Source organism: Paenibacillus sp. J2R1T-4, assembly GCF_059692235.1.
Genome location: NZ_JCAUBA010000001.1, coordinates 402,307 through 459,977 on the forward strand (window position 1 = coordinate 402,307; position 57,671 = coordinate 459,977).

The window sequence follows — 57,671 nt, forward strand, 5'->3', positions numbered from 1 at the left end:
GCTTGATTAAGTATTCCATAATCTCCGATGCTGGAGTAATTGGATAAGCAGGCATGAATCGGCAACCGGCTGCAAGTGCACCAAGTCCAATTGCATCATTACCTATCATAAATAGCTTTTGCTCTCCGTCTGCAGCCGCTAATTCCAGTTCTTTGATAGGACCGCCAGCAAGATCAAGCACGAAGCTTGAGCCCTTGGAAACTGCTTCGATATTTTTCTCTACAACAGCAGGACCCTTGCGGCCGAACTCTTCTTCTACTGCTTTATTGAAAACTTCCAGAGGCAATCCGAGCAATGCCCAGGATGCACCAGAAGCAACCATGTTCTTCATTAGGGAAGTACCCAATTCTTCAGCAATTGCTGTAATCGGAACCGGGAACAATCGTGCATTCGTACCTTCAGGTATTGTTGGGTTAAACTTCGCGTCAGCAACAACTACACCGCCTGGACGAAGCTCGTGTACGTTCAAATCAATGCTCTCTTGGTCAAACGCAACCAGAATATCCAAATCGTCTGAGATGGCTCGCATTGGTGTAGTGCTGATGCGGATCTTATTGTTCGTATGACCGCCCTTGATTCTTGATGAGAAATGACGGTATCCGTACAAATAATACCCCAAACGGTTAAGTGCGGTCGAAAAAATCCGGTCCGTACTCTCGACACCCTCACCTTGTTGTCCGCCGATCTTCCATGACAATTGACTAATCACAACTTCCACTCCTTTAAACTGAATGCTCAACGACTGATAGATAGTGTCACAATTTCTTAACATTGTCTCATTCAAACAAATTCTATGACTAACCCCGACAAAAAGCAAGAATAATCGTCACAAATGAAACATAGTTATTTTCGATCAAACCCATATCAAAAACAGAACGATTATATTTATAGTATTCTAATTTTGCGACATAATAAAGACGCTCACTCTTTCGGCAACTCTCGCTCCAAATATCCCAGCCAATTACGGTACATGAACCTCTCTGTCTGATCCGCACTATAATGTTTAGCCAAGGCATTTGATAAATGATAAAAGCAGCCTGAATGCTCGAGACCAAGCGGTTTGCGGCTTATTCCGTCAAAATCTGACCCGAGACCTAGATGATTAGCACCGCCTAATTCACAGAACTTCTCCACGTGCGCTAGCAAATGATCAATCGTTGCTTCTTTGTTATCGGTTAGGAACGTCGAAAAGAAATTGAGTCCAATCATTCCACCCCTCCTTACCAACTCCCGGATTTGATCGTCCTTCAGATTACGAGGGTGCTCGCAAATGTGGAACGCATTCGAGTGAGAGGCTAGGAAAGCACGGTCTGTTAGCTCACATAATTCCCAGAAACCCCGTTCAGTCAAATGGGACGCATCAACCAGTATACCCAGTCTATCGCATTCTTTAACAAGCCTCCTGCCTTTTATTGTAAAACCTCCTTGGCGAGGCTCCATAACCCCGTCAGCAGCCCAATTAGCATAATTCCAAGTAAGCCCTAACGCGCGTAAACCCAGCTTGTACAGAGTACGCAGATGACCAAGATTACCTGCTAATGCATCCGCCCCCTCTAGTGTAAGCAAAGCCCCAATCCTGCCCTCTTCCGCTATTCTGGCAATATCCCCACCCGTTCTTACCACTTCGATCTCTGGATGATTAACGATCCTTGAATAGAATAGATCTACACATTGCAGCACATCGTTAAACGATGGATGCTCCAACTTCTCAGGCATCCAGATGGCAAACCATTGCAAAAGCACTTGAGATTTCTTAAGTCTTGGCAAGGTCACATCTAAACCCGAAGTATCAACAGTAAAATCCAGCCGAGGCTCCAGTAACAGCTTGCTTAACACATCGCAATGCGCATCTATTACATACATGAGACTATTCCTCCTGTTCAATGAATGCCAAAGGTTGTATATCCCTCTTTTTGGGCAAAAAGAAAAACGTCTTTACGACGTCTTTTCGATTCTATATGAAAACGCGGGAGCGTAAAGCCTCACAGCCTGTGGAAATCAATCACCAATCCCTTACTTGAAATGGAAGGCATCAAAGCTTAGTTGAGGGACCTGCTTCTGCTTAGCGAGGCTCTACAATTAATTTAATTGCCGTACGGTCTTCCCCGTCAATAACAATGTCTGTAAAGGCTGGGATACAAATCAGATCCACTCCGCTAGGAGCTACGAATCCTCTTGCTATAGCCACCGCTTTGATGGCTTGATTAAGTGCGCCGGCACCGATCGCTTGAAGCTCGGCTCCTCCGCGTTCGCGAAGAACGCCCGCTAACGCCCCTGCAACGGAGTTAGGGTTCGACTTTGCTGAAACTTTTAATACATCCATGAAAAAGTACCTCCTCGGGAATGTTGGATTGATTCCATTTCTAAAACTCTATTCAAGTCAGGCGGAAATCATTCCTTTTGTCCATAGGAGAGTACTTGTATCACTTAAGCCCACACAATCTCAGTCTCGAAACGGCGAATTAACTCGACCTTTTTCGCAAGACCTGTCTCATCGTTAATTTCTATATATACAGCATGAAATTGCCATTTCCCTTCATCCGCTACGAAGCGCACAGGCAGCCCTGTCTTGAACTTCTGCAGCACTGCTTGCCGTTCCATTCCTAACACGCCATCGCGACCTCCTACCATGCCTACGTCAGTCACATAGGCTGTTCCTTGAGGGAGGATGCGTTCATCATGGGTTTGAACATGAGTATGGGTACCAAGTACAGCCGATACCTTGCCGTCCAAGTGCCAACCCATGGCAATTTTCTCCGAAGTAGCCTCGGCATGGAAATCAACGAGGATGCATTTATTCTTCTTTCTTAGTGTATCTACGATGGTATCTATCGTTTGGAACGGACAGTCTAATGGCGGGAGGAATGTTCGACCTTGGATATTCACAATGGCCAATTCCTTCGTCAGTCCTTTTACGACAGTGAAGCCCTTACCAGGAGTGCCAGGCGGAAAGTTGGCCGGGCGGATCATTCGTTCTTCTTTATCAATAAAGTCGAAGATCTCCTTGTTATCCCAAGTGTGATTGCCGAGCGTAATGCCGTGCACACCTTGGTCGTAGAACTCCTTCGCTATCGGAGCCGTGATACCTCTTCCGCCGGCTGCATTCTCGCCATTTACGATTATGACCTCCGGATTATACTTGCGTTTCAATTCAGGCAATGATTCCTTTAATGCTCTCCTGCCGGCCGAGCCGACTATATCTCCAACGAATAATACTCGGATCTTGTCCATCCCCTTTAGTTGACTGAAAAAAAGCAAAACGAGAAGTGGCAGTCAGCCACTTCTCCTCGCTCTTTCTTATTTGGCGTATTCCACCGCTCGTGTTTCTCGTATAACGGTAACCTTGATATGTCCTGGATAATCCAGTTCGCTTTCGATCTTCTTAGTAATATCGCGAGCCAATCTGAACGCTTCGGCATCATCAATTTTCTCCGGTTGCACCATAACGCGAACTTCGCGTCCTGCCTGAATGGCGTACGATTTCTCCACACCTTCGAACGATTCAGTAATCTCTTCCAGCTTCTCCAGACGTTTGATGTACGTCTCAAGCGTTTCCCGTCTTGCTCCTGGTCTAGCTGCAGACAAAGCATCTGCTGCACCGACAAGCATCGCAATAACCGAGGTCGCTTCCGTATCGCCATGATGAGAAGCAATACTGTTGATGACAACTGGATGTTCTTTGTACTTTCTTCCGATCTCGACGCCGATCTCGACATGAGAGCCTTCCACTTCGTGATCTAACGCTTTACCGATATCATGGAGAAGGCCGGCACGTTTCGCCAATGTGATGTCTTCCCCAAGCTCTCCAGCCATTAAACCCGTTAAATAAGCCACTTCCATGGAATGCTTCAACACGTTCTGACCATAGCTTGTACGGAATTTCAGTCTGCCCAGAATCTTGATCAAATCCGGGTGTAAACCATGAACGCCTGTCTCGAAGGTTGCTTGTTCACCATATTCACGAATACGCTCGTCCACTTCCTTACGCGACTTCTCCACCATCTCTTCAATTCGAGCGGGATGAATGCGTCCATCGGCAACAAGCTTCTCGAGGGATGTGCGGGCGATTTCTCTGCGAATCGGGTCGAACCCAGACAAAATTACCGCTTCAGGTGTATCGTCGATGATGAGGTCAATCCCCGTCAACGTCTCCAGCGCGCGAATGTTTCTTCCTTCGCGGCCAATAATACGACCCTTCATCTCTTCATTTGGCAATGTCACAACGGAAACCGTCGTCTCCGCAACATGGTCTGCCGCGCAGCGTTGAATGGCGAGAGTAATGACTTCACGCGCACGCTTGTCCGCTTCTTCCTTCGCTTGATTCTCGATTTCCTTAATCAACTGCGCTGTCTCATGTCGAACTTCCTGTTCTACATTAGACAAAATAATATTCTTAGCTTCTTCCATTGTAAGCCCCGAAATACGTTCCAGCTCTGCTACTTGAGAGCGGTATAACTGGTCGATCTGGGCTTGCGTGTCCTCAATTCGTTTCTCTTTGTTGGCTACTTGCTCTTCTTTACGCTCTAGAGATTCAAGCTTTTTATCCAGCGTTTCCTCTTTTTGCAACAATCGTCTTTCTTGTCGTTGGATTTCATTTCGACGCTCACGAATGTCTTTTTCAGCTTCGGCGCGAAGCTTGTGAATCTCATCTTTCGCTTCAAGCACCGATTCTTTCTTCAGTGCGTCTGATTCTTTCTTGGCTGCCTCGACAATTTGCAGGGCTGCCTGTTCCGCACTGGAAATTTTCGCTTCAGCAAAGGATTTGCGGCTAAAATAACCAATCCCAAAGCCTAGTAGTGCACCAACAATGGATCCGATAATAATCCAGGCGAAAGTCAATTCATTCACCTCCCTCGTTGGTCCTCCAAGGGGTTAGCTTGGGATATTCGGTTTTTAATCCGTTCATACATTGCAATCCACTGGGTGAAACCTACAAATAAGTGTAAAAAGTTTGGCGAAATAAGATGCTCATGCCTATTTTATCTTCTGCAAATTAACATTGTCAAGTTAATACAAATTGCAACAGCAGACGGCATGCCTGCTATTCGGCCAAATGATTCACAATCATCGCAGCAGCCCCTACTGCCAGTGCTTCTTCCGATAATCTTCCGCGACTGAAAGACACAGGATATGCAGGATAGTACAATGTATTCTTGAGTGCTACCTGAGTGCTCGTCTGATAAAACAATTCATTGCTAGTTACAAGCGGTCCACCCAATATCACACGCTCCGGATGAAGGATGTTCAGAAGATTCGATAACCCTATTCCAAAGTATGTGGCTGCTTGAATAAACAATTCCGTCACCATTCGATCATCTTGTCTGAGCGCTTGCAGCATATGGTTGAAATCAACCAGATCCGGCACCGGTACCAACTCAGACAAAATACTCCTTCTACCTTGCTTTAGTCTGGAGCGAGCTTGTTCTTCCAGTACAGGAATAGAAACATACGACTCCAGGCAACCATACACTTGCGATCGTTCAGGGTGCGGGCGGCCATCTGTTTGAATAATCATATGCCCTACAGAGCCTTCCATATCAACGGCTCCGTAAACCAGATTCCCGTTGGACATCATGGCTGACCTTAACCCTACGCCTGCTCTTACATATAACAGATGCCTGTATTCATTAGGAGCGCCTGCCCAGTATTCAGCGAGCAGCGCCATATTTGCCCCGTTATCAAGTACAACCTGAACCCCAATCGCCTGCTCCAACATCGCAACGATCGGAACCTGGCTCCAGCCAGCAGCTGGGAAGTATAACGGATTCAGAATGGTTCCTTTCAAGCGATCAAGCGGTCCAACAGCGCCAATCCCAAGCCCCAGCAGATCGGTTTGTTCAATCTTGTGTTTGTCGCACAGTTGACGGACTGCTATTCTAACTTGTTCCACCAGTGCTGTCGGTGTCATTAAGTCTGTCATTTCCCAAGAGATGGAATCCAACTTGTCCAGTTGCAAATCGCATAAGACAAGTCGACTGGAGGCCCTTGATATCTCAAGACCTATTGCGAAGGCGGTTTCACGTCGAACCCTGTATAGCAAAGGTCTTCTTCCTCCAGATGACTCCCCATGCCCGCACTCTTCTATCCAACCATTCTCTGTTAACTCGTCGAGCATTCTAGTTAGAGTACTTGAAGTTAGATCACTCTGATCGAGCAATTCAAGCTTGGAGACGATCCCGCGCTTACGAATGGTTCCGAACAATTCTTTTGCTTTCTTACTGGAGATGCGATCTCCGATTCTACGCATAAAGCGCCACCCCTACTAGGCCGGAAAACAAAATCACAAACAAAGGATGCACTTTATATTTCAGCAGCGCGATGAAAGCCCCGGCAAAAATGACGAGAAAGCCTGCCAGATGTATGTCCAAATGATGAATCGCACCGCTTGATAAAGCATACCGTACGGCTGCATAAAAAATTAGCGCGGCCACAATGGGACGCAAGCCGTAGAACGCCGACTCCATCCATGCATGTCTCCTGTAGCGGGCATAGAGCATCCCAACTAAGACGACAAGCAGGAGAGAAGGCAGCACAATACCAAGAGTAGATACAATTGCACCAATGAGTCCAGCTGTCTGGTATCCGACCATAACGGCACTATTCGCCGCAATAGGACCTGGCGACATTCCCGATAATGCAATCATATCAGAAAACTGACGGGCATTCATCCAATTATGAGAAAGCACTTCGTGCTCTATGACTGGCATCATAGAATAACCGCCCCCGAAGGAGATGAAGCCAATCTTCAGAAATGTAAGGAATAGCTGCCATAACAGTTCGATGCTTGTCATATGCCATCACCAAAATAAGAATCATCCTGGACATAGCGAACCGAAGCGAGATGTGCTGACGTCTGCCAACCGAGCTTCGTCTGTAGATGCAGCAGTGCGATACCAAATGCTCCACCAAGTAATATGACCATTATTGGCGAGAGCCATTGCATTAATAACACAATGGCCGTACCTATCATTAGAAGGATTGAAGTTTTATCCGAAATGGAAGTTTTATAGATGCGGTAACCCGCAAATGCAATTAGTGCGACGATCGCAGGGCGAATGCCTTCCATGGCAGCCTGTATTTTAACATTATCCTGTATTGTGGAAAAGCCAATTCCGATCAAGAGAACGATGAGAAAAGTCGGCATAACCATACCCGCAGCCGCAGCAACGGCACCTGCTACGCCTTGCAGGCGGTATCCGACCATGGCCGAGGAGTTCACTCCTACAGCACCCGGAATCGTCTGGGATGCCGCCATAATATCGGTTAAATCGTCTGAGGTGATCCAATTCCGTTTCACTACTATTTCTCTCTCGAAAACAGGGATCATAGCAAAACCCCCGCCGAAAGAAAGCGGAGCAATTCGAAAAAATGCCCAAAATAACTGAACGAGTTTTTTCCAATCCCTATCACGTGATTTCATAGACGTTCCTTCTCTCTCCGAGTGATTATCTTTGATTATACATCACTTTTAATCATTTTGGAATAAAGATTAGTGAGAAGGAGCTGTTATTGAACCAGATTTCTAAAAATTAGGCTGATAACCAACTAATCCGATATACATTAATTCGTTTTGACGGAAATAAGCTCTATTCCTCCCAATCTGTCTCTGCTTGCCATTCTTCCTCCATTGCATGTACCTCTTCGCGGGACATGAGATCGCGAATAATCGTCGTTACGAGTGAGCCGGAATATCCGCGCCGCATCATAAAGGCCATCAGCTTACGCCGCTTATCTGCAGGCTCCCCTTGCATGGATGCCCATTTCTTCTGGGCTAATTGGCTAGCCGCAGCCTGTTCCTCTTCTGGATTCACTTGGGCTAAAGCCTCTTGGATCACTTCTCTCTTTACACCTTTTTGTTGAAGCTCCTGCTGCACCCAACGTCTTCCCTTACGCTCAGCAATAATCCGATGCTCCGCCATTTGGGCTGCAAATTGGGCATCATCCACATAACCTTTATCCTCAAGCCGTTTAAGGGCTTCCTCAATAAGTGATTCTTGATGCCCTTTCCGCTTCAAATACACCTTGATCTCACGTAGAGCTCTTGGTCTTCTGCCGATATAAGCTACTGCTTCAGCCCAGGCTCTTTGCCGTTCTGCATCGACTGTTATTTGTTCAGCAAGACTCGAATCAATTTCTTGTCCTTTGAAAAGTCTATGCATGATCAGAACATCCTCGTGTATAGTAAAGGCAAGCTCATCCTCGATATAAACCAAATACATTTTGGCTTTTTTGGGATGACGCTCAACTGCCGTAACGACTCCGCCATTGTCTCTCATCCTATAATATATCTCCTTTCCTAGTAACACTGCCGTTCCACTCACATATAAAGAGAATGCGCACCTTTGCCGCGTAGCAAAGGTGCGCTCTTCAAATCCCTTTACAATTATTCAAAAGCGGCTAAATCTTCTTCTTCTTCATCGTCCTGAGCATCCATAGCAACCGTTGTAGATAAGTTGCTCATTGATCGGATCTTCTTCTCAATGGTATCCGAAAGCTGCGGGTTATCCTTCAAGAATTGCTTGGCATTCTCGCGACCTTGTCCCAACCGATCACCATCGAAGGAATACCAGGCACCGCTCTTCTGAACTACGTCCATCTCTGAACCGATGTCGATGATGCTGCCTTCTTTGGAAATTCCTTCTCCGTACATAATATCGATATCTGCTTGCTTGAACGGAGGTGCCACCTTGTTCTTAACAACCTTGATCCTTGTGCGATTCCCTACCATATCATTACCTTGCTTGATCGATTCCACTCGACGGACGTCCAATCGAATCGTAGAGTAGAATTTGAGCGCCCTGCCGCCTGGTGTCGTCTCTGGATTACCGAACATTACACCTATCTTCTCACGAAGCTGGTTAATGAAGATAGCAATAACCTTTGACTTGTTAATTGCACCGGACAGCTTACGTAGCGCTTGCGACATCAAGCGCGCTTGAAGTCCAACATGGGAATCCCCCATGTCTCCTTCGATCTCTGCCTTCGGCACGAGAGCTGCAACGGAGTCGACAACAATAATATCGACTGCACCGCTTCGAACAAGTGCTTCTGCAATCTCAAGGGCTTGTTCCCCCGTATCCGGCTGAGATAACAGCAGTTCATCAATGTTGATGCCGAGCTTGCTTGCATAAGACGGATCAAGTGCATGCTCCGCATCAATAAAGGCAGCTGTTCCACCCGCACGTTGCACTTCTGCAATCGCGTGTAGCGCAACCGTCGTCTTACCTGACGATTCCGGACCATATACTTCTATAATTCTTCCACGCGGATAGCCTCCGATGCCAAGTGCGATATCGAGCGCTAAAGACCCGCTCGGAATCGTCTCGACTTGCATATGCGTGGATTCTCCCAATTTCATGATGGAGCCTTTACCAAATTGCTTCTCAATTTGACGTAAGGCATTATCTAGTGCAGCACGGCGATCTGACAAGCTACTCACTTCCTTCTAAGGTTTCTAATTACATGATACCTGTTTTTTGAACCGTTGCCAAGTATTTTTTCGAACATACATTCGCTTTTCGGTTCATTCCTGACTTTGAGTCCAGAGGACAAATAAAAAACCGCAACAAAGTATCTATCACTTTGCTGCGGTTCTTCCGTCAACTCATATTTCAAGTATAACTGTCAGTCGAACTTCTGACAAGCATTTCCTCTTCATTTGCCTCATTAATCTTTCAGACGCAGCCATAACTTATATAAGGCTGCTTTCGCAGCTCTCGCCCGAATCATCTCCCGACCGCCGCCCGACAATTGCAGTCGGAACGTCTCTGCCGGCCGGCCGCGTTCGGCCAGGCCAAGAAAGACGAGTCCAACGGGCTTACCCTCGGACTCCCCAGGCCCTGCTACGCCGGTCACGGCAAGCGCGAAGTCGGCGTTCGCCTTCTCGCGAGCCCCATCGGCTAGCAGCGCTGCAGTCTCGGCGCTAATCGCGCCAGGCGCGCCCTCGCCCTCCAGCACCTCCATAGGCACGCCCAGCATGGCGTGCTTCAGCTCGTTGCTGTAGCAGACGACTCCGCCCCGGAACACCGCTGAGCTGCCCGGCACAGCCGTCAGCATCTCGCTCAGCAGTCCGCCTGTGCAGCTCTCTGCTGCGCTGAGTGTAAGCTTGCGGTCGCTCATTAGCCGCACAATAGCCTCTTCCATGCTGATATCTTCCTCAGCGTAGATATGATCCCCTACACGTTCCCGGATAATCTGCTCCACTCCGTAAATCCGCTCCAAACCCTCTTCAGCCGAAGCTGCGCGAGTAGTAAGTCGAATACAAACCTCGCCCTCCTTGGCGTAAGGAGCAATAGAAGGATCCTGCTGACCCTCGATCAGGTCAATCAGACGATTCTCGAGCAGCGATTCCCCAATCCCCGCAAACTTCAGCATCTTCGAATAAAGAGGAAGGACATCTGTGAGTTTGTCCTGCAGCCATTGCCGCGCATATCGATCAAACATCGGTTTCATTTCTTTTGGGGGACCGGGCAGCAAGATGTAATGGGTGCCTTCATGCGTAAGCGCGGCTCCGATCGCAAGACCTGTATCATTGGTCAATGGGGTGCAGTCCTCAAGCAATAAGGCTTGTCTAGCATTGCTCCTTACCATCTCCACACCACGCGACGAGAATAGTTGAGTAATTTTCTCCATAGAGGGATCATGGATATAAAGGGATCGTCCTAGAAACGCCCCTAATGCATCCTTAGTCAAATCATCTTGCGTAGGCCCAAGTCCACCCGTACATATGATTAGATCCGCCCGTTCTCTGGCCGTCTCGAAGGATTGCTTAATTCTATGTAAGTTATCGCCTACGACCGTTTGAAAGTAAACATTAATACCAAGATCCGCACAGCCCTTGGATAAATATTGCGCATTCGTATTAACGATTTGACCCAGTAGCAGTTCGGTTCCAATTGCGATGATCTCTGCTTTCATTAGCAAACACCTTCTTTTCTGGATAAAATGAAACAAGCCCCTGAAGGGCTTGCTCTATACCTATTTAAGCTGAAGCAGGGATTTGTTCTTAATGAAATAATCGATTCCGGAATAGACCGTTATAAAAGCAGCCGCCCAGCTGGCGATTAGATCAAATGGAACATTAACAAAGGTAAATGGAAAGTTATTCAACAATAAAGCAATAATCGCTGTAATCTGAATACCCGTCTTCCATTTGCCCCATGCACTGGCTGAGATTACAGGCTTGTTCTGCAACAGCCCCACCATGCGCAATCCTGTTACAGCAAATTCACGGCTAATAATAACAATGGCGATCCAAGCGTCAAGCTTTTGCATATCAACGAGAGAAATAAGCACAGCAGATACAAGCAGCTTATCTGCCAGTGGATCAAGCAACATCCCAAGACTCGTAACCATCTTCCGCTTACGTGCGATATAACCGTCCAGACTGTCTGTACTGGCGGCGATAATGAAGATAAGCACAGCGATAATCTGGTTATATGTGATGCTGAACTGCTCAATCTTGATAGGCGGCAAATCTAGCTTAACTAGCAAGAAGAACATAATGACGGGAACGAGAAAAATCCTCGCGACCGTTATACGGTTCGCCAAGTTCATGCGATTCCCTCCCCGGACAAGTCGAATTCAAAGGAATGAGTAATCCGAACCTTTTGCAACTCGCCGATTCCACTAACGCACTTGGTTACGAACACTTCTCCATCTACATCCGGAGCATCGTATTGGGTTCTTCCTATAAAGATATCGTTACGGCCGTCATAGCGCTCGATAAGGACATCCAGCTCTTCTCCGATTCGTTTGCCGTTATGCTCATTGGCAATCTGACGCTGAATTTCCATCAATGTTGTCGCACGCCATTCCTTCACTTCATCTGGCACTTGATCCGGCAGACGCGCAGCTGGTGTGTCGTCTTCTTTGGAATAAGCAAAAACTCCAAGTCGATCGAACTTTATATCCTTAACAAATTGACACAAATTCTCGAAATCCTGCTCCGTCTCACCAGGAAAACCGACTATTAGGGATGTGCGCAGTGCCACACCAGGAATTCGCTCACGCATTTTAGTCAAAAGCTCACGAGCATCCTTCTGACGCCCCGGTCTTCTCATCCGCTTAAGAATCGAATCCTCGCTGTGCTGTAAAGGCATATCGATATATTTGCAAATCTTCGGATTCGAAGCAATTGTCGCTATCAATTCATCCGTGAAGAAGCCCGGATATGCATAGTGGAGCCTTACCCATACAATTCCCGGCACCTCGGTAACTTTGTTAAGAAGGGTCGGGAGCATAAAGGAATCATACAGATCCGTACCGTAATTAGTAGAATCCTGAGCAATCAAGCTTATTTCCCTTACACCTTGTGAAGCTAAATTCTCCACTTCTGCAATTATGGATTCGATACTTCTGCTGCGGAAATTCCCACGCATGATTGGAATACTGCAGAACGTACACGCGTTGTCACATCCCTCAGCAATTTTTACATATGCTGTGTAGCGGGGAGTTGTCATCAATCGAGGCAAAGCAGTCTCGTAGTTAAATACTGGATTACCTACACGAACTGGCTTCTTCCCCTTAAGAGATTCGTCGATAATGTCAACGATATTATGAAAATCTCCAGTACCCACAATACCATCAATTTCTGGCATCTCTTCCATAAGTTGAACTTTGTATCTTTGTGTCAAACACCCGGATACGATTAATGCTTTCAGTTTGGCCGTCTGCTTAAGCTCTGCCATATCCAGAATCGTGTTCACGGATTCTTCCTTCGCGGCGTCAATAAACCCGCAAGTATTAACAATAATCACGGTTGCTTCTTCAGGCTCGTCCACCAATAAATAACCTCTTTGATGCACCAAACCAGACATGATTTCGGAGTCGACCGTGTTTTTCTCGCATCCAAGCGTAACTACTTTTATTTTTTCCGACATTTCAATCCCCCAACTTTTATGCCTATCCTGATCCTAACCTTATCTTTACAAGTATAATATAACGCTTAGAGGGTGTCAAAAAGGACATATACCTACTATGTGAAAACTTTGGAAATACATCGTCCGCCTTATGGTAAACAAAAAAAGCTCCCTTAACAGGAAGCCTCTGCATAACATTCATACCGACAAATTAATAAAATACTCAAACTATAAGCGGACACGTCCCGGTTCCCGGAACATATTCAAAATTCCAAGCACGATATGGGCTAAGCCAAAGCCTAGGATGCCATATCCCCACGCGTAAGGAGTCAAATACCAGCCCAGCAAACTTACAATTGCCCCTAATATAATGACCACCCAGCTAATTGCCATTTTGGATAACCTCACTTAGCTTGCATAGTGTATAACTTAGCCATAGATTACCCTGACAATCAGCATTGTATACGTTATAGTGGCTTCTTTAACTCAATCTGCACATTACGCGCATTCTTAAGATCACCAATCGTAAGAACGGTCCCATTCACTGTAATATCTGCAGCCGCCGGAAGACCTATTACCATATAGATACTAACATCTGACACCCATTCTCTCGTATCGCCCTTCTTGTAGAGTTTCTGCTCCAACAGTTGCCGCTCGGGAACCATCTTGTCAATTCTGAACCAGAACTCCTCACCCTTCACATTCATCTGAACATTCAGCTTATCGGTTTTCTCTACCGAATAATAATCCGTTGTATTATCACTGCGAAGCAGTGTAAGCACCGGGGTAGTTGGCGTAGGCGTTGGAGTCGGAGTTGGTGTACCAGTAGCACCTGGTGAAGCTTTGTCACCGCCCGCAACGAGCCCACCATTGCCGTTAGATTGCCCCTTCGTGTCAGGTGTACTTTTCTCCGTGATTTTATCATTGTCATCCACTTGTTTCTTAGAATCCCCATCATACGTTTGATTGATGAAGAAATAAATAACGCCAAGAATGAGCATGACAAACGCCAACATAAGAATGGTAGAAGCCCATTTGCTGATTTTGTCTGTGTTTCGAGCATGTGTTTTTTTGCGTCTGATTGGCTCTACCGTAGCTTCTACAGTGGGGGCTGGTATTACATTGCGATATAAGGCGAGCACTTCATTAGGGTCCAGTCCCACGGACTCGGCGTAGCTTTTGATAAAAGCACGGACGTAAAAGCTTCCCGGCAATATACTATAGTCTCCCGTTTCAATTGCTTCCAAATATCGCTTCCTAATCTTTGTGATCTCTTCCAATTGTTCCAAAGAAATATCGTTTTCCAATCTCGCTTTTCGTAATAACTGTCCCAGGTCCGACACGCTGTCGTCACCTCCTGAATGAACGTCTATGCTGCAATGCGTGCAATGCGAGTGTTAGAAGCCTTCATGTTCAATATTAATAAAACTCTCGTAGGATATCTCTTCATCAGGATTATTTCTTAATTCAATAATGTAGTCAAAGTTCTCATATGTATACTCAGATTCACGAATAAATATATCCGGGTGCTCGATTACTTTGGTGGAAGGCATTCTCATGATCTCCCGAAGAAGGCTGTGATGTTTCTCATTAGCCCGAAGCGTGGAGACGATCCCGTCAATGATGAAGACATTGTTATAGCTCATCTCGTCTTCCGATAATTGACTGCGCACCGTTTGTCTAAGCAAGGTTGAGGATACAAAGGTCCAGCGTTTCTGAGCACACACACTGCCAGCAATAATGGACTCTGTCTTGCCAACCCTGGGCATTCCTCTCAAGCCAATGACCTGATTGCCCTCTCGTTTACATATTTCCCCCAGAAAGTCTACCAATAACCCCAATTCGTCTCTGGTGAACCGAAATGTCTTCCGATCATCCGAATCTCGCTCGATATACCTTCCGTGGCGAACAGCTAGTATATCCACAAGCTTTGGTGCGCGCAAAGCGGTAACGGTTATATTATCCACTTTTTTTAACATCTTACCCATAAGTTCTATTTTTTCATCATCATTCGTTTGCAGGAGCATGCCCCGAGTCTTATCCTCTACCCCATTAATCGTCATAATGTTAATTTCAAGCATCCCCATAAGTGAAGCTATATCTCCTAATAAGCCAGGACGATTCTTATGTATCTTATATTCCATATACCACTGCTTAACTTCCATTCAAACACCCCTTATGTTGATAGCAATGCTGAGAAACCGCGAAATTAGTCGATCTTTATTAAGATTCTACAGTTTTCGCCTCTTTCCTCCTCTATCGCACTAATTTTTTCGAGTGAGGCATGCGGAAAGCCTCCTTGGACCAGGAGGCTTCACCGTCACACAGTATAAGCTTTATTTCACGAGTTTGACCATTATGCGGGCCAGGATCTGCTTTTCTCCTTCATCAGCAACATCCCACATCTCCTTGAGAACTCGCTCTTCCTTATTCTCCGGATCGATCTTATCTGACAAGAATTCACCAATCTGTACGGCAAGCTTGGAGATTGTCTCATCACTCATTCCAGCTTTATGTGCTTGATCAACCCGCTCAGCCAGGAACGATTTCCACTTCTCAAAGCTTTTTAATACTGTCGACATAATGACACACTCCCTCGAGAAATTAGTGATGCAACCGTTGCAGTTGTAGGATGAGCATTCTGCATCCCGATTATGCCGTTATAAGCATCACCAATTAAAGGAAGAGCTTGTTGTGTACTATCGTCTGTCTACAATCAGGTTAACCAACCGCCATTTGGACTTATTATTTGTCCAGTTATGTATCCGGACTCAGGGAGGGCGATAAAATAAACAAGGGAAGCAATTTCATCCGGTTGAGCGAACCTGCCTGCTGGAATTTCATCCTTTAACGCTTGTTTCTCCTGCGGGTTCAAGTTGTTGTTCATCGTCGTTTCAACCACTCCCGGAGCAACTGCGTTCACCGTTACTCCTGATGGAGCCAGTTCCTTGGCCAGTGATTTGGTGAAGGCATTCACACCGCCCTTTGCGGTGGAGTACAGGACCTCACAGGAAGCGCCAGATATCCCCCAGATCGAAGATACATTGATTATGCGGCCATATTTCTGATTCACCATATGTGACATGAAAAGTTGCGTACAAAGGAACATTCCTCTCAAGTTGATATTCATCACTTGATCCCATTCCTCTTCCGTCACATCGGCTAACATGCCAACGTGGGCAATGCCAGCATTATTTACCAGAATGTCTGGCAGCATGTCGTGCTGCTCCATCTTTTCCTTCATCCGTTGAAGCTGATCCTTGGAACGAAGATCCGCCGTCACCGTCAGCACCTTTACTCCATGAGCCAGACATGCTCTCGCTACCTCATTGGCTGCTTCATGCGCATTCAAGTAATGGATAACTACTTGCATTCCTACCGAAGCGAATCGTTCCGCAACAGCTGCACCAATCCCCCGGCTAGCTCCAGTGATTAGTACCGTTGTCTCGGCAAGAGGTTTACTCATGAGGAGTCTTCTCTCCTTTAGGACTTTGCACCATACAGCTCGCCAGTCTGTCAAAGTCAACATGCTCGGTTAAGCGGATATTCGCATCCTCAATCGTGATCGATTCATATACTTGCAGCACTTCGAATAGATGCGTTCCTTTGAATTCGTATTTGGTAAATTCATTCGCCATTGCTTCTGCTGAATTCATCATCCGGAGGAAGGCGCCGATTTTCTTACGTTTGCTGCGTTCAAAAGATTCTTGGTCGATTCCATTCTCCACGGCACGTTTCAATTCTGCCGATACTCGACGGAGCAATTCCTCAGGATCCTTCGTATCTCCGCCCATTACAGAAAAGGCGTAATTACTACCGCAGTTAAATTCATGTCCAAATGCATCCGAGATAATCCCGTCATCATATAACTGCTGGTACAAGGAAGAGCTAGGACTTAGCAAAGCGTCAAGAACAAGCTTCGTTGTAAGCTCATTGCGCAGCAAAGCATCACCTGACTGAGGCTGGGCGGGCTCTTTGAAGCCAAACATGAATTTGGGCAGAGAGACTGGAAGCTCAATCAGCTTCTGCTTTTCTTTCACTTGGTTCGGTTCTTTGTCAAAGAATCGGTGGATTTCCCCCTGAGGCTCGAACGATTTGGCCGCCTGATTATCCTTAACAAGCTGAAGAATCGATTCCGGCTCGATCCCGCCAACAATGAATAAGCTCATGTTGCTAGGATGATAAAAAGAGTGATAACACGTATAGAGCATTTCTTTGGTAATATGAGAAATGGACTCCACCGTACCCGCAATATCTATGCGGACTGGATGCTCAATATAGAGAGCTTCAATTAGTCCGAAGTAAACACGCCAGTCAGGATTGTCACTATACATGTCAATTTCTTGACCGATGATGCCTTTCTCCTTTTCCACATTTTGATCAGTAAAATAAGGATTCTGCACGAAATCAATCAAGGTAGTCAGATTCTGTTCAATATTCTCCGTAGCCGAGAACAAATACACGGTTCGATCAAAACTCGTAAAAGCATTCGCAGAAGCCCCAAGCGAGGCGAATTTGGCGAAAATATCGCCCTCTGGTTCTTCAAACATCTTGTGCTCTAAGAAATGCGCAATCCCGTCTGGCACTTGATGCTTTTCCCGACCCTCAACTTGAAAGTGATTATCGATGGACCCATAATGAGTTGAGAACGTGGCATACGTTTTGTTGAATCCCGCTTTGGGGAGAATATATACATTCAAGCCGTTCGGCAGACGTTCATGATACAGCGTTTCTTGCAGTTTAGTAAAAGGTATAGCTTGCATGGTCAATTCTCTCCCTTCCGGTCTCTTAAAAAGTAGATCGTATCCAGTTGGATGGTCTCCGCTACCTTCTGAATATCAGCGATTGTAACGGCTTCGATGGCCTCAATCAGCTGTGCCAGTGTTCTTGATTTGCCTGATAATTGGCTATTGAAGTCAAGCGCGATCATCTCAAAGGCTGAATCTCTACTCTCTCTCAGCTGGTTCGCAATCATAGCCTTGGTTTGGGAAATCTCAAGCTCACTGATCTCACCTTTACTCATGGCTTCAAGCTGCTGCTTCATGATCTCGACTGCTTTTTCATAATTGGCGATCTCAATCCCGGACTGTAATGTGAGTATTCCTTTATGCCCGTCAAGACGTGAAGAAGCATAGTAAGCCAGACTCTCTTTTTCACGGACGTTGATAAAAAGCTTAGAATGCGCGTAACCGCCAAGTATTCCGTTATACAACAAGGCTGCAGGGTACTGATCATCTGCATATGTGATCGATGTGCGCAGCCCCATATTAAGCTTCCCCTGACTGACATCCAGCCGCTCCACAATCTCTTTTACTCCTCGCTTGGCCTGTACTGCTGCCTTCATCTCGTAACGGGTTTCCTGTTCTCGATTCAAGCTGAAAGCTCGGCCAACTATTTGTTTGACTTCCGCAAGCGTCGTATCGCCCACTACATAAATGTCGATTGGCGCACTAAGCAGCCATTGGCGATAGGATTCGTACAAGCCTTTTGGCGTAATGTCGGGAAGATCACTCAAACGGCCTAATGGGAATAACTTATAGGGTTCATCTTTACACATCTCTTCCAGACAACGCTCGGCCGCATACCGGATTTTGTCGTTAATGAGTGATTCCAGTTTTTTCTGGACTGTGATTTTCTCAGCATTGACGTATTTCTCGCGGAATGAACCACCCTCTAATACTGGATCACATATTGCTTCCCCTACGAATTCCATGCCTTGCTCTAATAATCCGCTTACTCCATCCAGGAATTGATCCTGAATTAGATCCATTCTGAACTGCACAATCTGATAATCTCCGCGTTTGAATACGTCAAAGCCAAATCCAGCTCCATACAGATCATCCAGTTTTTCGCGGAATTGTTTGGTTTCTGGCAGCTTGGATGTTCCCCGACGCAGGACGAACGGGGCAAGAGCTACTGATGTTACGGTTTGCTCGGACAACGGATGGCCTATGTATACCGTGATGGCGGTTGTTTTGAACTGCTTTGTCGGCATGACGTGAAGTCGGATCTGGTTCACTGAATCTCTTTCAAAAGAGCTGGCGTTCGGTTTCAACTGTGTATGCTCCCTTCCTTGGAGTCCGTATTTATAGGTATCTTCTACCAATGTATCGGACTTCTTCTCATTATATTCTCCCAGAAACAGAAGAAGCAACCTAGTCAGGTCACTTCTATGTTCTCCTATTCAATTAATTACAGAAAATATGCTTTCCGATCTTTTTAACTTGTACCCTTGTCCAAATCCACTTTGATGTGGCCGTCTCCGGGTTGAAGTAATACAAGCATCCTCCAGATGGATCATAACCATTTAATGCGTCTTGTACAGCTTTTTTGGCTGTCTCATTGGGAGTTAACCAAATCTGTCCGTCGGCTACGGCTGTAAAAGCACCAGGTTGAAAAATAACTCCGGATACCGTGTTAGGGAAGCTGGATGACTTTACCCGGTTCAGAATAACTGCGGCCACAGCAATTTGCCCGACATAAGGCTCCCCGCGAGATTCTCCATACACGGCATTCGCCATCAGGTTCAAATCCTGGTCTGATAACCCCAGATGGTTGGAAGCCGGCAGGCCGCCGCTAGTCTGTGGAGCTTGTGGGGACGGAGAAGCTGCTGCGCCCGCTTGCTTACGAGGTGTCTTATCCGGAGTCCAAGCTTTTGTAGCTTCCCAGAGCTTGAGCTTCGTCTTGGAGCCTGCAACACCATCGACCTTCATTCCGAATTTGTATTGAAAATTTTTGACGGATTGCTGTGTTTTGGGACCGAACTCTCCATCTACTTGTCCAAAATAGAAGCCTAAGTATTTAAGACGGCCTTGAAGCTCGTATACATCTTCCCCTTTGGAGCCGTATTTGATTATGGCATTGCTGAAAGTTTGTTCCGTTTGTAAGCTGTGCTTCACCTGCATCGAAACGAACAGGAGCAGCAAGACGCTGAGTGTGATAAGAAGAATACGTTTGTTCATGTGATTCGCTCAACCTTCCTGATCTGGATGTGATCGCATTTTCTCTTAGTATGAGGAAGGGTGTCATAATATATGCAGGTTGGCGCTTGAGGGGCAGGAAAAAGTGGGATTGAAGCTCTGTAAGTTGCTCCAGAGAGGATAAGGGTTACAATCGCTCTTGAACGCACGTCGCAGGATTGTATTTTTATAGGGTAGCGACATGCGTTCAAAGGCGACCGCTTCGCTTTTCCACTCCTCATCCCCTCTTCCGCTCAAGAGCTTCGACAACAGGAAGAAGCCCCTCAAGGCTTTGAGGGGGAGGGCAGAGAAGGGCGTGAAGCTCTATAGTCGCTCAGAGAGGATGAGGGTTACAATCGCTGTTGAACGCACGTCGCAGGATTGTATTTTTATAGGGTAGCGACGTGTGTTCAAAGGCGACCGCTTCGCTTTTCCACTCCTCATCCCCTCTTCCGCTCGAGCTTCGACAACAGGAAGAAGCCCCTCAAGGCTTTGAGGGGGAGGGCAGAGAAGGGCGTGAAGCTCTATAGTCGCTCCAGAGAGGATGAGGGTTACAATCGCTCTTGAACGCACGTCGCAGGATTGTATTTTTATAGGGTAGCGACGTGCGTTCAAAGGCGACCGCTTCGCTTTTCCACTCCTCATCCCCTCTTCTGCTCGAGCTTCGACAACAGGAAGAAGCCCCTCAAGGCTTTGAGGGGTTCAATGGTTATTAAGAAGTAACACGGTTATGGTGGTATTGCTCATAGGAGACGAGCACTTCGCGCGGCTTGCTGCCCTCGTAAGGCCCGACTATCCCTTTGGCTTCCATTGAGTCGATCAATCTGGCAGCACGCGTGTAGCCTACTCTCATCCTGCGCTGGAGCAAGGACACCGATGCTTGCTTGGCCTCAAGTACGATTTGAACGGCCTGATCAAACAATTCATCTTCGAACTCGTCAACAGCATCCGTTGCTTCTTCGATCTCAGGCACTAGCTCCTCTTGATAGTTGGCTTTCTCTTGATGACTGACGAAGGAGACAACAGCTTCAACTTCAGAATCGGAGAGAAATGCCCCTTGCACACGGACAGGCTTGGAAGCACCCATAGGCAGGAAGAGCATATCTCCTCGACCCAGCAGTTTCTCTGCCCCGACCATATCCAGGATCGTCCGGGAATCGACCTGAGATGATACTCCGAATGCGATACGTGAAGGGATGTTGGCTTTAATTACCCCCGTGATGACATCTACGGAAGGCCGCTGAGTAGCGATGATTAGATGGATCCCGGCGGCACGAGCCATTTGCGCCAGACGGCAGATCGCATCCTCCACATCATTCGCTGCCACCATCATTAGATCTGCAAGCTCATCGACAATGACAACGATATAAGGCAATGGCGCCCCTTCCTTTTTCTCTACAAGCATCGTATTGTACCCTTCAATATTTCGTGTACCGCTCTTGGAGAACATCTCATACCGCTTCTCCATCTCCAAAACAACCTTCTTCAATGCCAAAGATGCTCTTTTGGGATCGGTCACAACAGGTGCGAGCAAATGAGGTATCCCATTATATACGTTAAGCTCCACCATCTTGGGGTCAATCATAAGGAATTTGACTTCATCGGGTTTTGCTTTATACAAAATGCTAGTTATGATCCCGTTTATACATACGGATTTACCTGATCCAGTTGCCCCAGCAACAAGCAAATGGGGCATACGCGCTAGATTACCCACAATAGCTTGTCCTGCAATATCACGACCGAAAGCAATACTTAGCTTTGAAGCGGAATCATGGAAAACTGAGCTCTCCATTACTTCACGCATGGTAACAATGGATACTTCTGTGTTTGGTACTTCAATCCCTATGGCCGACTTACCTGGAATCGGAGCTTCCATCCGAATGTCTTTGGCCGCTAATGCAAGGGCTATATCATCCGTTAGACTCACAATTCGACTCACCTTAACACCCACATCAGGTTGAATTTCGTATCGCGTGACGGAAGGCCCCCGTACAACCTCTAATACTTTCGTACGAACACCAAAACTCTCTAGCGTGGATTCAAGCTTCTTGGCCACGAGCTTGTAATCCGTCTGTTCCGACCCTTTTCCCATCCCTGCAGGCTTGGAAAGCAATTGAAAAGAAGGCAGCTCATATGGCTTTGTTTGTACAGCCGCGTTTTCTTCCTTGCCAAAAGAAAGCTCCGTATCTGTAACTTCTTCCTCTGCTTGCGACCCGGTCTTTATAGCAGCTTGCCCTGCTTTTGTTACAGGAGGTTTCACCCACGATGCATGAATCGTCCCATTTTCTTGCTCTACTTGCTCTTGAAAATCACGAATTACCGGCACTTCTGGACCTTGATCTACTTCTGTTCTCAATGAACTTTCTATAATTGGATGCTGTACGGTGTTATCCGCGAAGTCATCTTCGTAATCTTCATCAATTGGGATCTTCTTATTGCTTTGTTCATTAAGCTCCTTACCCGTTGCGCTCTGACGTTTTCCACCGAATAGTTGGAAAAACACTGGTTTTTTCTTCTCGCGGATAATAACAGGCAGCTCATCATCCATTTCATCATCATCCGGTATGTAAGCAGCAGGCACAGGTTTCATTCGTGCAGATGTCTTCACTTTCACTGTTGGTTTAGGTCTTCCTTTTAGCAGCGCTAACATCTCGTTCAAGCTTTGCTTAATAGAATTACCTGTTCCACGGAACAGCCCGCGAAGCTTAGCTCCCATATCCACATAGGAGAATCCAGTGATGAGAATAAAACCAATGGCAAACATAGTATATTCAATTAACTTGGCTCCTAAATTATCGAACAGCATATATAAGATGGCGTATAAAAAAGCCCCTATCATACCTCCCCCGACTTGATGGGATAAAATTTCAGCCCCTTGCACCGTTGGGCTTAATCCATCAATAAGGCTTGTCCAAGTCTGGCTAATAATCCATCTGGCCGATAACATCTGTTCATTAGGATCGAGCTGTTGAAACATCGTGATATGATTCATGATTAAAAAACCGGTCAGAACAAGCAACCATCCTGATTTACGTGCTGACCAATGATTCGGCCAAGTCCGTCTGATCATCGCATATAAGCCAATATAAATAAAAATAACGGGGATGACCCAATCGAACACTCCAATGAAAAATCGGAATAAATAAGTTAACGACCTGGCCACTGATCCCTGCTCTGATAGCGCGATGATGGAAAAGATAAGGATGAGAATGCCGTATAGCTCGTACTTCAATTGTACGGTTAAGGAACCGTTTTTCTTTTTTCGCTTAGCCAAGTCTTACACCTCCAATGCTATATTATACCATACCTGAAAAAGCTGTATAAGGACTAATTACAACCCCTCATAAACAAACAAAAAGCCCCACAATGCGACATGGAGGCTTTTCATTACATTATCTAACTGATGGCTTGTATTCAATCAATTGTCCGGGCGCATATGCTGGATTCAAATAATGCTGCGGATTTGGACTAATCAGTCGAACAATTCGTACCTGATGCGGCGAGATGGGCTGCACTTGCATTAAAAGGCCATCCAATACAAGCTCGGAGTATTGCTCCTGGATATGATCCCAACCCTCAAAAACAATTTCCTCAGGCATACAAGTGTACAGAATCATGACGAGCCTACAGCAACAAGCGTATTATTATTTCTTGATTCTCGTTTTTCCTCGATCCTTCGATTAAGTTCCCTCAATGCTTCTCCAATCCCTCCAACGCTGTCAATCAAACCATGTTTAACAGCATCATTACCAATTACGGTTGTCCCGATATCCCTTGTTAATTCACCTGTCTTGAACATTAAAGCCTTGAACACTTGTTCGTCCACTCTAGAGTGCCGGGTCACGAATCGAATTACCCGCTCCTGCATCTTCTCCAAATACTCGAAGGTTTGGGGAACTCCAATAATGAGACCGTTCATCCGGATTGGGTGTATGGTCATTGTTGCGGTTTCTGCGATGAATGAGAAATTAGCGGATACCGCTATGGGTACCCCAATACTATGACCGCCGCCAAGGACTAGAGTCACGGTTGGCTTGGACATGGTAGCAATCATCTCGGCAATAGCAAGGCCTGCTTCAACATCGCCTCCAACGGTATTCAGGATAATCAGCATCCCTTCTACCTTGGGACTTTGTTCTGCTGCCACAAGCTGAGGAATCAAATGTTCATACTTCGTTGTTTTGTTCTGCGGCGGCAGGACGATATGTCCTTCAACTTGACCTATAATCGTCATGCAATAAATATTCGATTCTGCTGATGGGGTATTGGTTTGACCTAGCTGCTGTATGTTCTCCAGCACGGGATTCTTCTGTTTATCTTCTGGTATTTCCAGCGGTTCTTGCTCGTTAGTGGGATATGCCATAGGTAGCCTCCTGATAAATACTACTACCTAGTATTGGTGAAACCTGCTTACATTTATGCGCTCAATCCTCACTCGGAAAACAATAACAGAAGCCCTCAGGATATGACTATCCTAGGGGCTTCCTTCCATACACGTTTATATAAGGTGTACAAGTGACTGTACGCTTACATGTTATACTTCCATTATGATCGGAAGAATCATCGGTCTTCTTCTGGTTTGTTCATATAAAAATCGTCCAAGTGCATCTTTTACCTGTGTTTTGAGTGACGCCCATTCATTGACGTTCTCAACCATGAGTCGGTTTAATGTATTCGTAACGATCCGATTGGCTTCATCAAGAAGACCTTCGGATTCGCGGACATAAACAAAACCTCTCGAAATGATATCCGGTCCTGACAAAATAGCCCCGTCCTGCTTGCTGAGTGTAACGACGACCACTAATATCCCGTCTTGAGATAATAGCTTACGATCGCGGAGGACAATATTACCCACATCACCCACACCTAACCCATCGATTAGTGTGTTGCCTGAAGGCACCTTAGATCCTCTGCGCGCCACTCCGCCTTGAATTTCAACCGTATCCCCATTGTCTACAATGAAAATGTCTTCTCGATCCATTCCAACTGATTCAGCTAGCTGAGCATGCTGCCTTAGCATCCGATATTCCCCGTGGATTGGGATGAAGAACTTAGGTTTCATCAAGTTAAGCATAAGCTTAAGCTCTTCCTGACTGCCATGTCCTGAAACGTGAACGCCTGATACCGAACCCGGCCCATAAATTACGTTCGCACCAATGCGGAACAGTTCATCAACTGTACGACCAACATAGCGCTCATTTCCTGGAATCGGAGTTGCTGCAATAATGACCGTATCACCTGGCAAGATGTCAATCTTGCGATGTGTGGATCTCGCCATACGTGTCAATGCTGACATTGGCTCCCCTTGACTGCCCGTACACAATATTGCTACACGATCCGCTGCAAGCTTGTTCACTTCTTCCGGCTCTATTAGCATACCATCTGGTATATTCAAGTAACCGAGCTCCGAGGCGATGGAAACAACGTTCACCATACTCCGGCCTATCACGGTTACTTTACGGCGAGTGACTTCTGCAGCGTCAATAACTTGTTGCACCCGATGCACATTTGAAGCAAATGTTGCTACAATGACACGTTGTTTCGCTCTACGAAACACTTCCTCCAGCTCTTTCCCGACATTTCGCTCGGACCCGGTGTATCCGGGACGTTCCGCATTGGTACTGTCTGAGAGTAGAGCTAGTACACCTTTACTACCCAATTCTGCCATTCTGTGAAGATCAGCGTATTGGTCGTTAACAGGTGTTTGGTCGAATTTGAAGTCTCCTGTGTGAACAACATTGCCTTCAGGTGTTGCCAAGCACACACCAACAGAATCCGGAATACTGTGATTCGTGCGGAAGAACGATGCCTTCATACAACCAAGCTGAATTTCGGAATCTCCGTTAATCAAATAACGTTTCGTATCTCCGAGCAGATTCGCTTCCTTGAGCTTGCTCTCAATGAGCCCCATGGTCAGTTTGGTAGCATAAATCGGCACATTCAAGATCTTCAGCACGTATGGTAATCCGCCAATGTGGTCTTCGTGTCCGTGTGTAATGAGAATGGCTCTAACTTTATCACGATTCTCAGTCAAATATGAAATATCAGGAATTACTATATCAATCCCCAACATATCTTCCTCAGGAAATTTCAATCCGGAATCAATCACCACAATATCGTTCGCATACTGGACAACATACATGTTCTTTCCAATTTCGCCCACGCCGCCAAGAGCGAAAATGGATAATTTCTCTATATTTTTCTTAGACAAGACTATACCTCCTAATTTTTTTATTGACGACGATCTTTAATGAACAAACCTTTACTGATAACCGAACCAGTCACTTGCCATTATTATACATGATGCCTGTGACCGAAAACAAGTCGAGTGGATTTATTGTACCCCAAAACGAAAAACCGATGCTGGTTCAGCATCGAATCATCGACTAGAGCAGAGACTCTACGAATCGGCCTTCATCTTCAGAAACCGCAAGCAAAGGTAAGCGTACGCCCCCTACTTGGATGCCTTTAAAGTTAAGTGCGTGCTTAATCGCTGCTGGACTCGGCACACGGAATATCCCTGTGAAGATTGGGAATAAATTAGCGTGAAGCTTCGCTGCATGAGCATGATCGCCATTCAAATAAGCTTGCACCATCTGTTTCATTTCTTTGCCTATTACATGACTCGCTACACTAACAATCCCATAACCTCCGATAGCTAGAACCGGTAAAGTTAAGCTGTCGTCACCGCCGTAAACTCGGAACCCTTCGGATGATTTGGTAATAACTTCCGTTATATGATTCAAGTCAGGAGTTGCTTCTTTAGATGCGACAATGTTGGGAATATGGGACAAGCGGATTGTAGTATCAGCTGCCATCTGTATCCCAGTACGGTGAGGTACATTATAGACCATGATCGGAAGCTTCGTACTTTCTGCAATCGCTTTGAAGTGTTGGAATAACCCTTCTTGGGAAGGACGATTATAATAAGGGGCGACAAGCAAAATCCCATCTACACCTAACTTCTCAGCCTCCTGGGTGAGATGTATGGAGTGACGTGTATCGTTGCTGCCAGTTCCAGCAATAATGCGGCAACGTCCCTGTGCCCGCTTGACAGCCGCATCAAATAATTGGAGCTTCTCCTCGTCGGTCAAAGTCGGAGATTCGCCCGTAGTGCCGCTAATAACGAGTGTATCCGTTTGCTGCTCATCAATCAAATAGTCAATGAGGACATCAACCTGCTGCCAGTCGATTTGCAAATTGTCATTCAATGGGGTAACCATGGCGGTGATAACTCTACCGAAATCCACGCAAAATTCCCTCCTCAATCAATTCGTTTTGTGTAATTGAAACTTATGATGGAGCGCTAAGACCGCTTTGACCATATCGGATTGACCAACCAACACCCAGATTGTTGTGTTCGAATCAGCGGATTGTAAGATTTGTATATCTTCCTCGGTCAATGCTTCAATAATATGCGCCATGATTCCAGGTACTCCGTTCATGCCCCCGCCGATTACTGACACCTTAACGCAGCCCTGCTGAAACTTAGGTTCGTAACCTAAATTACGGAGCGTGTCGATAGCTCTTGCAGCTTCATGATCAAATACGGTGTACATGACACCTGAAGGGTTAACGTTAATGAAATCTACGCTAATCTGGTGCTGAGCCATCGCCTTAAATACGCTTAACTGCAAATCATATTGCCCTTCCTGTGCAGCCACTCGGATTTGCGTGACGGAAGGTACATGGGCAATCCCTGTTACATATCGGTCCCTTAAAGGCATATTTAACAACCTGAGCGAGTCAGGTGAAGCTACTAATGTTCCAAGATCCTCTGTAAAAGTGGAACGTACACGGATCGGTACGTTTGCCTCCATAGCAATCTCAACCGCTCTAGGATGTATAACCTTCGCTCCTTGATAAGCCATATTGCAAATCTCGGCATAGGTTACGCTTACTATGGCTTGAGCATCCGCTACTAGACGCGGATCAGCTGTGAATATCCCATTCACATCAGTGAAAATATCCACGTACTCCGCCTTCAAAGCAGCACCTAGTGCTGTCGCAGATGTATCACTCCCACCACGTCCTAAAGTAGTGATATCCTGCTCATCAGATTGTCCTTGAAAACCGGTTACAATAACGACTTTCCCTAGACCAAGCTGATGCAGAATACGTGCAGGCTGTATGGATTCAATATGGGCATTACCAAATCGCCCGTCCGTGTGTATCCCAGCTTGACCACCGTTTAAAACTACCGCAGGAATCGATAGATGATTCAATTCACTACATAGAACAGCCGCAGAGATAGTCTCTCCGCAGCCAAGAAGCATGTCTCTTTCTCTGGGAGGAAGAGAATTACCATTCTGCCTGATCAAATCCAGCAGCGTGTCCGTGGCATAAGGATCTCCCCGTCTACCCATTGCGGAAACTACGACTACAAGTGCATATTGTTCGGCTAAAGCATGTTGAATGTGATGGATGGCATGAGTTCTGGATTGGGTATCGGAGAGGGAAGTTCCGCCAAACTTTTGCACAAGAATGCGCATCGTCTTCCCTCCAAACATCTTTTGTTACCCTCTATGATGAATAATCGAACGCCCTATTATTGCTGTTCAATCGCAATGTACTCTGCGATTTGTACAGCATTCCATGCTGCGCCTTTAAGCAGATTATCAGAAACGATCCACATGTTAAGTGCACGCGGATTGTTCAGATCACGGCGGACACGCCCAACGAAAGTTTCCAGCTTCCCTGCTGCATCAGTCGCAAGCGGATAAAGCTGTTCTTGCAAATTATCTTGAAGAATAATACCCGGCGCATTGGCCAATAAGGACTTCACTTCTTCTACATCAAAATCCGATTTCAATTCCACGTAAACGGATTCTGAGTGACCATAAACGACTGGGATTCGCACACAGGTTGCTGTTACTTCCAGTGAGTCATCTCCCATAATCTTCTTCGTTTCATTAATCATCTTCATCTCTTCATAAGTAAAGCCATTCTCGGTAAATTTATCAATCTGCGGAATCGCATTGAAGGCAATCTGATGTTTCACTGGTAACGAACCGACTGGCAGAATGTCTGGATTAGCATCTTGCCCATCCAGAATGCTCTTAGTTTGACGAAGCATTTCGTTAATGGCCTTCGCACCAGCGCCAGAAACAGCTTGATAGGTGGAGACGATAATTTTGGAAATACCGAAACGGTCATACAAAGGCTTCAATGCTGCTACCATCTGAATCGTAGAGCAGTTGGGATTCGCAATAACTCCTTTGTGCTCATTGATCTTATCAACATTCACTTCTGGTACTACCAAAGGTGTCTCAGGATCCATACGGTATGCGCTAGTGTTATCAATGCACACAGCACCGTGCTCAACGGCATGAGGAATCAACTCACGGCTAACATCTCCGCCTGCGCTGAACAATGCAATCTCCACGCCTTTGAAACTATCCGGAGTAGCTTCTTGAATGACAACATCAGTTCCTTTAAAAGAAACCTTCTTACCAGCAGAACGAGCGGAAGATAGAAGTCTCAATTCCTTAATCGGGAAGTTCCGTTCTCCCAATAAGCGAATAATCTGCTCGCCCACGGCTCCGGTTGATCCAACTACTGCTACAGTAAATTGCTTTTGATTCGACATCTTCTAGTTCTCCCCTTATGCGAAATGAATGTAATTAGGAGTTCATATAATTGAACTTTTCTATTACCATAGGCTGTATCTGTCTATGTTCCAGGGCTGCTGCACATGTGTCTAGTGCCAGTTCCATTCGAGCTACTAGTGAATTCGGCTTCATATTAGGAGCGTCTTGCCCAAACGGTACGAAGTAAACATTCTTAGCAACTAGCAATTTGGCTATATTAGCGGCATTTAATCCTAGTCCGTCATTAGTAGAGATAGCTAGTACCAATGGACGCTGATTGCGCAATTGAGCTTTGGCCGCCATTAATACCGGGCTTTCTGTCATCGCATTCGCCAGCTTGCTTGTTGTATTTCCTGTGCATGGAGCAATCAACATGACATCTAACAATTTGGATGGGCCTAACGGCTCAGCATCTACAATTGTAGAAATGATATCATTCCCTGTAATATCTTTCAACTGTTTCTGCCAATTTTCCGAAGTGCCAAAGCGTGTGTCTGTAGTCATTAAAGTATATGAAGCAATAGGAATAACACGTGCGCCTTGATCAACGAATGCTTGTATGTGCGGCATTACTTCCGCGAATGTGCAATGGGATCCGGTTAATGCGAATCCGACCGTTTTTCCTTGCCAATTCATTGCGAATTCCTCCCTGTAACGGCATCTTCCATAATCAACTGGCTGACTGTGTTTGCTATGATACGTCCAGCTGTTTTGGGAGCGACGATTCCAGGTAATCCGGGGGCAAGCATAGCTTTGATCCCTCGCTTTTCAGCGAAACGGAAATCCATCCCGCCTGGCTTAGAGGCCAGATCAATGAGTACCGCCCTGTGTGGAATATTGGCAATAATTTGCGCTGTGACTATCATAGTCGGTATCGTATTAAAAAGCAAGTCGATATTCGTGACCTGCTGCGCCAGATCTGTCAAATAAAATGGGGTAAAACCCATCTCCCAAGCTCGTGCAAAATGCTCCTGTCGGCGTATGCCCACCTTCACAGTTGCACCTAATCCTTGTAAAGTTCTAGCCATAGTAAATCCCGTTCTACCAAGTCCAAGAACCATACAAATAGAACCATGAATCGTTATGTCTGTATTCTGAATGGCCATCATGACGGCGCCTTCTGCGGTTGGGATAGAATTATAGATGGCTACGTCATCTCTTTCAAGCAGTTCGACTAACATGATCCCTGCAGTCGCACACAAAGTTTTCAAGTATGGTTTGCTCATTCCTGTATATACTTTAGCGTGTTTTGGTAAATTGCGGATATGCTCTTCAGTCAAATGAAGCTCAGTAGTTGAGAACAAAGAATCTACTATACCCTTTTCGTCCGTCCCCACCACTGGCAAAATAACTGCATCGGCTGCCTGAAGCACATCCGGTGACAGGGCGCTTTTCGTAGCTCCGCTGTATTGATTCTGCAAATTGTCAAATCCGATCAATAGGACAGTAGCGTCCAGTTCGACGAATTTCTGAATCACTTCCAACTGACGGGCATCTCCGCCGATGAAGGCGACTTGTACTCCAGTCAACATGGCAACGTTACACTCCTTTCCTTCTCCTTCGTAGATATGACATCTTATGCCGGTGCGGAATAATGGGTTACAGCCCAAATCATATCGCTCACAAACAAAAAAGCCCTCCTGAAGGAGAGCTCTTCCAATTATTTGGTGCCTGTATGACCAAAGCCGCCGGAGCCTCGCTCTGTATCATCGAGACTTAACACCGTTTCCAACTGTACGGGTGGAACATGCTGAAACACCATTTGGGCAATTCGTTCATTTCGCACAATCTCAAACGGCTGCTGTCCCAAATTGATTAACAATACTTTGATCTCTCCTCGATAATCAGCGTCGATTGTTCCAGGAGTGTTGAGACAAGTTATACCATGCTTGAAAGCAAGCCCGCTTCTCGGACGAATCTGGGCTTCCAATTGAGCAGGCATTGCGATAGCAATTCCGGTTGGCACCAACGCGCGCTCGCCTGGTTGTAATACAAGCGGCTTCTCTGCAGGGACTGCAGCATACAAATCAAAGCCGCTAGCTTGTTCAGACATTCGCTGAGGGAGTTGAACATCATTAGTGCCAGGCAATTTCATTAATTTAACGACATTAAGCAAGGACAATTGGCTCCCTCCCGAATGTGGCAATGGCTTGATCGGACTTCCCCACCATGGATAAGGAGAACGGTTGAGAGAACAAAGTAGATGTTAACAACCGGAGATCTTCATGAGTTACAGCATCGATTCGATCCAATATCTCATCCATCGTATAATGTTTTCCAAGCATCAGCTCGTTCTTACCCAAACGATTCATGCGGCTGCTCGTACTCTCCAAGCTTAGAATAAAGCTACCCTTGAGTTGCTCTTTACCTTTCTTAAGCTCGTGCTCGGTAAGCCCTTGTTCAGCCAGATTACGCAGCAGCTCCATGGTGACATCCAATACTTCCTTCGTCTGTTTTGGAGCGGTTCCCATGTAGATTGTGAACAGGCCGCTGTCCAAATGGGCCGAATGATAGGAATACACCGAGTAGGCTAATCCGCGCTTTTCCCGAATCTCTTGGAACAAATGCGAGCTCATGCCTCCGCCGATCACATTATTCAATAAGATCATTGGATACAGCAAGGAATCCTTCAAGGAACAGCCTGGTAGAGCCAAGCAAATATGATTCTGCTCGGTTTCCTTCTTATGGAAGATCGATTGACCGGAATAAAGAGGGATCTCCATATCTTGAGAAGCTCCCAAATTCACAAAGCCGCCGAAATGTTGTTCTAATAGTTCAATCACACTGTCGTCGATATTACCAGCCAAGCTAATCACGGTATTATCCACCCGGTAATGACTCTTCATATACTCCTTCAGAGAGACAGAGTTCATGTTCTCCAAATTTGCTTTGGTCCCCAAGATCGAATAACCGAGCGGGTGGTTCTGATAAGAGGCTCTTGCGATCAGATCATGCACCAGATCATCTGGTGTGTCGTCATACATAGAGATTTCTTCAAGGATCACATTACGTTCCTTATCCAACTCCGATGGATCCAAGATTGAATGAAAGAACATATCCGCAAGCACGTCAACAGCTATCGGTAAATGTTGATCCAATACTTTTGCATAATAACATGTGTATTCCTTAGATGTAAAAGCATTCACATTGCCGCCGATCCCGTCGAAAGTCTCAGCAATTTCTTTGGCCGAGTACCGTTTTGTTCCTTTAAATAACATATGCTCAATGAAATGGGAGATCCCGTTATTTGTTTCGTTCTCATTGCGCGACCCTGTCTTTACCCATATGCCAAACGTTACTGAACGGCAAGTCGGAATTTTCTCCAGGACTACCCGCAATCCATTTTGAAGTTGTAATCTCTCCAACCGGGACTTCCCCCTCTCGATGTAAAAGTTCTCCAAACAATGCTTTCAATATATCAGAATTTAATCTGCTGCTCAACCACATGCACGCGTTCAGGGGAAATTAATTCGCTTACGGTCCCCAGAACGAACCCTTTTTCTTTTATATTCACAATTAATTGTTCTAATGCATCGCTTGAGGAGGAAGTTGGATGCATGAGTATCAACGCACCTGGCTCTAATCTTGGTGTTAGCCTCCTAATGATGGATTCGCCGCCTGGATTTTTCCAATCTACGGTGTCCAGAGTCCATAATATGGTATGTAGACCAAGCTCTCGCGCAATCTTTACGGTCTGCTCATTAAAATCTCCAGAAGGCGGGGCGAACAGTTTATTATGTGCCCCCAGCTTCTCGACCAACTTCTGGGTTTTCTCAATCTCCTCTACGGCTTGCTCCCGGCCAAGCTGACTCATATTCTTGTGTGAATAAGCATGATTGGACAGCTCATGCCCCTTCTCACCAATATTCTTCGCCATTGCTTCATTCTTGCTTAGCCAAGAGCCGTCAAAGAAGAAGGTAGCTTTGACTTTCTGGCGATCAAGCACATCTAACATAATGGGTAGAAACTCATTCCCCCAAGCGACATTAATCATCAAAGAAACCATAGGTTTGTTCGGGTTCCCTTTATAGATAGGCTGAGCCCCAAGGTGCTCGAGGGTTACAGCCGGCGGAATTGTCTTGTAAATAAATGGAAAACTTGCTGCTCCTGCTTGGGATAGCTGAATCGCTTGGCGCCAAGTTTCTTCTATATCTACTTCCCTGCCATTCAAACCAGGAATAGCCTTCCAGATTCGATCGATTTTGGCGTCTATCGGAGGGATGCTGCGGCTCTTCGCTTCAGCTGATATTCTCTCGAGCAACTTAGCGTTATTCTCTGCAATAGAATGGCTTATAACAGCTTGTGAGGAGGTAGTGCCTTCATGCTGCATGTGGCCGGATTGTTCTTTGGAAGGGGCTTTGGCGGGTTCTTGCGTTGGCTCCTGTAATGGCTGAAATGCATGCACATTCTGAAAGGCTATCGTCTCCTTACTCTGTGTTGATTTGACGAATGCATCCATACTGTTGGATTGGTAGAGGCCCCAAGTGATCAGAATTCCGGCCCCGCCTAGAACAAACCATCGTTTATCCATTTTATCACCCCATCCTTGTCCAATAATATCCTCATCCTATGTAAAAAGACACATATTTATACCGACCACAAACATTAATTCGTTATGTACGCATGAAAAAAGAGTCAGACTTCTCTGGCTCTTAATTCTTGATACGTTATGGATGGAACAATTTGTCTAACGACAACTACACCTTTTCAGGAGTAGCGCCTTGTGGAATTAGAGTCGCTTTACGGGATAGATTAACCCGTCCTTGATTATCGATCTCTGTCACCTTAACCGTGATTTGTTCACCCAGCTTCAGCACATCTTCGACCTTCGCAACACGTTCTGTAGAAACTTGCGAGATATGAACAAGTCCTTCTTTACCCGGAAGTATTTCTACAAATGCGCCGAACTTCTCGATCCGCTTCACAGTGCCCAGATACGTTTCACCGACAATAACTTCTCGGACGATCCCTTCGATAATCGATCTTGCCTTCTCATTCATCGGTTCATTGGAAGAGGAGATAAATACTCGACCGTCTTGCTCGATATCGATCTTAACTCCCGTTTCTTCAATGATCTTGTTGATGATCTTGCCTCCTGCACCAATTACATCTCGAATCTTGTCAGGATTAATCTGCATAGTCAAGATTTTTGGCGCATATTGAGACAGGCTAGTTCTTGGCTGTTGGATCGCTTCAAGCATTTTTCCCAAGATGAAAAGACGGCCTTCTCTCGCTTGACTGAGTGAATCTTTCAAAATGTCGCGGCTAATTCCGTCAATCTTGATATCCATCTGGATTGCTGTAACACCTTCAGCTGTACCGGCTACTTTGAAGTCCATATCGCCGAGATGGTCTTCCATACCTTGAATATCGGAAAGAATGGAGAAATGATCTCCGTCCTTTATTAAGCCCATTGCAATACCTGCTACAGGTGCTTTGATCGGAACACCAGCATCCATCATAGCTAGGGTGCTTGCACAAATACTAGCTTGCGATGTAGAACCGTTCGATTCCAATACTTCGGAAACAAGACGGATTGTGTAAGGAAAATCAACTTCATTCGGGATTACCTTGGACAAAGCTCGTTCACCAAGTGCTCCATGACCAATCTCACGTCTTCCAGGAGGACGAAGTGGTCTTGCTTCCCCTACACTGAATGGCGGGAAGTTGTAGTGGTGCATAAAACGTTTGGTGTCTTCCAAGTCAAGCCCGTCCAATATTTGCACATCACCAAGAGCTCCGAGTGTACAAATACTGAGTGCTTGTGTCTGGCCTCTTGTAAACAAGCCGGAACCGTGTGTGCGCGGAAGAATTGACGTATCACAATCAATCGCACGAATCTCACTCAAGCCGCGACCATCCGGACGCACTTTGTCATGGGTAATTAGACGGCGTACTTCCTCTTTGACGATATCATAAAGTACTTCTTTTACATCCTTAATCTTATCCGCTTCTTCAGCGTAGTCTACCGCGAACTTTGCGACTGTTTCTGCATTGATTCCATCAATCGCAGACTGACGGGCATGCTTCTCAGCAATCTTGATCGCTTCAACCAGACGCTCCTGCGCAAAGCTGCGAACTGCTGAATTCACCTCAGGATCAACAGCGTGAAGAGTGACATCCATTTTGGGTTTACCAGCAAGCTCTACGAATTGCTCTTGAAGAGCCACAATCTTACGAATTTCATCATGGCCGAACATGATCGCTTCTAGGATCACTTCTTCCGAGACTTCGTTTGCTTCGGCTTCTACCATCATGATTGCATCTTTCGTGCCCGCCACCACTAGGTACACATCGCTCTTCTCTTCTTGTTCAGGAGTCGGGTTGATAATGAATTGACCATCAATGCGTCCTACAATGACGCCGCCAATCGGACCGCTGAACGGAACATCAGAGATGCTGAGCGCTGCAGATGTACCGATCATTGCCGCAATGTCCGAAGGACAATCCTGATCTACACTCATAACAATCGCTACGATCTGTACATCGTTACGGAATCCTTCAGGGAACAAAGGCCGTATCGGACGATCCGTCAATCGACTGGATAATATAGCTTTTTCACTTGGGCGACCTTCTCTTTTAATAAATCCGCCTGGGATTTTACCTACTGCATATAAACGTTCTTCATAATTCACAGTCAGTGGAAAAAAATCTAAATCTTTAGGTTCGTTAGACGCGGTTACCGTACAGAGCACAACCGTATCTCCGTAACGTACGATGACTGCACCGTTGGCTTGCTTGGCAAGTCGGCCTGTCTCCAATGTAAACGGCCTTCCTCCCAGTTCCATGTGCACTTTCTTCTCCATAATTGCCCTCCAGGTTCTAAATGTCCATCTCACTCTTATTCTGCATACTTAACAGTATTTCCTTCTTTACGCAAAACATTATTTTCCTATAAAAATATTTTACCCATCAAAAAAACAACCTGTAGCCGAAGCTGACACGGTTGCTTTTTGAAACATATTTCTTAGCGACGTAAGCCCAAACGCTCGATCAAAGCGCTGTAACGGGATACCTCTTTGTTCTTCAAGTAAGCCAAAAGCTTGCGGCGTTGTCCTACCATCTTCAACAAACCTCGACGCGAATGATGATCTTTCTTGTGCGTCCGCAGGTGATCAGTCAAGTTCACGATATTCTGCGTTAGAATCGCGATTTGTACTTCAGGAGATCCAGTATCCGTCTCATGAACTTTATATTCAGCGATCAGTTGGTTTTTACGTTCTTGTGTTAATGCCATCTCGGTCACCTCCTCTTCAATAATAAAATAATCGCCATAAGCCGAGAAACCGTCGGTGAATCTCGTATTTCCAAGCTTAGGTTAAGCCTATGCAAAGGGAATGCAGCAGGCACGAAACCCAGTATAACATATTCTGCTTACGCTTGTAAAACGGAATAAGGAAATACTCTCAGGAAAGATGCTGAAAGATCTGTTTGGCAGCTTCTGCATCATTGCCAATTTGCTCGATTAGAGCATCAATGGAGCTAAACTTACGTTCGGCACGTAAGTATGAAACGAACTCTACTCGCATCGATTGCCCGTAAATATCACGGTTGAAATCAAACAGGTGGACTTCAAATGATCGAATGAGCGAATCACCGGAGAACGTCGGTTTCGTTCCAATATTCATTACACCTTCAAATACTTTGCCATCCACCAAGGCATGAACCGCATATACACCATTCACTGGATAAACATAATAACCGTCCAGAGAGAGATTGGCGGTAGGAAATCCGATCTGACGGCCTCTTGCTTCACCGTTGACAACGGTGCCCTTAATGGAATAGTTACGCCCTAAAAGCTGCCTTACTTGTTCGACCTGTCCAGCTTCTAGACAACGGCGAATCAAAGTACTGCTCACTTTTTCTCCATTCTGATGGAACGGTCGCACTACTTCTACAGCAAAGCGGCCATGACCGGACTCGCATAAAGTGTCGGCATTGCCTTTAGCCTGATGGCCAAACGCGAAGTCAAATCCCACAACGATAGTATTGGGCCTAAGCGGCAACAACATCTCATTCACGAACTGGTCTGCCGTCACTTGAGCAAATGCAAGATCAAATTGCACTAAATAGACGCATCCGATACCAAGCTCGGCTAGCATATCTAGTTTATCTTGAAGCGGCGTCAAACACCGAGTATAACGCTCATGCCCCAACACTTCGCGAGGATGGGGATGAAAGGTCATAACCGATACAGGCAAGTTTTGTTTATGCGCTGTCTGGACCGCTTGACGAATCACTTCACGATGACCGAGATGAACGCCGTCAAAATCCCCAATCGCCAACACCTGGCCAGATTCGGGAATCGTCAATGTAGAAATATAAAGAGGGAAACTGAGCTCAATGACTTGCATAGGAATTCGTTCACCTACTGTTCCTGCAGCTTGAAGCTACACGAATACTTTCTCCGGTCGCAGAATTCCCTGCTCCGGGTCTTTGCGGAATATGCCGATGAACCGTTCTTCCGGGCCATAGACACGTACCAATTGATTCTGATCTTCAACAGCTTGAAGTGAATCTAATGTTTCTAGCTCTTGCAGAGAAACCGTAATGCTCTTCCCCTGTGAAGCATGCAGCGCTTCCTCATCATTCACATCAATCCTGGGAATATGAGCAATCGCCTGATCTGTCTGGATAAGGTACTGATTCAGCTTACCTTGCTGCTGCAGCTGTTCAATCTCAGACAAAGACAAGCAACGAGCTAGCGTTATGTTCCCCGTTGATGTGCGAATGAGTTCACTCATGACAGAGGGATACCCTAAGGCTCGTCCGATATCTACGCACAAGGTTCTAATATAGGTACCTTTGGAGCAGCGTACCCGGATACGAACAGTTGGATACTTCTTCTCCAGATGTTCATCTATGAGTTCAAGGGCATAAATATGAACAGTCCTGGCGGATCGTTCAATTTCTTGACCTTGACGAGCTAATTCATAGAGCCGCTTGCCGTCCACCTTTATAGCCGAATACATAGGAGGTACTTGTTGAATCGTTCCAATGAAGGATTGCAACACTTGGATCAGCCGTTCCTTATTCAAGCTAACCTGATCCACGCGATCCGTTTCTTGGCCTGTCCAATCCTCTGTGTCTGTTGCATATCCTATTGTAAGCTCCGCTTCATATTCTTTGGGTAATTCCTGAATATACTCTACTACGCGAGTAGCCTTACCCAAACATAATGGTAGAACACCCGTCACTTGAGGGTCAAGCGTTCCCGTATGACCAATTCTCTTCATTCCCAATATTCTGCGTGCTTTGGCTACAACGTCATGGGAGGTGAAGCCCGCAGGTTTGTTAACGGCAAGAACACCTTCGAGAGAAACACTTGGATTGGCCGCGCCTGAAGACACTGCTGAACCTTTCACTCTATCACTCATACTAATGCACGCCCTACTTCCGCAACAACCTGTTCGATAATTTCCTCTAATGAACCGTCAAGCGTACACCCTGATGCGCGTACATGTCCTCCACCGCCGAAGGATTTCGCCACTTTGGCCACGTCAACGTTACCAGAGGAGCGGAAGCTAATCTTTACTCGGTTGGCATCTACCTGTTTAAATAAAAGTCCGACCTCAACACCTTCAATATTACGCGGGTATTGAATCAAGCCTTCCAAATCCTCAGGAGTAGCTTGGGTCAATTCAATGTCGGCAGCAGAGACCGAAATCCAACATATTCTATGTTCATATGCAAAAGTTAATGTTCCCAAAGCCCGTTGCAGTACAGAAATATGGGATCGCGTAATCGTCTCCAGCACAGTTTCAGCTAATTGATGGCCTTGTACTCCGTGCTGCAGCAGATCGGATGCGATCCGCATCACTTCCGGTGAAGTATTGGAATACCTGAACCCGCCTGTATCGGTCAGCAGGCCTGTGTAGATGCACTCTGCAAGCTCCTTGGTCATTTGTACGCCTAGTTTTGCCGTTAGATCAAACAACAGTTCGACAGTAGCAGCAGCATCTTCTCGTATTAAATGAACAAGCCCGAAATAGTCATTGGTCGGATGATGATCAATATTCAATAAAGGCACATTAGCGGGAAATCGCTCACGGAGTTTGCCCATTCTAGACTCATCCGCACAATCCACGCTAATTACAGCCTGAATGATAAGATTCTCCGGCAAATGTGCAAATTCCGTGAGCTGATCGTACCCCCACAAGTATGAGAATTTCTTAGGAATCGGATTCTCATTAACCATCGTAAATTGCTTGCCGAGGCGATTCAGCAGCCAGCCCATTGCAAAAGTAGAGCTAGCTGCATCACCGTCCGGATTTACATGGGCAACAACGAGGAAATGGTCATGTTCATCAATAAAATGACGGGCATGCTCCAGTTGACCTTCATAGGTGCTTACATCCGCTTGTGCGTTCAATGTTCGGCATTCCCTTCGTTCAATTGCGTAAGCAATCGATCAATACGGCTGCCATACTCTATAGAAGAATCGAATTGGAATACCAGATCCGGTGTTTTACGCAACCGAATCCGTTTTCCTAGCTCAGAGCGAATGAATCCTGTCGCCTTTGCTATCGCTTTAAGTGTATCTTCCTTCTGTTGATCGGTACCCAGGACGCTTAAAAATATTTTGGCATGAGACAAATCATTCGTCACATCAACACCGGTCACGGTGATGAAGCCTACTCGCGGATCCTTCAGTTCTGCTTGCAGAATGACGCTTAATTCCTTCTTAATCTGTTCTCCAACTCGACCAACTCGAATTCTTGCCATGGCTTAGGATCACCTCTCCACGGTTTCCATCACGAATGCCTCGATGATGTCCCCTTCTCTGAGATCGTTAAACTTAACGATTGAAATTCCGCACTCGTAACCTTGGGCGACTTCTTTCACGTCGTCTTTGAATCGTTTCAAGGAATCGATTTTACCTTCTACAATTACGACGCCGCCGCGTAACACGCGGACTTCAGCTGATCTTACGATCTTACCGTCCGTAATCATACAACCCGCGATCGTACCAATTTTTGTGATTTTGAAAATATTCCGCACTTCTGCGTGACCAATAATATTTTCTTTGAAGATCGGATCAAGCATCCCTTTCATCGCCGCTTCAATTTCTTCAATTGCGCTGTAGATGACGCGGTGTAAACGGATATCCACTTTCTCCTGCTCAGCCGTCGTCAATGCTGCCGACTCAGGGCGCACATTAAATCCGATAATGATGGCATTGGATGCAGAAGCCAGAATAATATCCGATTCCGTAATAGCACCTACACCGTTATGCAGGATTTTGACACGAACGCCTTCGATCTCGATTTTCTCCAAAGAACCCTTGAGAGCTTCCGTGGAACCTTGAACATCACCCTTGATGATCACATTCAATTCTTTGATCTCACCGTCTTTAATGTGTTTGTACAAATCATCCAGTGTGACTCTTGTATTGGCGCTCATCTCTGATTGACGCAAGGTGACAGCACGGCGCTCAGCAATTGCTCTTGCTTTGCGTTCATCTTCATAAGCCAAGAATGGATCCCCGGCTTGAGGAACTTCCGTCAATCCTGTAATTTCTACAGGTGTGGACGGACCGGCTTCTTTGAGTCTGCGACCCTTGTCATTCACCATTGCACGAACACGACCGAAGCTGACACCTGCAACAAAAGCATCGCCCACCTTGAGCGTTCCGTGCTGAATCAACACGCGGGCAACTGGTCCGCGGCCTTTATCAAGCTCAGCTTCTAGAACTGTTCCTCTTGCGCGCTTATCCGGATTTGCCTTAAGCTCTTGAACTTCTGCAACCAGCAGGATCATTTCAAGCAACTCATCGAGCCCCGTACGCTGTTTCGCGGACAGATTCACGAAGATCGTCTCTCCGCCCCACTCTTCGGGAACGAGTTCGTATTCCGTTAAGGCTTGTTTTATTTTGTCCGGATCTGCACCCGGTTTATCAATTTTATTGACAGCAACTATAATGGGAACATTTGCTGCTTTGGCATGACTAATGGCTTCGATCGTTTGCGGCATTACTCCATCATCAGCAGCGACGACTAGAATAGTAATGTCCGTTACTTGTGCACCACGTGCGCGCATCGTTGTAAAAGCTTCGTGACCAGGTGTATCCAAGAAAGTAATCTTCTTACCATTGATCTCAACTTGGTAAGCACCGATATGCTGGGTAATACCGCCAGCTTCGCCTTCCGTTACACTCGTATGACGAATGGCATCCAGCAAAGTCGTTTTACCATGGTCAACGTGTCCCATAATAGTAACAACAGGAGGACGTTCCAACAAATCCGCTGCATCATCCTTCTCTTCGAATGTCTCGAAGTTGTCTTCTTCGACTGGTAACTTCACTTCGACTTCGACTTTGAACTCTGTAGCTATTAGTTGAATCGTATCAAGATCAAGTTCTTGATTGATCGTTGCCATAACACCAAGGAACAACAATTTCTTGATGACTTCCGATGCGTCCTTGTGCAACGATTTGCACAACTCACCAACGGTCATCGTGCCTCTTACAATAATTTTCTTAGGCGTGTTATCCACTTTCTCCTTACGAACAGGCTCAACGTGTCTACCGCGCTGATTGCGTCCGTTCGTTTTGAAGTTAGCCTTATTGTTATCATCAAACCGCTTTTGATTCGGTTTTGTTTTCTTTGCGGTTTTGCCTTTCCCTGCTTCATCCAACTCTTCATTTCCAGTCGGAACTAATGTAGGACGGCCTGTTCCAGCGCTCGAACGATTCTGCTGGAATTGCGAGTTATTGCGCGGGTTCGTACGATCCGAACGTGAAGGTTGACCTGCAGGAGCTGCTCCACGTGCACCGCCAGTAGCTGGACCTGCGCTAGGACGTCCAGGACCGCCGCTTTGTGGACGTGAGCCTTGGTAGCCGCCTCCGCCTCCTTGGCCTTGACCTTGTGGACGCGAGCCTTGATAGCCGCCTCCGCCTTGGCCTTGACCTTGTGGACGTGAGCCTTGGTAGCCTCCGCCTCCACCTTGACCACCTTGGCCTTGAGGACGAGAACCTTGATAGCCGCCTCCTTGGCCTTGACCTTGTGGACGCGAGCCTTGGTAACCGCCAGAGCTGCCTTGACCTTGGCCTTGAGGACGCGAGCCTTGGTAGCCTCCGCCTCCACCTTGAGCACCTTGACCTTGAGGACGAGAACCTTGATAGCCGCCTCCTTGGCCTTGACCTTGAGGACGCGAGCCTTGGTAACCGCCACCGCTGCCTTGACCTTGGCCTTGAGGACGCGAGCCTTGGTAGCCACCGCTGCCTTGACCTTCACGTCGTTGGCCCTGGTAGCCGCCCTGACCTTGCGGACGTTGACCTTGCGAACTGCTTTGGCCGCTTCCTTGGCTAGCAGTTGGTGAAGGATTGGAGCTTGGATTAGTTGGAGCCTGCCCAGCAGCGTTTGTGCCAGGTTGAGCCTGATTTACGGGACTAGCTTGAGCCGGTTGACTTGTAGGGCTTGCTTGTGCAGTCTGACTCGAGCTTGATACGGCCGGTTGTCCTGCTGGTTGTGGATTCGATTGTGCCGAGCCCTGATTGTTCTGGTGCTGAGGGCGTGCTTGTTGGTTGCTATTCTGAGCAGAACGCTGCTGCCCATCATTCGGTCTATTGTTAGCAGACTTATTATCCACTGACACACTAGAGCCAGAATTAGAGCTTCCACCTTCGTTACCAGCACGCTTAGCAGCAGCGTTCGCCTTCACTTCACGGAAAAAGCCCTCAACCTTGGAAACCGAATCATTCTCCATTACACTCATATGATTATTAACAGGCACACTTAGGCGCTTAAGAATCGTAATAATCTCCTTGCTGCTCATATTGAGTGATTTTGCATATTCATAAACGCGTAGCTTATCTTTGTCCTTATCTTTATCTTGATTTGTCAATATGTTTCACCTCCACAGGTAATCCGAGGCACGCAATCATTTGTCGCGCGAACCCGGTCTCCAACACAGCGATCAAGACACGTTCTTCCTTGCCAATCGCTGAGCCTAACTCTATCCGACTGCCGCATTCAACAAGCCGGATCTCATACGAACTGCATTTATCCCGAAACTTTTTCAACGTATTGGGTGATGCGTCCTCTGCCATTACGACTAGAGCAGCTTTCCTTGAACGAATTGCCTTCAAGACGTTCTCATCTCCAGTGGCCAGTTTCCCCGCCCGCATCGCAAGCCCCAAATAAGATAAAAATTTAGGATTCATTAAGTTCTCCTACATTCAAATGCAGCATACTTGCCCTTAATAGCAACGAAATCTTGCTCCAGACGTTCGTAATCGTCTGGTGTCATCGTCACCTTAAGTGCACGTTCTATGGCTTTGGTCTTTTTGGCCTGATGAAATCCTTCGATTTTTCCGCACAAATAAGCGCCTCGTCCGTTCTTCTTTCCTGTCAAATCTATTTCAACAACGCCCTCAGGCGTGCGCACAACACGAACTAATTCCTTCTTAGTCAGCATGTTCTGACACACGATACATTTGCGTTGAGGAACCTTCCTAACCTTCATGACCATCACCCACCTACTTATTTTAACCGTTCACCTTATGTGGGGCCCTTGAGAGGAAAGTGCTAATCAATGCTAACTGAATCCTGGTGCATTTCTTCAGTTGGAGTTCTCGGCCGGCCTAGTTCTTGCTCAGCTTGGGTTTCGCTCTTAATATCTATTTTCCACCCGGTCAACTTGGCTGCAAGACGAGCATTCTGACCTTTAATCCCGATAGCAAGGGACAACTGATAATCAGGCACAATGACTCTCGCCATTTTCTCACTCTCAAATACGTTAACTTCCATAACTTTGGAGGGACTTAGCGCATTTGCGACATATTCCTCTACGCTATCGGACCAACGCACAATATCAATCTTTTCGCCTTTTAGCTCATTCACAATCGTCTGCACACGTGTTCCTTTTGGACCAACGCATGAGCCGACTGGATCTACTTCCGCATTGCGGGAATACACAGCAATCTTGGAGCGGAAGCCTGCTTCACGAGCAACGGAACGTATTTCTACAACTCCATCGTAAATCTCAGGAACTTCTAGCTCGAATAATCTTCTAAGCAACCCGGGATGGGAGCGAGACAGCATGATCTGCGGACCCTTTGTCGTGTTCTCTACCTTGGTAATGTAGGCTTTAACTCGATCCCCATGCTTGAATTTCTCGTTCGGCATCAGTTCATTAAGCGGAAGCACAGCCTCCACCTTCCCGAGATCCAGGAAAATACTGCGCAAATCTTGCCGCTGCACGGTACCTGTTACGATATCCTCCTCACGGTCGATAAAAGCATCATAAATCAAACCGCGTTCTGCTTCGCGAATCCGTTGGGTTACGACTTGTTTGGCTGTTTGAGCAGCAATACGTCCGAAATCCCTTGGTGTAACTTCAATTTCCACTATATCGTCCAGTTGAAAGTTGTTGTTGATCTCTCGGGAAGCATGAAGCGATATCTCCAGACGCGGATCCAACACCTCATCCACTACGGTCTTACGGGCATACACTTTAATCAATCCGGTCTGACGGTTAATGTCAACCCGTACGTTCTGTGCAGTATTAAAATTCCGCTTGTAACTGGAGATCAACGCAGCTTCAATCGCATCGACCAAGACTTCCTTGGCGATTCCTTTCTCTCTCTCGATTTCCGACAAGGCATCAATAAAATCCATGTTCATTAGAAATGAGTTCCTCCTTTCAAGAATCCAACATTAGAATACGATCGCCAATCTTGCACTGGCCACCTTTGCAAATGGAATTGCAGCTTTTTTGCGCGGGGTCTGAATGACTAACGTCTCTCCATCAAAAGAAAGCAGCTTTCCTTCGAATTCTTTATCCCCTTCTACTTGCTCATACGTTGTTACAAATACTTGTTTCTGTACGGCTCTCTCATAATCGCTTACTTTCTTGAGCGGACGTTCTGCTCCAGGAGACGATACCTCCAGAAAATAGGCTTCAGGAATCGGATCTTTCTCATCCAGCTTCTCGCTCAAGATCTCGCTAACTCGTCCGCAATCATCAATATCAATGCCGCCCTCTTTATCTACATAGACGCGGAGGAACCGGTTGCTGCCTTCCTTGACATATTCCACGTCGACCAGTTCATAGCCCTCAGCATCTAAAAAAGGTTGAATCATCTCTGTAATTATCTCTTTGATTGGTTGTGCCATCTATGGATACCTCCTTAGCGCCTTAACAAAGGAATTCTAGTGTTGACGTATGGGTGTTTCTGCACACAAAACGTAAAGAGTGGGTTTCCCCACTCTCGCATCAACAACGATCTATGATCATCATTATTACCAAAATTGATTATACCATAACATGGATTTCCGTACAAGAGAGAGAAAATAAACCAAATGAATCCCAGAAAGCATTTCGAGCTAGAATAATGACAATTGATTAGACTCTGGAAGTCCACGAAAGCAGCCCATTGTGCTAAGTAATTCGACAATCGTCTTCGTTGCCTTCGACTTGTTCTGGAAATCCTCGATTGATAAGAAATCGCCTTCTTCTCTGGAAGCTGCAATATTGCGCGCTGCATTCTCGCCTACACCTTGAATGGAAGCAAAGGGAGGAATCAAGGAGTTCCCCTCGATCTTGAAGCGCGTCGCTTCGGATTGATACAAGTCAATCCCCTTAAAGCTTAGCCCCCGTGATGTCATCTCAAGCGCCATCTCTAGAATAGCTACGCTAGCTTTCTCTTTTGGAGTTGCTTGAAACGCTTTTTCTTCAATCTCGATCAGCTTTTTCATAATAACTTCGTACCCTTGGGAGCATATATCGATATCGAAATCCTCCGCACGCATCGAAAAGTATGTTGCATAGAAGCTAATCGGATGATACAGCTTGTAATACGCAGTTCTTACAGCTGCAATTACGTATGCTGCGGCATGCGCTTTTGGAAACATATACTCAATTCTCAGACAGGATTCGATATACCACTGCGGTACTTTGTGCTTTTTCATATCCTCGATCCACTCATCTGACAAGCCTTTCCCCTTACGGACGCTCTCCGTAATTTTGAATGCAAGACCCGCATCCATCCCGGCTTTGTAGATCAAATATAACATGATTTCATCCCGGCAACCGATAACGGTCTTAATCGTGCAAGTCCCTTTCCTGATCAGTTCCTGCGCATTGCCAAGCCATACACCGGTTCCATGGGACAAGCCGGATATTTGCAAGAGATCGGCGAACGACGAAGGTAAAGTTTCCTGAAGCATCTGCCTAACGAATTTGGTACCCATCTCGGGAATTCCGTATGTAGCAACAGGCGTGCGGATTTGGTCTGGAGTAACGCCGAGTGCTTGTGTCGAATTAAACAAGCTCATCACCTTTGGATCGTTCATCGGGATCTTAGTCGGGTCAACACCAGTCAAATCTTGAAGCATACGCATCATCGTCGGATTTTCATGACCCAGAATATCGAGCTTGAGAAGGTTATCTTCAAAAGCATGGTAGTCAAAATGCGTTGTTTTCCACTCCGCCTTCATATCATCAGCAGGATACTGAACCGGCGTTACATCCTCTACATCAATATAGTCGGGTACTACCACAATTCCACCCGGATGCTGGCCTGTGCTTCTCTTAACTCCCGTGCATCCCGAAGCCAAACGGACAATTTCGGCATTTCTCCACTTCTGACCTTGCTCTTCCTCATACTTCTTTACATATCCATAGGCAGTCTTCTCCGCAACGGTACCAATTGTTCCAGCACGGAACACATTCTTTTCACCGAAAAGCTCCTTCGTAAAGTTGTGTGCTATGGGTTGATATTCACCAGAAAAGTTCAAATCAATATCCGGAACCTTATCTCCTTTGAACCCTAAGAACGTCTCGAACGGGATGTCATGCCCTTCTCCTTTCATGTTACTTTCACAGGAAGGACATTGCTTGTCTGGAAGATCGAATCCACTGGGGACACTTCCGTCCAGAAACCATTCATTATGCTTGCAAGTGCGGCAAACGTAATGAGGCGGCATCGGATTCACTTCAGAAATTCCAAGGAAAGTGGCAACAACAGACGAACCCACCGATCCACGGGAGCCTACCAAATATCCATCCCGATTCGATTTCTTCACCAGATACTCGGAGGTTAAGTAGTTCGCAGAGAATCCGTACCCTATTATCGGTTTGAGCTCCTTCTCCAATCGATCAATAACGACTTGAGGCAATTCATCCCCATATAACGATTTGGCTGTGTCGTAGCATTTGTTGCGAATTTCATCGTCGGCGCCTTCAATAATCGGAGTGAACAACTGCTTAGGGAACAGGTCGAACTTCTCGAATCGATCCGCCAGCTCGTTCGTATTCTTCACAACAACTTCATAGGCTTTAGCTTCACCCAGATGTTTGAATTCCTCAAGCATCTCTCGAGTAGTCCGGAAGTGAACATCAGGTTTCTTCATGTCCTTAAGGGGACTGAATCCGGTTATTCCCAGAATGGTGATATCCCGACTAATCTTATCCCTCGGGTGTAAATAGTGGACGTTCCCGGTTGCAATTACTGGCTTGCCTAGCTTCTCACCAATCGCGCATATGCGTCTGTTCGTTTCTTCAAGCTCTAATCGACTGCCAACGAGACCCTTGTCCACCAGGTGCATGTTAACACCGATCGGCTGAATTTCCAGCACATCGTAGAAATCGGCAACTTGCTCTGCTTCATCGATCGTCTTATTGAGCACCGTCTCATAGAATTCGCCCTTTTCACATCCAGAAGCGATCAGTAGACCTTCACGCAGCTCTACCAGTTTGCTCTTGGGAATACAGGCAACACGCTGAAAATACTCCGTATGTGATATCGAGATCAATTTGAACAAATTTTTCTTCCCTGCAGCAGTTGTTGCATAAATACAGCAGTGAAACGGCCGTGCATTTTTGAGATTTTTGCCCACATCATCATTCAAGCGTAAGAGGTTGGTTTTACCGCTCTCCTCCGCATCTTTAATCATGTTAATTAATATTTCACCAAGTGCTGCTGCATCATCTACCGCTCTATGGTGATTGTCCAGACTGATTTTAAACTTATCAGATAAAGTATTGAGTCTATGATTCTTCATTCCAGGATACATAAGGCGCGCCATTTCTAAAGTATCTAGAACAGGGTTCGGCAATGGAGTTCTACCCATCGACCTCAAATTAGCTTGAATAAAACCCATATCGAATCGGGCATTATGAGCAACCAGAACGGCGTCTCCTACAAATTCAACAAATCTGGGTAATACATCCTCTAACTCTGGCGCCCCTCTTACCATATCATCCGTTATGTTTGTTAACTGGGTGATGTGGTATGGAATTTTCTCGTGAGGATCAACGAAAGACTCGAATCGCTCTATCACTTTTCCGTCCTGCATCTTCACACCGGCAAGCTCGATGATTTTGTTACTAATGACCGATAAACCCGTTGTTTCTATATCAAATACGATATAAGTTGCTTCCCTAAGCGGTAGGTCCTTCGCATTCATAACAACCGCGACTGAATCATTCACAACATTTGCTTCTACCCCGTATAGAACCTGAATCCCGTGCTTTTTCGCCGCTTTGTTAGCCTCTGGGAACGATTGAACACCGCTATGATCGGTAATAGCAATAGCCCTGTGCCCCCACTTGGCTGCTGTCTTAATATAGTCCTCTACACTCGTCATACCATCCATCGTACTCATGGTCGTATGCAGATGGAACTCCACACGTTTCTCCTCCGCGTTGTCCATCCGCTCTGTAGGAGGCATTACTTCCACGAGATCTGATGGGATCATCACCAGCTCAGGCGTCATCATGAAACGGTCATACTCCACTTTACCTCTAGCCCGGATCCATTTGCCATTCGCAAGTAAGCTAAGAATCTTAAGATCTTCTTTGTTCCTGGCAAATGCTTTCAACATGAGAGAGTCCGAGAAATCAGTCAAGTTAAACTCGAATAGAGTGTTCCCGTTACGCAGTTCTTTCTTATCAAGGTTAAAGATCATGCCCTGGATCGCAACCTTCTTCTCTTCATCGCGAATATTCTGAATGGGTACTGGTACATCTTTGATTTCGATGCCCATCATCAGTTTGACATCTGTTTCGGGGACAGCTTCTTCCAGAGTAGTCGACTCCGAAGAAGAGATCATTTCTTGAATAACGGTACGCTGCTCTTCTACTATTTTCTGAGCAAATTTCTCGTACTCATCGCCGCTAGAATCCCCTACACTTAGATGCACTTTATAGAACCGGCCATGATAATCGTTGAAATAACGTTGGATATAACCATCCAATGCTTTCTTTTTCGCCATTTCCAAACCAAATGCATCAAGCAATTGAACGGAAATGGCTCTCTCCCGTACCTCCGCCTTCGCTCGGCTTAACCAGCCGTTGACAGAAGGAACTTCGTTGTGAATCCATTCTATGAATAATGGCCAGTATTGCCCTACTAATTCCGAATCTATCACTTCTTCACTAAAAGTAGTAACAATCTGAACGGTGGCAATATGAGCAAACTTTTCTTTGATATTGGAACAAAAGCTTTTATAGATATCGTGAGGAACAAGGGTGGACAGCACCAAATAAAACGTCCATTCCCGATTGCTGCGGCTGCATTCAACCCGATCTATGTACCCTTCCTTCATGTAGGACTCGGCTATAGAACTCGGAATTCCCGCATGAGTAAGCAGCATCTCAAAGCGATTCCGCCCATCCGCTCTAAGGCTCATCACAATCAATCCTCTCTTCTAAAAGTTCAATAAGACCACAAAAGGGCAAAACTTAAGGACGGTTCAAAATGTCCGAAATTTGCCCTTTTGTATTCACACTACCTGCTAATTAATGCGCTCTTCCGAATACAACTGTATGAACGGAAGGGGAACCGCATACTAAGCAAGTCGGCTTTTGCTCACTTGGGGTGAAAGGAATGTTCCGGCTTGTGGCCCCTGTTTCTTCCTTTACCTGATGCTCACAAGCTTCAGACCCGCACCAGCCCGCCAGTGTAAAACCGCGTTGTTGCTCCATCTGGTTCTTCATCTCATCCAAAGTATCCACAGCATAGAAATGACTATCCATGAACGCTTTGGCATTGTCAAACATCTGGTTATGAATTTCATCCAAGAGATTCCGCACTTCTTCTACTAACCGCTCTTGAGCCACGATTCGCTTCTCACCGGATACACGAGAAACAAGTACAACCTGTCCATTCTCCATATCGCGTGGACCTAGCTCGATTCGAATCGGTACTCCGCGCATTTCGTATTCATTGAATTTCCATCCAGGGCTTTGCTCACGCGCATCTACTTTGACTCTAATCCCTGCACGCTTCAGCTCGCCGAACAGCTCATCTGTCTTGGCCAGAACGGTATCTCTTGTCTTAGGAGGACCGATCGGAATCATCGCCACTTGCAATGGAGCAACCTTTGGAGGAAGCACAAGTCCTCGGTCGTCACCATGCACCATGATCAAGGCCCCGATCAAACGCGTACTTACTCCCCATGAGGTCGTATGCACGAATTGCTGCTTGTTCTCACGATCCAAGTATTGTATCTCGAACGCTCGCGCAAAATTCATCCCTAGGTAGTGTGAGGTGCCAGCTTGAACGGCTTTCCCGTCCTTCATCATCGCTTCGATGGAATAAGTATCCACCGCACCTGCAAACTTCTCTGATGGTGTCTTTTGACCTACGATAACAGGAATGGCCAAGAAATTCTCAGCGAAATCCCGGTAGATCTCCAGCATTTGCATCGTTTCTTTGCGAGCATCCTCTTCATCTTCATGTGCGGTATGACCTTCTTGCCATAGAAACTCAGTTGTCCGTAAGAAAGGCATAGTCCGTTTCTCCCAACGAACTACGTTAGCCCACTGATTGATCAAGACTGGCAGGTCTCTATACGATTGAATCCAGTTGGAGTACATATGTCCAATCATCGTCTCCGATGTTGGTCTAATCGCGAGCCGCTCTTCGAGCTTTTCACCGCCTGCTTCCGTTACCCAAGGCAGTTCTGGGTTGAAGCCTTCTACATGCTCTTTTTCTTTCTGAAAAAAGCTCTCCGGTATAAATAACGGGAAGTAGGCGTTGCGGTGTCCAGTTTCCTTGAAACGGGCATCCAACTCTCGTTGGATATTTTCCCATATTTCGTATCCGTCTGGACGCAGAACAATACATCCGCGAACAGGTGAGTAGCTCATCAATTCCGCTTTACTAATGGCATCGATATACCAACGGGAGAAATCCTCGCTTTGTGGAGTGATTTCTTTGACGAACTGCTTCTCTTTATCTTTTGACATGGGGATAATCCTCCTAAAAATGTTCGAAGAAAAGGTTGACACTATTGATTAATGTGATTAACCTTCTCCGCGAATCAAACGAACAATATCGTTATAAGTTACAGCAAGCATTAACAGCATCAGAGCAGCAAAGCCAATAAAGTGCACCATGCTCTCCCGATTCGGATCTACGGGTCTTCCTCTTATCGCCTCGAAGCCAAGAAATACAAGTCGGCTTCCATCGAGAGCAGGAATAGGCAGTAAATTAAAAATACCCAAATATAAACTAAGCACCGCTGCCCAGAACGTGTATTGCGGCAAACCGGCATTCGCATGCTCACTTGTTACTTCCACCATGCGCACAGGGCCTCCAAGATCATCCAAAGAGAATTGTCCTAAGACAAGCATCTTGAAGCCAAGCAATATTTGCTTGGTCGCCATCTGCATGTTCTCCCAGCCACCGCTGAATGCTTCCCCGAACTTGGTAGCGCGTTTATCCGATGATAACCCAACACCAACCATGATTCGGCCAGTATCGTCATTCTTAGTCGGAGTAACTTCTATACGGGTTTCCTTGTTGCCCCGCAGAACAATCCAATCCATCTTCTTGTCTGCAGAATTACCGATCAATTCCGTTAATTTGCCAGTAGATGTTCCGATAGCAGTACCATTTACTGTTTGAATGATATCACCAGCCTGGATCCCTGCCTGCATAGCCGGAGATTCGGGCTCGACCTTCTCAATCTTCACGTTCGTCGGCATTCCTGCCAGGAACATTACAGTAATAAACAATACAAACGCAAGAATAAAATTCATCAGAGGACCAGCAAAAATAGCAAGAGCTCTTTGACCCACTGTCTTACTGCCAAATTGACGATTCCAGGGCGCAATCTGCGTCTCTTGTCCCTTAGTTACCATTAACGCTTCAGGATGAACGGAGAAGCTCTCCCCCGCGCCATCATCTTCGAATCGGATCATCAGCTCTTTATCAAGATCAATCTTCTCAACAGTCCCCATAACAACATTCGAGCGTTGGTCAAGCTGATCCAGATAAATATGCGTAACTTGATTATTATTCAGCTTCACGGCTATTGTCTGACCAGGCTGAATATTCACAAGCTCTGGGTCTTCGCCGGCCATGCGGACAAATCCACCCACTGGTAACAATCGCAATGTATATCGGGTCTCTCCGCGTTTAAAGGAGAATATCTTGGGACCGAACCCGATTGCAAATTCACGAACAAGAATACCTGCCCGCTTGGCGAAGTAGTAATGACCCCACTCGTGAATCGTGACCAACACGAAGAATAGAAGCACGATCTGAAAAATTACCTGAGGTGACATAACATCTTCCTTTCGGGCTTTACACCCATAGACTGGTCAAGCCTGCTCTAAGATTACCACTATTCCTTATAAGAATACAAGCTTGGCCCTGTCTATAGAACATAGGATTACAATTGCAGCATACTTGCAGCCTGACGCGCCCATTGATCCAACTCCATGATCTCTTGGAGAGTTGGCTCGTTAACTGGTGAGTGAGCCTCAACCACACGTTCAATAATTTCTTCTATGCTCAGAAAAGCAATTTCTCCCTTCAAAAAGCGGGAGACTGCAATCTCATTGGCGGCATTATAGATGGTCGGAGCGCTTCCTCCTTGACGGCCGCATTCGAATGCTAATCGCAGACAAGGGAATCTAGTGTAGTCCATTACTCGGAAGTTAAGTCGGCTTATCTCTGTCAAATCGAGGGATTTGGAAGGACTTGGTATGCGATTTGGATAGGATAACGCATACTGGATAGGCACTCGCATATCAGGCATTCCCATCTGAGCGATGACGCTTTTATCTTTGAATTCTACGAAGGAATGAACAATACTTTCTGGATGAATGATAACTTCAATCTGATCATAGGGGATACCGAACAACCAATGCGCCTCAATTACTTCTAGTCCCTTGTTCACCATCGTAGCGGAATCTATCGTGATCTTGGCTCCCATGGACCAGTTCGGATGCGCCAATGCTTGTTGAACCGTTACCCCAACTAGTTCCTCACGAGTTCTATCTCGAAAAGATCCGCCTGATGCAGTTATAACGATCTTCTCAATTTCATCAGCAGATTCTCTATGCATACACTGGAATATGGCAGAGTGCTCACTGTCAACCGGCAGCAAGCTTACTTGTCGACGCCTCGCTTCTGCCGTAACCAGGTGCCCAGCACTAACGAGTGTTTCTTTGTTAGCAAGCCCGATATGCTTGCCAGCTTCTATGGCTGCCAATGTCGGTCCGAGTCCTTGACTGCCGACCATTGCTGTCACGACTAGCTCTGCCTCCGTTGCAGCGGCTGCTTCAATCAAGCCTTCATCTCCGTACACGACTCGAACGCCCTGGCCCGCCAGCAATTTCACCCGTTCTGCTGAATCCCGATCGGACATCGATACTAATTTAGGTTGGAAACGTTTGATTTGTTCTACGACCAAGTCAACGTTCTTCCCTGCAGCGATAGCTTCCAATCGGAACCGCTCCGGATGATGAGCGATAACGTCAAGCGTCTGGGTTCCAATGGATCCGGTTGATCCTAATACCGCAATACGTTTCACTCTAATTCCACCTTTGTCCCTTCTCATTTATATGGGAAGCAGGGTTAATAAATGTACAAACGGAAAAACGATCAACCAGCTATCAAATCGATCCAACACTCCGCCGTGTCCGGGCAATAAGGAACCTGTATCCTTGATGTTGCGAATCCGTTTGTATGCAGACTGAATCAAGTCACCCATCTGACCGACAATTGCGACCGTGATCCCTATCTTAACAGCCTGCCCTATCGACAACAACTCAGGAGCGTATAAAGAAAATCCAATAGCGGCCGCTATAGCAAATACAATACCGCCGATAGCACCTTCTACGGTTTTGTTGGGACTGATGGAGGGCCATAGCTTCGTCCTGCCCATCACTCTGCCTGTGAAATAGGCTCCCGAATCGGTAAGTGCAATACAGACGCATAACAGCAACGTCCAGTATAAGCCATGATCTAATAACCGAGTAAGGAGCATGTAGTGAAACCCGTTACCTATGTACAATATGCCAACGAATAACAATGCGATCGAATCCAACTGCATTTTATTCTTGGAAATGACCGTGATAGCAAATAAGAGGAAGAGCGTTATCCACACGATGGTTTCCCAACTGGGGTTCCAACTCGTCCACTCTTCCCAAGGCATCAAGAGCGCAATGAGCGCGATCATTCCGACGGATGCTGATATCCCGATCGGATTCATGCCATTCATCCGGTTATACTCGTATAACCCGATGATAGCAAGCAAAGTGATGAATATCCCATAGGGATATCCGCCCCAGGCGAGAAGAGCAAGGAATAATGCTGCACCTGACAATCCGGTGATTATTCTTTGTTTCAAAAGACCTTCCTCCGTTCTGCAGCGATGTAATGGAATGCTTATTTATACGCCGCCATATCGCCTGGCTCTTCCTTGGTACTCACTGATCGCTTGGGTGAATAATTGCTCGTTGAAATCTGGCCAGTATACATCCGTGAACCACAATTCTGCATAAGCCATTTGCCAAAGCATAAAGTTGCTGATCCGAATTTCTCCGCTCGTGCGAATGATCATATCTGGATCTGGAAGGTCTGCACTGAGCAGACAAGCCGAAATATGATCCTCATCGATTTCATCTGGACGAAGCAACCCGCTCTGAACAGCCTCAGCTATTTTCTGGACAGCTGTGACGATCTCAAGACGGCTGCCGTAATTAAATGCAAAATTAAGAATAAGTCCCGTATTGTTCTTCGTGCGTTCTATCGCTTCTTCAACAGCTTGAAGAGTATGAGCGGGAACATTATCCTTCCAACCCATCATGCGAACCTGAACGTTTTTCTTAATCAGCTCATCCAACTCGATCGCAAGAAATTCTTGAGGAAGCTTCATTAAGAACTCCACTTCCTCTGGGGGGCGCTTCCAATTTTCAGTTGAGAAAGAATATAGGGTTAACACCTTAACACCCAAATCATCTGCAGCGATGGTGACTCGTTTAATCGCCTTCATTCCGGCATGATGCCCGGCAATTCGCGGCAATCCTCTCCGCTTAGCCCATCTCCCATTGCCATCCATAATGATAGCAATATGATTAGGAATATTGTCGCGCTGAATTTCAACCGATTTTGTTGGCTCGGCTGAATTGGACAACCATCGTTTGAGTTGTTTCCACATGCTTGTTTCCCCCACTAGACAAAAATCCCCCATTCAACCGGGGAATCTTCTTTTCATACTTATACTTCCATAATTTCTTTCTCTTTGCTAATAAGCACTTTATCCACTTCAGCAATATACTTATCGGTCGTTTTCTGAACATCATCTTGATGACGTCGAGACTCATCTTCAGAAATCCCGTTCTTTTCTAACTTCTTAATATCGTCATTCGCATCACGACGGATGTTACGGATAGCAACCTTGGCTTCTTCTCCATACTTCTTCGTCATTTTGACCAGATCCCCGCGGCGTTCTTCCGTTAACGGAGGGATACTAAGTCGAATGGTCAAACCGTCGTTTGATGGAGTTAGTCCAAGATCTGACTTCAATATCGATTTCTCAATCGCGGAAAGGGATGATTTGTCCCAAGGTTGAATTAACAATGTGCGTGAATCCGGTGTGTTGATGTTAGCCAATTGGTTCACAGGTGTCATCGAACCGTAGTATTCTACTTGCACACGATCCAATAAGGATGGAGTAGCTCTTCCGGCACGCAAGGAGGATAGCTCTTTCTTAAGCGATCCGATTGCTTTGTCCATCCGCTCTTCTGCATTTTTCTTAATCGTTTGAGGCATTATTCGATACTCCCTTTCACAATCGTTCCGATTTTTTCACCGAGCACGACACGTTTGATATTACCTTCCTCAGTAATCGAGAATACGATCAGTGTAATATTATTGTCCATGCATAACGAGGAGGCGGTAGAGTCCATAACTCCCAAATTCTTATTAAGTACTTCCAAGTAGGTCAAAACTTCGAATTTCTCAGCTGTTGGATCTTTGAATGGATCCGCACTATATACACCGTCTACTTTGTTCTTTGCCATAAGGATGACTTCAGCTTCAATCTCTGCTGCGCGCAAAGCGGCTGTTGTATCGGTGGAGAAATATGGGTTCCCAGTTCCTGCAGCAAAAATAACGACGCGGCCCTTTTCCAGATGACGAATCGCTTTGCGGCGAATGTAAGGCTCTGCCACTTGCTGCATCGTAATGGAAGTTTGGACTCTAGTAGGAACATCAATCTGTTCCAACGCATCTTGCAAAGCTAAAGAATTCATAACTGTGGCAAGCATCCCCATGTAATCCGCTGTTGCCCGATCAATTCCCTTAGCACTTCCAGCGATCCCGCGCCAGATGTTACCTCCGCCAACAACAATGGCTACTTCAACGTTCAACTCGTGTACTGCCTTTACTTGAGCGGCAATGGATGAAATCATTTCACTATCTATACCGAATCCTTGCTGTCCTGCCAGCGCTTCACCGCTTAATTTCAACACGATCCGCTTATATAAAGGTCTTTCCAAATCTGCTTCCTCCTAACGTAGCCTACAAAGTGATGCATCCTCTTGCTAGCTTGTCCTACTACTTTGCAGGGAGCCCAAATACGGCTTTCTTGTAAAACAAGGAACACACCGTGTTCCTTGTTCTTTGTTCTACCTATAGACGAGCTTGTGACATTACTTCTTCAACGAAGTTATCTTGTTTCTTCTCAAGACCTTCTCCGAGTTCGAAACGAACGAAACGACGAATCGTGATCAGTTCTCCGATAGCGGATACTTTCTCATTCAGCAAGACAGATACTGTTTTATCGGGGTCTTTAATGAATGGCTGCTCCATTAGACAGAACTCTTCATAGTATTTCCCTAAACGGCCTTCAACCATCTTGTCTACGATTTTTTCTGGTTTGCCTTCGTTAAGTGCTTGGTTTCTCAAGATTTCACGCTCTTTGTCAAGCTCCTCTTGAGATACTTCTTCACGGCGAACAAATTTAGGATTGGTTGCTGCGATTTGCATCGCTATGTCTCTAACGAATGTACGGAAC

53 protein-coding genes (2 of these 53 only partly in view) are annotated in these 57,671 nt (G+C 46.1%); all 53 read right to left on the reverse strand.

The window, feature by feature from the left end:
* Positions 1-709 carry the 5' end (the start) of a 2-oxoacid:acceptor oxidoreductase subunit alpha gene (locus AC58QD_RS01965; protein WP_497329443.1) on the reverse strand. The gene continues 1,031 nt to the left of window position 1, outside the view, so the window shows 709 of its 1,740 coding nt (coding positions 1-709); it begins with the start codon at positions 707-709; the stop codon falls past the left edge of the window.
* A gap of 212 nt (positions 710-921) precedes the next feature.
* On the reverse strand, positions 922-1,863 hold the full coding sequence (locus AC58QD_RS01970) for a dipeptidase (RefSeq protein ID WP_497329445.1): 942 nt from the start codon (positions 1,861-1,863) through the stop codon (positions 922-924).
* A 199-nt stretch (positions 1,864-2,062) separates the two neighbouring features.
* The gene (locus AC58QD_RS01975; RefSeq protein ID WP_006036664.1) at positions 2,063-2,323 is read right to left on the reverse strand and encodes a stage V sporulation protein S; all 261 of its coding nucleotides are present in this window, start codon (positions 2,321-2,323) and stop codon (positions 2,063-2,065) included.
* Positions 2,324-2,427: 104 nt separating this feature from the next.
* Entirely contained in the window at positions 2,428-3,231 is an 804-nt protein-coding gene (locus tag AC58QD_RS01980; protein ID WP_497329448.1) for a TIGR00282 family metallophosphoesterase, read from the reverse strand.
* 66 nt (positions 3,232-3,297) lie between these two features.
* Entirely contained in the window at positions 3,298-4,839 is a 1,542-nt protein-coding gene (rny, locus tag AC58QD_RS01985) for a ribonuclease Y (RefSeq protein ID WP_497329450.1), read from the reverse strand.
* A 202-nt stretch (positions 4,840-5,041) separates the two neighbouring features.
* The gene (locus AC58QD_RS01990) at positions 5,042-6,247 is read right to left on the reverse strand and encodes an ROK family protein (RefSeq protein WP_497329452.1); all 1,206 of its coding nucleotides are present in this window, start codon (positions 6,245-6,247) and stop codon (positions 5,042-5,044) included.
* Positions 6,240-6,791 carry a chromate transporter gene (locus AC58QD_RS01995; protein ID WP_497329454.1) on the reverse strand — a complete coding sequence of 184 codons (552 nt, stop codon included), beginning with the start codon at positions 6,789-6,791 and terminating at the stop codon, positions 6,240-6,242. Before AC58QD_RS01995 ends, AC58QD_RS01990 begins: the two co-directional genes overlap by 8 nt.
* A complete protein-coding gene (locus AC58QD_RS02000; protein WP_497329456.1) occupies positions 6,788-7,420 on the reverse strand; it encodes a chromate transporter in 633 nt (210 codons plus the stop codon). Before AC58QD_RS02000 ends, AC58QD_RS01995 begins: the two co-directional genes overlap by 4 nt.
* Positions 7,421-7,586: 166 nt before the next feature.
* Positions 7,587-8,276, reverse strand: coding sequence for a regulatory protein RecX (locus tag AC58QD_RS02005; RefSeq protein ID WP_497329458.1), 690 nt, complete (start codon positions 8,274-8,276; stop codon positions 7,587-7,589).
* Between the two features lie 107 nt (positions 8,277-8,383).
* Complete coding sequence (gene recA, locus AC58QD_RS02010) at positions 8,384-9,430, reverse strand: recombinase RecA (protein WP_497329460.1); 1,047 nt, start codon at positions 9,428-9,430, stop codon at positions 8,384-8,386.
* A 236-nt stretch (positions 9,431-9,666) separates the two neighbouring features.
* Complete coding sequence (locus AC58QD_RS02015; RefSeq protein ID WP_497329462.1) at positions 9,667-10,917, reverse strand: competence/damage-inducible protein A; 1,251 nt, start codon at positions 10,915-10,917, stop codon at positions 9,667-9,669.
* A 60-nt stretch (positions 10,918-10,977) separates the two neighbouring features.
* Positions 10,978-11,556 carry a CDP-diacylglycerol--glycerol-3-phosphate 3-phosphatidyltransferase gene (gene pgsA, locus AC58QD_RS02020; protein WP_497329464.1) on the reverse strand — a complete coding sequence of 193 codons (579 nt, stop codon included), beginning with the start codon at positions 11,554-11,556 and terminating at the stop codon, positions 10,978-10,980.
* On the reverse strand, positions 11,553-12,881 hold the full coding sequence (gene rimO, locus AC58QD_RS02025; protein WP_497329466.1) for a 30S ribosomal protein S12 methylthiotransferase RimO: 1,329 nt from the start codon (positions 12,879-12,881) through the stop codon (positions 11,553-11,555). Before rimO ends, pgsA begins: the two co-directional genes overlap by 4 nt.
* A gap of 207 nt (positions 12,882-13,088) precedes the next feature.
* Positions 13,089-13,253, reverse strand: coding sequence for a hypothetical protein (locus tag AC58QD_RS02030; RefSeq protein WP_497329468.1), 165 nt, complete (start codon positions 13,251-13,253; stop codon positions 13,089-13,091).
* Between the two features lie 74 nt (positions 13,254-13,327).
* Positions 13,328-14,203 carry a helix-turn-helix domain-containing protein gene (locus tag AC58QD_RS02035; protein WP_497329470.1) on the reverse strand — a complete coding sequence of 292 codons (876 nt, stop codon included), beginning with the start codon at positions 14,201-14,203 and terminating at the stop codon, positions 13,328-13,330.
* Positions 14,204-14,257: 54 nt separating this feature from the next.
* A complete protein-coding gene (locus AC58QD_RS02040) occupies positions 14,258-15,025 on the reverse strand; it encodes a DUF3388 domain-containing protein (RefSeq protein ID WP_497329472.1) in 768 nt (255 codons plus the stop codon).
* Between the two features lie 171 nt (positions 15,026-15,196).
* Complete coding sequence (locus AC58QD_RS02045; RefSeq protein WP_497329474.1) at positions 15,197-15,442, reverse strand: DUF3243 domain-containing protein; 246 nt, start codon at positions 15,440-15,442, stop codon at positions 15,197-15,199.
* Positions 15,443-15,576: 134 nt separating this feature from the next.
* Positions 15,577-16,326, reverse strand: coding sequence for an elongation factor P 5-aminopentanone reductase (gene ymfI / locus AC58QD_RS02050; protein ID WP_497329476.1), 750 nt, complete (start codon positions 16,324-16,326; stop codon positions 15,577-15,579).
* Complete coding sequence (gene yfmH / locus AC58QD_RS02055; RefSeq protein WP_497329478.1) at positions 16,319-17,623, reverse strand: EF-P 5-aminopentanol modification-associated protein YfmH; 1,305 nt, start codon at positions 17,621-17,623, stop codon at positions 16,319-16,321. Before yfmH ends, ymfI begins: the two co-directional genes overlap by 8 nt.
* Positions 17,624-17,625: 2 nt before the next feature.
* Positions 17,626-18,915 carry an EF-P 5-aminopentanol modification-associated protein YfmF gene (yfmF, locus tag AC58QD_RS02060; RefSeq protein ID WP_497329480.1) on the reverse strand — a complete coding sequence of 430 codons (1,290 nt, stop codon included), beginning with the start codon at positions 18,913-18,915 and terminating at the stop codon, positions 17,626-17,628.
* Between the two features lie 133 nt (positions 18,916-19,048).
* Positions 19,049-19,822, reverse strand: a complete 774-nt coding sequence (sleB, locus tag AC58QD_RS02065) for a spore cortex-lytic enzyme (protein ID WP_497329482.1) — start codon at positions 19,820-19,822, stop codon at positions 19,049-19,051.
* Between the two features lie 709 nt (positions 19,823-20,531).
* A complete protein-coding gene (locus AC58QD_RS02070; protein ID WP_497329484.1) occupies positions 20,532-23,093 on the reverse strand; it encodes an FtsK/SpoIIIE family DNA translocase in 2,562 nt (853 codons plus the stop codon).
* Between the two features lie 118 nt (positions 23,094-23,211).
* Positions 23,212-23,436 carry a YlzJ-like family protein gene (locus tag AC58QD_RS02075; protein WP_497329486.1) on the reverse strand — a complete coding sequence of 75 codons (225 nt, stop codon included), beginning with the start codon at positions 23,434-23,436 and terminating at the stop codon, positions 23,212-23,214.
* Positions 23,433-24,182 (reverse strand): ClpP family protease, encoded by a 750-nt coding sequence (locus tag AC58QD_RS02080; RefSeq protein WP_497329488.1) that lies wholly within the window; start codon positions 24,180-24,182, stop codon positions 23,433-23,435. The genes AC58QD_RS02075 and AC58QD_RS02080 overlap by 4 nt, the downstream gene beginning before the upstream one ends.
* Before the next feature lie 171 nt (positions 24,183-24,353).
* A complete protein-coding gene (locus tag AC58QD_RS02085; RefSeq protein WP_497329490.1) occupies positions 24,354-26,030 on the reverse strand; it encodes a ribonuclease J in 1,677 nt (558 codons plus the stop codon).
* Positions 26,031-26,205: 175 nt separating this feature from the next.
* Positions 26,206-27,069 carry a 4-hydroxy-tetrahydrodipicolinate synthase gene (dapA, locus tag AC58QD_RS02090; RefSeq protein ID WP_497329492.1) on the reverse strand — a complete coding sequence of 288 codons (864 nt, stop codon included), beginning with the start codon at positions 27,067-27,069 and terminating at the stop codon, positions 26,206-26,208.
* A gap of 18 nt (positions 27,070-27,087) precedes the next feature.
* Positions 27,088-28,311, reverse strand: coding sequence for an aspartate kinase (gene dapG, locus AC58QD_RS02095; protein WP_497329494.1), 1,224 nt, complete (start codon positions 28,309-28,311; stop codon positions 27,088-27,090).
* 56 nt (positions 28,312-28,367) lie between these two features.
* Positions 28,368-29,408, reverse strand: coding sequence for an aspartate-semialdehyde dehydrogenase (locus tag AC58QD_RS02100; RefSeq protein ID WP_497329496.1), 1,041 nt, complete (start codon positions 29,406-29,408; stop codon positions 28,368-28,370).
* Positions 29,409-29,442: 34 nt separating this feature from the next.
* Positions 29,443-30,045 (reverse strand): dipicolinate synthase subunit B, encoded by a 603-nt coding sequence (locus AC58QD_RS02105; RefSeq protein WP_497329498.1) that lies wholly within the window; start codon positions 30,043-30,045, stop codon positions 29,443-29,445.
* A complete protein-coding gene (gene dpsA / locus AC58QD_RS02110; protein WP_497329500.1) occupies positions 30,042-30,941 on the reverse strand; it encodes a dipicolinate synthase subunit DpsA in 900 nt (299 codons plus the stop codon). The genes AC58QD_RS02105 and dpsA overlap by 4 nt, the downstream gene beginning before the upstream one ends.
* Positions 30,942-31,069: 128 nt before the next feature.
* The gene (gene dut, locus AC58QD_RS02115; RefSeq protein WP_497330052.1) at positions 31,070-31,504 is read right to left on the reverse strand and encodes a dUTP diphosphatase; all 435 of its coding nucleotides are present in this window, start codon (positions 31,502-31,504) and stop codon (positions 31,070-31,072) included.
* 13 nt (positions 31,505-31,517) lie between these two features.
* A complete protein-coding gene (locus AC58QD_RS02120; RefSeq protein ID WP_497329502.1) occupies positions 31,518-32,774 on the reverse strand; it encodes a M16 family metallopeptidase in 1,257 nt (418 codons plus the stop codon).
* A 53-nt stretch (positions 32,775-32,827) separates the two neighbouring features.
* Complete coding sequence (locus tag AC58QD_RS02125) at positions 32,828-33,940, reverse strand: polysaccharide deacetylase family protein (protein WP_497329504.1); 1,113 nt, start codon at positions 33,938-33,940, stop codon at positions 32,828-32,830.
* 166 nt (positions 33,941-34,106) lie between these two features.
* Positions 34,107-36,215, reverse strand: coding sequence for a polyribonucleotide nucleotidyltransferase (gene pnp / locus AC58QD_RS02130; RefSeq protein WP_497329506.1), 2,109 nt, complete (start codon positions 36,213-36,215; stop codon positions 34,107-34,109).
* A gap of 161 nt (positions 36,216-36,376) precedes the next feature.
* On the reverse strand, positions 36,377-36,646 hold the full coding sequence (gene rpsO, locus AC58QD_RS02135) for a 30S ribosomal protein S15 (protein WP_497329508.1): 270 nt from the start codon (positions 36,644-36,646) through the stop codon (positions 36,377-36,379).
* A gap of 169 nt (positions 36,647-36,815) precedes the next feature.
* Positions 36,816-37,763, reverse strand: a complete 948-nt coding sequence (locus tag AC58QD_RS02140; RefSeq protein WP_497329510.1) for a bifunctional riboflavin kinase/FAD synthetase — start codon at positions 37,761-37,763, stop codon at positions 36,816-36,818.
* Between the two features lie 36 nt (positions 37,764-37,799).
* On the reverse strand, positions 37,800-38,786 hold the full coding sequence (gene truB / locus AC58QD_RS02145; RefSeq protein WP_497329512.1) for a tRNA pseudouridine(55) synthase TruB: 987 nt from the start codon (positions 38,784-38,786) through the stop codon (positions 37,800-37,802).
* A complete protein-coding gene (locus AC58QD_RS02150) occupies positions 38,783-39,781 on the reverse strand; it encodes a DHH family phosphoesterase (RefSeq protein WP_497329514.1) in 999 nt (332 codons plus the stop codon). The genes truB and AC58QD_RS02150 overlap by 4 nt, the downstream gene beginning before the upstream one ends.
* Entirely contained in the window at positions 39,778-40,134 is a 357-nt protein-coding gene (gene rbfA / locus AC58QD_RS02155; protein ID WP_497329516.1) for a 30S ribosome-binding factor RbfA, read from the reverse strand. Before rbfA ends, AC58QD_RS02150 begins: the two co-directional genes overlap by 4 nt.
* Before the next feature lie 9 nt (positions 40,135-40,143).
* On the reverse strand, positions 40,144-43,185 hold the full coding sequence (infB, locus tag AC58QD_RS02160) for a translation initiation factor IF-2 (protein ID WP_497330054.1): 3,042 nt from the start codon (positions 43,183-43,185) through the stop codon (positions 40,144-40,146).
* Between the two features lie 52 nt (positions 43,186-43,237).
* Complete coding sequence (locus tag AC58QD_RS02165) at positions 43,238-43,573, reverse strand: L7Ae/L30e/S12e/Gadd45 family ribosomal protein (protein ID WP_497329518.1); 336 nt, start codon at positions 43,571-43,573, stop codon at positions 43,238-43,240.
* Positions 43,573-43,875: an RNase P modulator RnpM gene (gene rnpM, locus AC58QD_RS02170; RefSeq protein WP_497329520.1), complete on the reverse strand. Its 303-nt coding sequence runs from the start codon at positions 43,873-43,875 to the stop codon at positions 43,573-43,575. Before rnpM ends, AC58QD_RS02165 begins: the two co-directional genes overlap by 1 nt.
* A gap of 62 nt (positions 43,876-43,937) precedes the next feature.
* Positions 43,938-45,035, reverse strand: a complete 1,098-nt coding sequence (gene nusA, locus AC58QD_RS02175; protein WP_497329522.1) for a transcription termination factor NusA — start codon at positions 45,033-45,035, stop codon at positions 43,938-43,940.
* Between the two features lie 33 nt (positions 45,036-45,068).
* A complete protein-coding gene (rimP, locus tag AC58QD_RS02180) occupies positions 45,069-45,527 on the reverse strand; it encodes a ribosome maturation factor RimP (RefSeq protein ID WP_497329524.1) in 459 nt (152 codons plus the stop codon).
* A gap of 210 nt (positions 45,528-45,737) precedes the next feature.
* Complete coding sequence (locus tag AC58QD_RS02185) at positions 45,738-50,045, reverse strand: PolC-type DNA polymerase III (RefSeq protein WP_497330056.1); 4,308 nt, start codon at positions 50,043-50,045, stop codon at positions 45,738-45,740.
* Between the two features lie 109 nt (positions 50,046-50,154).
* Positions 50,155-51,606, reverse strand: a complete 1,452-nt coding sequence (proS, locus tag AC58QD_RS02190) for a proline--tRNA ligase (protein ID WP_497329526.1) — start codon at positions 51,604-51,606, stop codon at positions 50,155-50,157.
* A 57-nt stretch (positions 51,607-51,663) separates the two neighbouring features.
* Positions 51,664-52,929 carry an RIP metalloprotease RseP gene (rseP, locus tag AC58QD_RS02195; RefSeq protein ID WP_497329528.1) on the reverse strand — a complete coding sequence of 422 codons (1,266 nt, stop codon included), beginning with the start codon at positions 52,927-52,929 and terminating at the stop codon, positions 51,664-51,666.
* Between the two features lie 107 nt (positions 52,930-53,036).
* Positions 53,037-54,182: a 1-deoxy-D-xylulose-5-phosphate reductoisomerase gene (locus tag AC58QD_RS02200; protein WP_497329530.1), complete on the reverse strand. Its 1,146-nt coding sequence runs from the start codon at positions 54,180-54,182 to the stop codon at positions 53,037-53,039.
* Between the two features lie 27 nt (positions 54,183-54,209).
* A complete protein-coding gene (locus AC58QD_RS02205; protein ID WP_497329532.1) occupies positions 54,210-55,001 on the reverse strand; it encodes a phosphatidate cytidylyltransferase in 792 nt (263 codons plus the stop codon).
* Between the two features lie 42 nt (positions 55,002-55,043).
* Positions 55,044-55,811, reverse strand: coding sequence for an undecaprenyl pyrophosphate synthase (gene uppS, locus AC58QD_RS02210; protein ID WP_497329534.1), 768 nt, complete (start codon positions 55,809-55,811; stop codon positions 55,044-55,046).
* A 59-nt stretch (positions 55,812-55,870) separates the two neighbouring features.
* A complete protein-coding gene (frr, locus tag AC58QD_RS02215) occupies positions 55,871-56,425 on the reverse strand; it encodes a ribosome recycling factor (RefSeq protein ID WP_497329536.1) in 555 nt (184 codons plus the stop codon).
* Positions 56,425-57,153 carry a UMP kinase gene (gene pyrH, locus AC58QD_RS02220; protein ID WP_497329538.1) on the reverse strand — a complete coding sequence of 243 codons (729 nt, stop codon included), beginning with the start codon at positions 57,151-57,153 and terminating at the stop codon, positions 56,425-56,427. The genes frr and pyrH overlap by 1 nt, the downstream gene beginning before the upstream one ends.
* A gap of 133 nt (positions 57,154-57,286) precedes the next feature.
* Positions 57,287-57,671 carry the 3' portion of a translation elongation factor Ts gene (gene tsf / locus AC58QD_RS02225; RefSeq protein ID WP_497329540.1) on the reverse strand. The gene runs 266 nt beyond the window's last position, so 385 of the gene's 651 nt are visible here — the last part of the coding sequence; its start codon lies off the right edge, out of view — the gene reads right to left on this strand; its stop codon occupies positions 57,287-57,289.

Coding starts and splice junctions, on each gene's coding strand:
- AC58QD_RS01970 (WP_497329445.1), bottom strand. CDS start 1,863: ATGTATGTAATAGATGCGCATTGCGATGTGTTAAGCAAGCTGTTACTG.
- AC58QD_RS01975 (WP_006036664.1), bottom strand. CDS start 2,323: ATGGATGTATTAAAAGTTTCAGCAAAGTCGAACCCTAACTCCGTTGCA.
- AC58QD_RS01980 (WP_497329448.1), bottom strand. CDS start 3,231: ATGGACAAGATCCGAGTATTATTCGTTGGAGATATAGTCGGCTCGGCC.
- AC58QD_RS01990 (WP_497329452.1), bottom strand. CDS start 6,247: ATGCGTAGAATCGGAGATCGCATCTCCAGTAAGAAAGCAAAAGAATTG.
- AC58QD_RS01995 (WP_497329454.1), bottom strand. CDS start 6,791: ATGACAAGCATCGAACTGTTATGGCAGCTATTCCTTACATTTCTGAAG.
- AC58QD_RS02000 (WP_497329456.1), bottom strand. CDS start 7,420: ATGAAATCACGTGATAGGGATTGGAAAAAACTCGTTCAGTTATTTTGG.
- AC58QD_RS02005 (WP_497329458.1), bottom strand. CDS start 8,276: ATGAGAGACAATGGCGGAGTCGTTACGGCAGTTGAGCGTCATCCCAAA.
- AC58QD_RS02015 (WP_497329462.1), bottom strand. CDS start 10,917: ATGAAAGCAGAGATCATCGCAATTGGAACCGAACTGCTACTGGGTCAA.
- pgsA (WP_497329464.1), bottom strand. CDS start 11,556: ATGAACTTGGCGAACCGTATAACGGTCGCGAGGATTTTTCTCGTTCCC.
- rimO (WP_497329466.1), bottom strand. CDS start 12,881: ATGTCGGAAAAAATAAAAGTAGTTACGCTTGGATGCGAGAAAAACACG.
- AC58QD_RS02030 (WP_497329468.1), bottom strand. CDS start 13,253: ATGGCAATTAGCTGGGTGGTCATTATATTAGGGGCAATTGTAAGTTTG.
- AC58QD_RS02040 (WP_497329472.1), bottom strand. CDS start 15,025: ATGGAAGTTAAGCAGTGGTATATGGAATATAAGATACATAAGAATCGT.
- AC58QD_RS02045 (WP_497329474.1), bottom strand. CDS start 15,442: ATGTCGACAGTATTAAAAAGCTTTGAGAAGTGGAAATCGTTCCTGGCT.
- ymfI (WP_497329476.1), bottom strand. CDS start 16,326: ATGAGTAAACCTCTTGCCGAGACAACGGTACTAATCACTGGAGCTAGC.
- yfmH (WP_497329478.1), bottom strand. CDS start 17,623: ATGCAAGCTATACCTTTTACTAAACTGCAAGAAACGCTGTATCATGAA.
- sleB (WP_497329482.1), bottom strand. CDS start 19,822: ATGAACAAACGTATTCTTCTTATCACACTCAGCGTCTTGCTGCTCCTG.
- AC58QD_RS02075 (WP_497329486.1), bottom strand. CDS start 23,436: ATGATTCTGTACACTTGTATGCCTGAGGAAATTGTTTTTGAGGGTTGG.
- AC58QD_RS02080 (WP_497329488.1), bottom strand. CDS start 24,182: ATGGCATATCCCACTAACGAGCAAGAACCGCTGGAAATACCAGAAGAT.
- dapG (WP_497329494.1), bottom strand. CDS start 28,311: ATGCGCATTCTTGTGCAAAAGTTTGGCGGAACTTCCCTCTCCGATACC.
- AC58QD_RS02100 (WP_497329496.1), bottom strand. CDS start 29,408: ATGTCGAATCAAAAGCAATTTACTGTAGCAGTAGTTGGATCAACCGGA.
- AC58QD_RS02105 (WP_497329498.1), bottom strand. CDS start 30,045: ATGAATTGGCAAGGAAAAACGGTCGGATTCGCATTAACCGGATCCCAT.
- dpsA (WP_497329500.1), bottom strand. CDS start 30,941: ATGTTGACTGGAGTACAAGTCGCCTTCATCGGCGGAGATGCCCGTCAG.
- dut (WP_497330052.1), bottom strand. CDS start 31,504: ATGAAATTGCCTGGCACTAATGATGTTCAACTCCCTCAGCGAATGTCT.
- AC58QD_RS02125 (WP_497329504.1), bottom strand. CDS start 33,940: ATGGATAAACGATGGTTTGTTCTAGGCGGGGCCGGAATTCTGATCACT.
- pnp (WP_497329506.1), bottom strand. CDS start 36,215: ATGGAGAAGAAAGTGCACATGGAACTGGGAGGAAGGCCGTTTACATTG.
- rpsO (WP_497329508.1), bottom strand. CDS start 36,646: ATGGCATTAACACAAGAACGTAAAAACCAACTGATCGCTGAATATAAA.
- AC58QD_RS02140 (WP_497329510.1), bottom strand. CDS start 37,763: ATGCAAGTCATTGAGCTCAGTTTCCCTCTTTATATTTCTACATTGACG.
- truB (WP_497329512.1), bottom strand. CDS start 38,786: ATGAGTGATAGAGTGAAAGGTTCAGCAGTGTCTTCAGGCGCGGCCAAT.
- rbfA (WP_497329516.1), bottom strand. CDS start 40,134: ATGGCAAGAATTCGAGTTGGTCGAGTTGGAGAACAGATTAAGAAGGAA.
- infB (WP_497330054.1), bottom strand. CDS start 43,185: ATGAGCAGCAAGGAGATTATTACGATTCTTAAGCGCCTAAGTGTGCCT.
- AC58QD_RS02165 (WP_497329518.1), bottom strand. CDS start 43,573: ATGAATCCTAAATTTTTATCTTATTTGGGGCTTGCGATGCGGGCGGGG.
- rnpM (WP_497329520.1), bottom strand. CDS start 43,875: ATGAAGGTTAGGAAGGTTCCTCAACGCAAATGTATCGTGTGTCAGAAC.
- nusA (WP_497329522.1), bottom strand. CDS start 45,035: ATGAACATGGATTTTATTGATGCCTTGTCGGAAATCGAGAGAGAGAAA.
- rimP (WP_497329524.1), bottom strand. CDS start 45,527: ATGGCACAACCAATCAAAGAGATAATTACAGAGATGATTCAACCTTTT.
- AC58QD_RS02185 (WP_497330056.1), bottom strand. CDS start 50,045: ATGAGCCTTAGAGCGGATGGGCGGAATCGCTTTGAGATGCTGCTTACT.
- proS (WP_497329526.1), bottom strand. CDS start 51,606: ATGTCAAAAGATAAAGAGAAGCAGTTCGTCAAAGAAATCACTCCACAA.
- rseP (WP_497329528.1), bottom strand. CDS start 52,929: ATGTCACCTCAGGTAATTTTTCAGATCGTGCTTCTATTCTTCGTGTTG.
- uppS (WP_497329534.1), bottom strand. CDS start 55,811: ATGTGGAAACAACTCAAACGATGGTTGTCCAATTCAGCCGAGCCAACA.
- frr (WP_497329536.1), bottom strand. CDS start 56,425: ATGCCTCAAACGATTAAGAAAAATGCAGAAGAGCGGATGGACAAAGCA.